This is a genomic window from Thermaerobacter sp. FW80, from assembly GCF_004634385.1.
Classification (GTDB): domain Bacteria; phylum Bacillota; class Sulfobacillia; order Thermaerobacterales; family Thermaerobacteraceae; genus Thermaerobacter; species Thermaerobacter composti.
The window spans coordinates 519,043-576,713 of record NZ_CP037895.1 but is presented as its reverse complement, the minus strand read 5'-3'; the positions used below and the strand labels follow the sequence as shown (position 1 = coordinate 576,713).

General features: G+C 73.9%; 43 protein-coding genes and 3 tRNA genes (2 of these 46 only partly in view). 24 read left to right on the top strand and 22 right to left on the bottom strand.

From position 1 onward, the window contains the following. From E1B22_RS02345 to rpoD, 3 genes are all read left to right on the top strand, one after another. A protein-coding gene (locus E1B22_RS02345) for a thiolase family protein (protein ID WP_135224405.1) crosses the window boundary here: on the top strand, window positions 1-864 show its 3' portion. The gene continues 339 nt to the left of window position 1, outside the view; the window shows 864 of its 1,203 coding nt (coding positions 340-1,203); its start codon lies beyond the left edge, outside the window; its stop codon occupies window positions 862-864. 147 nt (window positions 865-1,011) lie between these two features. Beyond that, window positions 1,012-2,994, top strand: a complete 1,983-nt coding sequence (gene dnaG, locus E1B22_RS02340; protein ID WP_135224404.1) for a DNA primase — start codon at window positions 1,012-1,014, stop codon at window positions 2,992-2,994. Between the two features lie 131 nt (window positions 2,995-3,125). Continuing rightward, complete coding sequence (gene rpoD, locus E1B22_RS02335; protein ID WP_135224403.1) at window positions 3,126-4,427, top strand: RNA polymerase sigma factor RpoD; 1,302 nt, start codon at window positions 3,126-3,128, stop codon at window positions 4,425-4,427. A gap of 141 nt (window positions 4,428-4,568) precedes the next feature. Here the strand turns inward: rpoD and E1B22_RS02330 are convergent, their stop codons facing one another. Beyond that, window positions 4,569-5,033, bottom strand: coding sequence for a GNAT family N-acetyltransferase (locus E1B22_RS02330; RefSeq protein ID WP_135224402.1), 465 nt, complete (start codon window positions 5,031-5,033; stop codon window positions 4,569-4,571). A gap of 437 nt (window positions 5,034-5,470) precedes the next feature. Here E1B22_RS02330 and E1B22_RS02325 point away from each other — a divergent pair, with 437 nt between their 5' ends. Together E1B22_RS02325 and E1B22_RS13815 are read left to right on the top strand one after the other, a co-directional pair. Further along, window positions 5,471-6,634, top strand: a complete 1,164-nt coding sequence (locus tag E1B22_RS02325) for a zinc-dependent alcohol dehydrogenase family protein (protein WP_243123637.1) — start codon at window positions 5,471-5,473, stop codon at window positions 6,632-6,634. A gap of 185 nt (window positions 6,635-6,819) precedes the next feature. Further along, window positions 6,820-7,911, top strand: coding sequence for an MBL fold metallo-hydrolase (locus tag E1B22_RS13815; RefSeq protein WP_167758834.1), 1,092 nt, complete (start codon window positions 6,820-6,822; stop codon window positions 7,909-7,911). A 163-nt stretch (window positions 7,912-8,074) separates the two neighbouring features. Here E1B22_RS13815 and E1B22_RS02315 read toward each other — a convergent pair whose 3' ends face one another. Together E1B22_RS02315 and E1B22_RS02310 are read right to left on the bottom strand one after the other, a co-directional pair. Beyond that, entirely contained in the window at window positions 8,075-10,987 is a 2,913-nt protein-coding gene (locus E1B22_RS02315) for an aminotransferase class III-fold pyridoxal phosphate-dependent enzyme (protein WP_135224400.1), read from the bottom strand. 221 nt (window positions 10,988-11,208) lie between these two features. Next, window positions 11,209-11,925 carry a helix-turn-helix domain-containing protein gene (locus tag E1B22_RS02310; RefSeq protein ID WP_243123635.1) on the bottom strand — a complete coding sequence of 239 codons (717 nt, stop codon included), beginning with the start codon at window positions 11,923-11,925 and terminating at the stop codon, window positions 11,209-11,211. A gap of 258 nt (window positions 11,926-12,183) precedes the next feature. Between E1B22_RS02310 and E1B22_RS02305 the strand changes: the two genes are divergently transcribed. The 5 genes from E1B22_RS02305 to E1B22_RS13080 all read left to right on the top strand — a co-directional run bounded on the left by E1B22_RS02305 (window position 12,184) and on the right by E1B22_RS13080 (window position 18,422). After that, window positions 12,184-13,149: an ABC transporter ATP-binding protein gene (locus E1B22_RS02305; protein WP_135224399.1), complete on the top strand. Its 966-nt coding sequence runs from the start codon at window positions 12,184-12,186 to the stop codon at window positions 13,147-13,149. A gap of 12 nt (window positions 13,150-13,161) precedes the next feature. Further along, window positions 13,162-14,328: an ABC transporter permease gene (locus tag E1B22_RS02300; RefSeq protein WP_135224398.1), complete on the top strand. Its 1,167-nt coding sequence runs from the start codon at window positions 13,162-13,164 to the stop codon at window positions 14,326-14,328. Between the two features lie 180 nt (window positions 14,329-14,508). Then, complete coding sequence (locus E1B22_RS02295; protein ID WP_243123634.1) at window positions 14,509-15,606, top strand: ABC transporter permease; 1,098 nt, start codon at window positions 14,509-14,511, stop codon at window positions 15,604-15,606. A 555-nt stretch (window positions 15,607-16,161) separates the two neighbouring features. Beyond that, window positions 16,162-17,526 carry a sensor histidine kinase gene (locus E1B22_RS02290; RefSeq protein WP_135224397.1) on the top strand — a complete coding sequence of 455 codons (1,365 nt, stop codon included), beginning with the start codon at window positions 16,162-16,164 and terminating at the stop codon, window positions 17,524-17,526. Beyond that, entirely contained in the window at window positions 17,523-18,422 is a 900-nt protein-coding gene (locus tag E1B22_RS13080) for a response regulator (RefSeq protein ID WP_243123632.1), read from the top strand. Before E1B22_RS02290 ends, E1B22_RS13080 begins: the two co-directional genes overlap by 4 nt. Before the next feature lie 522 nt (window positions 18,423-18,944). On the opposite strand, the gene E1B22_RS02280 is transcribed toward E1B22_RS13080, so the two are convergent. The 3 genes from E1B22_RS02280 to E1B22_RS02265 form a co-directional block, all read right to left on the bottom strand. Further along, on the bottom strand, window positions 18,945-19,157 hold the full coding sequence (locus tag E1B22_RS02280; RefSeq protein ID WP_135224396.1) for a hypothetical protein: 213 nt from the start codon (window positions 19,155-19,157) through the stop codon (window positions 18,945-18,947). A gap of 1,054 nt (window positions 19,158-20,211) precedes the next feature. Continuing rightward, window positions 20,212-20,283: transfer RNA gene (locus E1B22_RS02270), tRNA-Glu, on the bottom strand. Between the two features lie 807 nt (window positions 20,284-21,090). Then, window positions 21,091-21,163: transfer RNA gene (locus E1B22_RS02265), tRNA-Ile, on the bottom strand. Window positions 21,164-21,915: 752 nt separating this feature from the next. On the opposite strand from E1B22_RS02265, the gene E1B22_RS02260 reads away from it, so the two are divergent. Then, the gene (locus E1B22_RS02260) at window positions 21,916-22,677 is read left to right on the top strand and encodes an N-acetylmuramoyl-L-alanine amidase (protein ID WP_135224394.1); all 762 of its coding nucleotides are present in this window, start codon (window positions 21,916-21,918) and stop codon (window positions 22,675-22,677) included. Between the two features lie 362 nt (window positions 22,678-23,039). Further along, complete coding sequence (locus tag E1B22_RS02255) at window positions 23,040-23,783, top strand: hypothetical protein (RefSeq protein WP_135224393.1); 744 nt, start codon at window positions 23,040-23,042, stop codon at window positions 23,781-23,783. Here E1B22_RS02255 and E1B22_RS02250 read toward each other — a convergent pair. Then, on the bottom strand, window positions 23,687-24,787 hold the full coding sequence (locus tag E1B22_RS02250) for a hypothetical protein (RefSeq protein ID WP_135224392.1): 1,101 nt from the start codon (window positions 24,785-24,787) through the stop codon (window positions 23,687-23,689). The two genes, E1B22_RS02255 and E1B22_RS02250, sit on opposite strands and share 97 nt — an antisense overlap. Before the next feature lie 887 nt (window positions 24,788-25,674). Here E1B22_RS02250 and E1B22_RS02245 point away from each other — a divergent pair. The 3 genes from E1B22_RS02245 to mtnA all read left to right on the top strand — a co-directional run bounded on the left by E1B22_RS02245 (window position 25,675) and on the right by mtnA (window position 28,426). Further along, entirely contained in the window at window positions 25,675-26,118 is a 444-nt protein-coding gene (locus E1B22_RS02245; protein WP_135224391.1) for a flagellar hook-length control protein FliK, read from the top strand. A gap of 435 nt (window positions 26,119-26,553) precedes the next feature. Continuing rightward, on the top strand, window positions 26,554-27,216 hold the full coding sequence (locus tag E1B22_RS02240; RefSeq protein ID WP_243123630.1) for an EscU/YscU/HrcU family type III secretion system export apparatus switch protein: 663 nt from the start codon (window positions 26,554-26,556) through the stop codon (window positions 27,214-27,216). Between the two features lie 16 nt (window positions 27,217-27,232). Beyond that, window positions 27,233-28,426: an S-methyl-5-thioribose-1-phosphate isomerase gene (mtnA, locus tag E1B22_RS02235; RefSeq protein WP_135224390.1), complete on the top strand. Its 1,194-nt coding sequence runs from the start codon at window positions 27,233-27,235 to the stop codon at window positions 28,424-28,426. A gap of 353 nt (window positions 28,427-28,779) precedes the next feature. Here the strand turns inward: mtnA and E1B22_RS02230 are convergent, their stop codons facing one another. Together E1B22_RS02230 and E1B22_RS02225 are read right to left on the bottom strand one after the other, a co-directional pair. Then, the gene (locus E1B22_RS02230) at window positions 28,780-29,421 is read right to left on the bottom strand and encodes a DUF4149 domain-containing protein (RefSeq protein ID WP_135224389.1); all 642 of its coding nucleotides are present in this window, start codon (window positions 29,419-29,421) and stop codon (window positions 28,780-28,782) included. A gap of 337 nt (window positions 29,422-29,758) precedes the next feature. Further along, window positions 29,759-30,118, bottom strand: coding sequence for a hypothetical protein (locus tag E1B22_RS02225; protein WP_135224388.1), 360 nt, complete (start codon window positions 30,116-30,118; stop codon window positions 29,759-29,761). A 555-nt stretch (window positions 30,119-30,673) separates the two neighbouring features. Here E1B22_RS02225 and E1B22_RS02220 point away from each other — a divergent pair. Beyond that, window positions 30,674-31,513: a class I SAM-dependent methyltransferase gene (locus tag E1B22_RS02220; RefSeq protein WP_135224387.1), complete on the top strand. Its 840-nt coding sequence runs from the start codon at window positions 30,674-30,676 to the stop codon at window positions 31,511-31,513. A gap of 67 nt (window positions 31,514-31,580) precedes the next feature. Then, window positions 31,581-31,826 (top strand): hypothetical protein, encoded by a 246-nt coding sequence (locus E1B22_RS02215; protein WP_135224386.1) that lies wholly within the window; start codon window positions 31,581-31,583, stop codon window positions 31,824-31,826. Between the two features lie 76 nt (window positions 31,827-31,902). On the opposite strand, the gene E1B22_RS02210 is transcribed toward E1B22_RS02215, so the two are convergent. Continuing rightward, the gene (locus tag E1B22_RS02210; RefSeq protein WP_135224385.1) at window positions 31,903-32,109 is read right to left on the bottom strand and encodes a CDGSH iron-sulfur domain-containing protein; all 207 of its coding nucleotides are present in this window, start codon (window positions 32,107-32,109) and stop codon (window positions 31,903-31,905) included. Window positions 32,110-32,558: 449 nt separating this feature from the next. Between E1B22_RS02210 and E1B22_RS02205 the strand changes: the two genes are divergently transcribed. Together E1B22_RS02205 and E1B22_RS02200 are read left to right on the top strand one after the other, a co-directional pair. After that, window positions 32,559-34,040: a M42 family metallopeptidase gene (locus E1B22_RS02205; RefSeq protein ID WP_135224384.1), complete on the top strand. Its 1,482-nt coding sequence runs from the start codon at window positions 32,559-32,561 to the stop codon at window positions 34,038-34,040. 431 nt (window positions 34,041-34,471) lie between these two features. After that, window positions 34,472-35,119 carry a hypothetical protein gene (locus E1B22_RS02200; RefSeq protein WP_135224383.1) on the top strand — a complete coding sequence of 216 codons (648 nt, stop codon included), beginning with the start codon at window positions 34,472-34,474 and terminating at the stop codon, window positions 35,117-35,119. 89 nt (window positions 35,120-35,208) lie between these two features. Here E1B22_RS02200 and E1B22_RS02195 read toward each other — a convergent pair whose 3' ends face one another. From E1B22_RS02195 to E1B22_RS02150, 10 genes are all read right to left on the bottom strand, one after another. Beyond that, window positions 35,209-36,015, bottom strand: coding sequence for an ABC transporter permease (locus tag E1B22_RS02195; protein ID WP_243123628.1), 807 nt, complete (start codon window positions 36,013-36,015; stop codon window positions 35,209-35,211). A gap of 208 nt (window positions 36,016-36,223) precedes the next feature. Next, window positions 36,224-37,207: an ATP-binding cassette domain-containing protein gene (locus tag E1B22_RS02190; RefSeq protein ID WP_135224381.1), complete on the bottom strand. Its 984-nt coding sequence runs from the start codon at window positions 37,205-37,207 to the stop codon at window positions 36,224-36,226. 512 nt (window positions 37,208-37,719) lie between these two features. Further along, a complete protein-coding gene (locus tag E1B22_RS02185) occupies window positions 37,720-38,532 on the bottom strand; it encodes a protein-glutamate O-methyltransferase CheR (protein WP_135224380.1) in 813 nt (270 codons plus the stop codon). Between the two features lie 19 nt (window positions 38,533-38,551). Then, entirely contained in the window at window positions 38,552-39,871 is a 1,320-nt protein-coding gene (gene cheB, locus E1B22_RS02180) for a chemotaxis-specific protein-glutamate methyltransferase CheB (RefSeq protein WP_243123627.1), read from the bottom strand. A gap of 290 nt (window positions 39,872-40,161) precedes the next feature. Beyond that, window positions 40,162-42,375: a chemotaxis protein CheA gene (locus E1B22_RS02175; protein ID WP_135224379.1), complete on the bottom strand. Its 2,214-nt coding sequence runs from the start codon at window positions 42,373-42,375 to the stop codon at window positions 40,162-40,164. Beyond that, on the bottom strand, window positions 42,372-43,247 hold the full coding sequence (locus tag E1B22_RS02170; RefSeq protein WP_243123625.1) for a chemotaxis protein CheW: 876 nt from the start codon (window positions 43,245-43,247) through the stop codon (window positions 42,372-42,374). Before E1B22_RS02170 ends, E1B22_RS02175 begins: the two co-directional genes overlap by 4 nt. Next, window positions 43,237-45,249, bottom strand: coding sequence for a methyl-accepting chemotaxis protein (locus tag E1B22_RS02165; RefSeq protein WP_135224378.1), 2,013 nt, complete (start codon window positions 45,247-45,249; stop codon window positions 43,237-43,239). Before E1B22_RS02165 ends, E1B22_RS02170 begins: the two co-directional genes overlap by 11 nt. A gap of 246 nt (window positions 45,250-45,495) precedes the next feature. Continuing rightward, window positions 45,496-45,855: a response regulator gene (locus tag E1B22_RS02160; RefSeq protein WP_135224377.1), complete on the bottom strand. Its 360-nt coding sequence runs from the start codon at window positions 45,853-45,855 to the stop codon at window positions 45,496-45,498. A 17-nt stretch (window positions 45,856-45,872) separates the two neighbouring features. Next, entirely contained in the window at window positions 45,873-46,355 is a 483-nt protein-coding gene (locus E1B22_RS02155) for a chemotaxis protein CheX (protein WP_135224376.1), read from the bottom strand. 6 nt (window positions 46,356-46,361) lie between these two features. Continuing rightward, window positions 46,362-47,894 carry an HD domain-containing phosphohydrolase gene (locus E1B22_RS02150; protein ID WP_135224375.1) on the bottom strand — a complete coding sequence of 511 codons (1,533 nt, stop codon included), beginning with the start codon at window positions 47,892-47,894 and terminating at the stop codon, window positions 46,362-46,364. 582 nt (window positions 47,895-48,476) lie between these two features. Between E1B22_RS02150 and E1B22_RS02145 the strand changes: the two genes are divergently transcribed. From E1B22_RS02145 to E1B22_RS02135, 3 genes are all read left to right on the top strand, one after another. Further along, complete coding sequence (locus E1B22_RS02145) at window positions 48,477-50,027, top strand: FAD-binding oxidoreductase (RefSeq protein ID WP_243123624.1); 1,551 nt, start codon at window positions 48,477-48,479, stop codon at window positions 50,025-50,027. A gap of 186 nt (window positions 50,028-50,213) precedes the next feature. After that, a tRNA-Val gene (locus tag E1B22_RS02140) sits at window positions 50,214-50,286 on the top strand. Window positions 50,287-50,964: 678 nt separating this feature from the next. Then, a complete protein-coding gene (locus E1B22_RS02135) occupies window positions 50,965-51,726 on the top strand; it encodes a hypothetical protein (protein ID WP_135224373.1) in 762 nt (253 codons plus the stop codon). A 727-nt stretch (window positions 51,727-52,453) separates the two neighbouring features. Here the strand turns inward: E1B22_RS02135 and E1B22_RS02130 are convergent. Further along, window positions 52,454-53,740 (bottom strand): IS256 family transposase, encoded by a 1,287-nt coding sequence (locus E1B22_RS02130; protein ID WP_135224104.1) that lies wholly within the window; start codon window positions 53,738-53,740, stop codon window positions 52,454-52,456. 551 nt (window positions 53,741-54,291) lie between these two features. On the opposite strand from E1B22_RS02130, the gene E1B22_RS14045 reads away from it, so the two are divergent. Beyond that, window positions 54,292-54,648, top strand: coding sequence for an RDD family protein (locus E1B22_RS14045; protein WP_135224372.1), 357 nt, complete (start codon window positions 54,292-54,294; stop codon window positions 54,646-54,648). A 1,121-nt stretch (window positions 54,649-55,769) separates the two neighbouring features. Here the strand turns inward: E1B22_RS14045 and E1B22_RS02120 are convergent. Then, entirely contained in the window at window positions 55,770-56,507 is a 738-nt protein-coding gene (locus tag E1B22_RS02120) for a TIGR02391 family protein (RefSeq protein ID WP_135224371.1), read from the bottom strand. Window positions 56,508-56,737: 230 nt separating this feature from the next. Here E1B22_RS02120 and E1B22_RS02115 point away from each other — a divergent pair, with 230 nt between their 5' ends. Continuing rightward, on the top strand, window positions 56,738-57,671 hold the 5' portion of the coding sequence (locus E1B22_RS02115; RefSeq protein ID WP_135224107.1) for an IS1182 family transposase. The gene runs 470 nt beyond the window's last position; the window shows 934 of its 1,404 coding nt (coding positions 1-934); the start codon lies at window positions 56,738-56,740; the stop codon falls past the right edge of the window.

Below are 57,671 nucleotides of genomic sequence, written 5' to 3'. Positions count from 1 at the left end.
GGCGGCGTGGAGAGCATGAGCCGGGCGCCCTGGGTCATGCCCAAGCCCGAGCACGGCTACCCCCGCGGCAACGTCCAGGTGTACGACACCACCCTGGGCTGGCGCTTCGTCAACCCGCGGCTGGCCGCCATGTTCCCCCCGGAGTCCATGGGCGAGACGGCGGAGAACGTGGCCGAGCGCTACGGTATCGCCCGCGAGGACCAGGATCGCTTCGCCCTGGAGAGCCAGCGCAAGTGGGCCGCCGCCCAGGAGGCGGGCAAGTGGCGGGACGAGGTGGTCCCCGTGGAGGTGACCGACCGCCGCGGCCGACGCACGGTGGTGGCGGTGGACGAGCACCCGCGCCCCGACACCACCCTGGAGAAGCTGGCCAGCCTGCCCCCGGCCTTCCGCCCTGGCGGGACGGTCACCGCGGGCAACTCGTCGGGGATCAACGACGGCGCCGCGGCGCTGGTGATCATGGCCGAGGGGCGGGCCCGGGCCCTCGGCCTCCGGCCCCTGGCGCGGGTGGTGGCCGGCGCCGTGGTCGGCGTCGACCCGCGGTACATGGGGATCGGACCGGTGCCCGCCACCCGCAAGGTGCTGGGTCGGGCCGGCTGGCACATCGCCGACCTGGATCTGATCGAGCTCAACGAGGCCTTCGCCTCCCAGTGCCTGGCGTGCATCCGCGAGCTGGGCCTGCCCGAGGAGCGGGTCAACGTCAACGGCGGGGCCATCGCCCTCGGCCACCCCTTGGGGTGCAGCGGTGCCCGCATCCTCACCACCCTGGTGCACGAGATGCGGCGGCGCGGGGCGCGGCGTGGCCTGGCCACCATGTGCATCGGCGTGGGCCAGGGGATCGCCGCCCTGGTCGAGGCCGTGGACTGACGGCGCCTGCCGCGGTCCGGCGGGGTCGCGGCTTCCGCCACGTCTTACAGGCCCTGCCGCCCTTATTAAGATTTGTTATTAAAATAGATCGTGGGCAGGAAGCCGGCGATCCGGCGCGAAGGGGAACGGGACGGGGAGGGTCGCGGCTTGTACCGCCTGGACGAGCGGATCGTCGACGAGATCCGCCAGCGCCTCGACATCGTCGAGGTGATCGGCGAGTACGTGCCCTTGCGCCGGGCGGGCCGCGAGTACGTGGCCCTCTGCCCGTTCCACCAGGAGCGCACGCCCTCCTTCACCGTGTCGCCCGCCAAGCAGATGTTCTACTGCTTCGGTTGCCAGGTGGGCGGCGACGTCTTCACCTTCGTGATGAAGAAGGAGGGCTGGACCTTCCCCGAAGCGGTGGCCGAACTGGCGCGCCGCGCCGGCGTGCCCCTGCCCGAGCGGCCGCTGTCGCCCGCCCAGCGTAGGCTGCGGGACCGCCAGGAGCAGCTGCTGCGGGTGCTGCGCCTGGCGGATGCGTTCTTCCGTCAGGCGCTGCGGTCGCCCGGCGGCGAGGCCGCCCGGCGCCATCTGGAGGAACGCGGCCTGCCGCCGGCCCTGTGGGACCGTTACGGCCTGGGGTACGCGCCCGCCGGCTGGGACGGGCTGGTGCGGGCCCTGCAGGAGCGCGGGGTGCCGCCCGCCCTGCTGGTCGAGGCGGGTCTCGCCCAGGCGCGGCCGGGCGGCGGGTACTACGACCGCTTTCGCCATCGGCTGATGTTCCCCATCAGCGATCCGCGGGGCCGGGTGGTCGGGTTCGGCGGGCGTTCCCTGGATGGGCAGGAGCCCAAGTACCTGAACTCGCCGGAGACGCCGGTCTTCAACAAGCGCCGCCTGTGGTACGGGCTCGACTGGGCGCGGCCGCGGCTGCGGGAGACGGGGACGGCGGTGGTGGTCGAGGGCTACCTGGACGCCATCGCCGTCGACCGGGCCGGCGTGGGCTACGCGGCGGTGGCCTCCCTGGGTACCTCGCTGAGCGCGGAACAGGTGGAGCTGCTGGCGCGGTACGTCGAGCAGGTGATCATCGCCTACGACGCCGACGCCGCGGGCCAGCGGGCCACCCTGCGCGGCCTCGAGCTCTTCGCCGACGCCGGGGTGGACGTCCGCGTCGCTCAACTGCCGCCCGGTCGCGATCCGGACGAGGTGGTGCGGCGCGAGGGACCGGATGCGCTCCGGCGGCTGCTGGACGCCGCCGTGCCGGTGGTGGAGTACCGGTTCCGGCAGATCATGGCGGAGTTCGACACCGCCACGCCGCGGGGACGCGCCGAGGCGGCCTCCGCCCTGGCGCCCTGGCTGGCGCGGGTGCGGCACCCCGTGGAACGCGCCGAGTACGTGCGGCGCTACGCCGTCGCCCTGGGCCTCGAGGAGGGGGTCCTGTGGCAGGAGGTGCGACGGTCGGTCCGCATCCGGCGCCGTGCGTCCCCCTGGGCGGGCGGACGCACCGGTGGGAATAACGTCCAGGCGGGCCGGCATACTAACCGTCGGGTCCCGGCGGAGGGGATCCCTGCCGGCGTGGTCCGGGCCGAGCGGGGCTTGCTGTCCGTCAGCCTCTTCCACCCCGAGTGGCGGGAGTTCGTCGCCTCGCGTCTCGAACCGGGGGATTGGGTGACACCGGCCCACCGGTTGCTCTTCGAGCTGGCGGGGCAAGCGCAGGCGTCCGATCCGGGTCGCCTCTTGTCGAGGCTGCACGCCTTGGCCGCGGCGGCCCGGGAGCGGCCGGCGGATGCGGCCGGCGTGGCCCCGACGGCGAGGGAAGAAGGAAAACCCGATGCCGGTGATGAATCAAGGAAAGATCGGGTCGCTGCGGTCACGCCCGGCGATGCGCTGGTTCCTCCACCCGACAGGCGGGTGGTCGAGCAGGCCATCGCCGTGCTGGCCAGCCTGATGCAACGGCCCGCACCCGGGCCGGACGAGCCCGGTGGGATGGAGAGGATTTTAGAAGATTATATCAAAACCTTGAAGCGACATAGCCTATGGAGAATCCAGCGCCGCATCGCCCAGCTGGAGGCGAGCGGCCAGGCCGTACCTGTCGAGCTGGTGGCACGGTTTCAGCTGCTCTCGGCGCAGCTGAAGGGTCGGGCGGGGGGATGAACCCGCCGCCATCGCCCTCGCCGGTCCAGTACCGGAAGGGACGGGGACCGGCGAATCCTTTTCTGACCCGAGTCATGCGGCCAACGCCCCACGGTGTCGGATGGGGCCACGGCGGAAAGGGGGGAAGTCCGATGGACGCCAGCGAGGTCAAGAACCCGCTGCTGGAGATCGATGAGGTCAAGCGGCTGGTCGACCGGGGGCGCGAGCAGGGCGGCGTGCTGTCCGAGGACGAGGTCAGCGACGCCCTGCAGGCCGTGGAGCTCGATCCGGACCAGGTGGACGAGGTCTACCAGCTCCTGGAGGACATGGGCATCGAGGTGGAGACGGCGTCCCGGCGGTCGCGGGGCGGCGCTCGCAACAACCGGGCCAACCGTCATCACCGGGCGCGGAGCTCGAGCCGTGCGGCGAAAGACGTCGAAGGCGTCGTCGACGAGGTCTCCCTGGACGGTGTGGGCGACCTCGACCGGTCCGGGGATCTGGACGGCGACGCGGTGGAGGGAGCCGCCGAGGGCCGCGACCGGGAGGCCGGCGACGGCACCGACGTCGACCAGCTCGGCGAGCCGGTCGACGATGATGACGATGACCTGTCCATGCCCGACGGCGTCGCCCTGGACGACCCGGTGCGCATGTACCTCAAGGAGATCGGGCGCATCCCCCTCTTGACGCCGGAGCAGGAGATCGAGCTGGCCAAGCGGATCGAGCAGGGCGACGAGGAGGCCAAGCGCAAGCTGATCCAGGCCAACCTGCGCCTGGTGGTCAGCATCGCCAAGCGTTACGTGGGGCGCGGCATGCTGTTCCTGGACCTGATCCAGGAGGGCAACCTGGGCCTGATCAAGGCGGCGGAGAAGTTCGACTACCGCAAGGGCTTCAAGTTCAGCACTTATGCCACGTGGTGGATCCGCCAGGCCATCACGCGCGCCATCGCGGATCAGGCCAGGACCATCCGCATCCCCGTGCACATGGTGGAGACCATCAACAAGCTCATCCGCGTCCAGCGCCAGCTGGTGCAGGAGCTCGGGCGGGAGCCGACGCCGGAGGAGATCGCCAAGGAGATGGGCATCGAGCCCGAGAAGGTCCGGGAGATCATGAAGATCGCCCAGGAGCCGGTGTCCCTGGAGACGCCCATCGGCGAGGAGGAGGACAGCCACCTGGGCGACTTCATCGAGGACGAGGACGCCCTGGCGCCGGCGGAGGCGGCCTCCCAGCTCCTGCTGCGCGAGCAGCTGGAGGACGTGCTCCACACCCTGACGGATCGCGAGCAGAAGGTGCTGCGGCTGCGCTTCGGCCTGGATGACGGGCGCCAGCGGACGCTGGAAGAGGTGGGCCAGGTCTTCGGCGTGACCCGCGAGCGGATCCGCCAGATCGAGGCCAAGGCGCTGCGCAAGCTGCGGCACCCGTCGCGGAGCAAGAAGCTCAAGGACTTCCTGGAGTGAGGCGGCGCGATGCCCACCCCGGCCCCCTGCGCCGGGAGGCGTCGCCGCCGCATCGCCGCACCGGCAGCCGGGTAGGGGGAGCGCACACGCAGCCAGTCGGGGGGCGCCCTGTGGGCGCCCCCCGAATGGCTTCCCGGCCCTTCAACGGGGTAGCCGCTTCTCCAGGATCAGCTTGGGCTCGCCCTGCTGGTCCACGTAGACGCCGATGATGTCGAATCCGTGGCGCAGGTTGAGGATCAGCATGTCGCGCCACTTGTTCTTCGTGGCGGTGCGGATGGTACCGTAGCCCTGCTCGCGACACCACGCGTGCTGGCGGCGCATGAGCTCGCTGGCGATTCCCCGCCGGCGAAAGCCGGGCGCCACCGCCCCCACCCAGCTGTAGAAGTGACCGGGTTTCCGCTCGTAGCCGATCTTGTAGCCCACCACCTGCTGTCCCGCCAGCGCCACCAGCGTCAGAAGGCGGTGCCGGTTGCGCGCTTCGCGGAGCATGCGATCCGCTTCGCCAGCGCCGAAGACGAGCTCGTGCAGCCGCAGAAGATCGGCGAGGACCTTGCCGTCGGGGAGGCCCTCGAACTGCCGGTATTCGACGCCGGGTCCTGGTTCCACCGCCGAAACCCTCCCGCTCCCCCAATCCCGCGATGCGACGCCAGTATCCCACGGCTGCGGGGAGGTGGCAACGCTGCCGAGCCGCGCCGATCCGCCTGTGGGTCGGCGAGCGGCACCCACCGGGGCCCCGGGCCCGCGTGCGACGGGCGGGACCGACGGGTCCCAGCGATGGGGCCGGGTGGGCTGCTGGGGTGGGGCGTTGGGGGGCGGGGATGTCCTGGAAGGGGCCGTTCGACGAAGAGGGGAAAACAGGACGGAGGGGTTGCGCTGCCGGACCGCAGCACGCTGCGGGAGCCGCAGCACGCTGTCGGACTCCCGGCGCGCTGTCGGACCCGTAGAGAGATGCTCTGGTGCCTGCCCCCGCCGCGGCCCGCGGGCCTGGCCGCGGGCCGCGGCGGGAGGAGACATCGGCAAGGGGCGAGGAGGGGTGGGACGCGATGGCGATGAAGGCCTGGCAGCTGATGCGGCCCGCCGATGCCCGCACGGCTCCCCTGCGCCTCTCGGAGGTGGACGAGCCCGAACCGGGACCGGGGGAGATCCGCCTGCGGGTGCGGGCCTGCGGCGTGTGCCTGACGGACGTCCACATCGCCGAAGGCGATCTGGTTCCGCCGGAATACCCGGTGACCCCCGGCCACCAGGTGGTGGGGGTCGTCGATGCCGTGGGTCCCGGTGTCGAGGGCATCCGGCCCGGGGAGCGGCGCGGCGCCTACTGGCTGCACCAGGCGTGCGGGCGCTGCGAGGCGTGCCGGCGGGGCGAGGAGAACCTGTGCCCCCACGCCCGCTTCACCGGGCTGCACGTCCCGGGCGGTTACGCCGAGGCGATGGTGGTGCCGGCCGCGTACACCGTGCCCGTCCCGCCCGCCTTCGACGACGCCACCGCGGCGCCGCTGCTGTGCGCCGGCGTCATCGGTTACCGTGCCTTGCGGCTGAGCGGCTTGCGGGCCGGGGAGCGGCTGGCCCTGTTCGGCTTCGGCTCCTCGGCGCACCTCGTCCTCCAGGTGGCCCGGCACCAGGGTTGCCAGGTGGTGGTCTTCACCCGCAGCCCGGCCCACCGGGAGTTGGCCCGCCGGCTGGGCGCCGCCTGGGCGGGCGGCGCGGAGGTGCTACGCCGGGACGAACCGGCCGTCCCGGGCACGCCGGCCGCCGCGGGGGACGGGCCATCCGAACCCGGGCTCGGGGGCGCCGCCGCCAACGGCAGGACCCATCCGACCCCGGCCCGAGCCGAGATCCCCCTCCCCTGCGATCGGGCCATCGTGTTCGCCCCTGCCGGGGAGCTGGTCCCCCTGGCGCTGCGCGCCGTGCGGCCCGGCGGGACGGTGGTGATCAACGCCGTCCACATGTCGGACATCCCGTCCTTCCCGTACCGGTTGCTCCACGGCGAGCGGGTGCTGCGATCCGTGGCCCACGTCACCCGGCGCGACGCCGAGGAGTTCATGGCGCTGGCGGCTGCGCTCCCGCTGCAGGTGGCGGTGCAGCGGTATCCGTTCGACCAGGCGAACCGTGCCTTGGCCGACGTCAAGGAGAGCCGGGTGAACGGCGCGGCGGTGCTGGTGGTGGGCGAGGCGCCGCGCAGGCGGCCGCATGCGGGGAGGCAGCCGTGATCCGTCGTCGAACATCCGCCCAGGCGCTGGCGGGCCGGCCGCGGCGCGCCAGGTTCGCGATGTCGGCCGGCGGCCCGTCGCGCTACGCGGGATCCATGGGTCCCTGCGGATTCAGGCGTCGTGGGCTGCCCGAGCGCGTCGGGGCGGCCCCGCCGGTCCGCGGTCCACGAAGGGAGTCGGTCGCGATGCCCGCGCCGTCGGATGTACCCATCGCCGTCGAGGAGGTCGTGCCGGGGGTCTACCGGATCGCCATCCCCATCCCCGCCCCGCTTCGGGACGTCAACGCCTACGCCCTGCGCGGCCCCGGCGGTTGGACGCTGGTCGACGCCGGCTTCCACACGCCCGAGGCGGAGGCCGCCTGGCACCAGGCGTTCCGACAGTTGGGGATCGCCCCCCGGGACGTGGAGGCCATCGTGGTCACCCACTTCCATCCCGACCACCTCGGCGCGGCGGGATGGCTCCAGACGCTGACGGGCGCACCGGTCTACATGCACGAACGGGAGATCGACGTGGCCCGGCGGGTCTGGCAACCGGCGGCCCTGGACGGCTACGCCGCCTTCGCGGACCGCCACGGTGTCCCGGACGAACTCGGCCCCACGCTGACGGCGCGACGTCGCAAGGTGCTGGACTGGGTCGCCCCGCCGCCGCGGCCGACGCCGATCCGGCCGGGCGAGGCGTTGCCGCTGGGAGGACGGCGGTGGGAGGTGGTCTGGGCGCCGGGCCACACCGACGGCTTGGTGGTCCTCTGGCAACCCGAGGAAGGCTGGCTGCTGGCGGACGACATGGTCCTCCCCGGCATCTCTCCCAACATCTCCGCGGGGCCCCAGGCGGCGCCCGACCCGCTGGGGCGCTACCTGGAGTCGCTCCGGCGCGTGGCGCGGCTCCCGGCACGGCTGGTCCTTCCCGGGCACCGGGCGCCCTTCACGGATCTGGCCGCCCGCTGCGCCGAGCTGGAGGAGCACCATCGGCGCCGGTTGGAGGCGATCGAGGCCATCGTGGACCGGGGCGGCGAGGTGACTGCCTGGCAGGTGGCGACGGAGCTGTTCGGGCGCGTCATGGACACGCCGGCCAACGTGGAGTTCGCGTTGGGGGAGACCGTCGCCCACCTGGACTACATGGTGCGGCGGGGGCGACTGCAGGCGACGTGGAGGGAACGGACCCGGACCCCCGGGACGGACGCGATCCCCCCGGCGGTCGCGGCGGCCGACCCGGGGCAGGCGCCGGGGCTCAGCCGGTCCGCCCCGCAACGGGCGGTCATCGTCTATCGCCGGGCCTGAGGTCGATCCATCGCCGAGCCCGGACGCTTTCACCCAGGCCGCGCACCCAGGCCGCGTTCCCTCAGGCTGCTCAGGGCGGCCGTGCGGGGGCTGGCCCGACCCGGGGCCGTCGGCCCCGGCTCGGGCCAGCACCGTCCCCGGCGACGGCGACCGCGGGTGACGGCTACCGCGCCGCCAGGCCCAGTTCGGAACGGGCTGCCAGGACGCGCTTCCACGCCTCGGCCCGCAGCGGCCGGTCGAAGCTGCGCAGCTCCGCCAGCCGGAAGCCGTGCTTGCGCGCCAGCTCCTGCAGCCAGAGGATGGTCTGCAGGTTGAGGTCGGCCCCCAGGCTGGTGTGCTCGTAGTGGTGCTCGAGGGCCAGCATCATCGTCTCGGCCATGCAGGCGTAGACCAATCCTCGCTCGAAGCCGAAGTTCCATCCCATGGACGGCCGGCCGGGCACCTCGACCACGCCGCCGTCGATGACCAGCACGTCGGGCCGGGCGTCCCGCACCTCGCGGCTGACGTTGGGCGGCCGGCTGAGGTCGCACACCACGGCGCCGAGCTTCACGTTGGCCGGCGTCACCAGATGGGCGGTGCTGCTGGTGGCCGTCACCACCACGTCGGCCTGGGGGAGCGCCGCGTCCAGGTCCGTCGTGATCACCAGCGGGCAACGCCCGGTCGCCAGCCAGTCCTGGAGGCGGGGGAGGAAGGCATCGGGACCCTCCTCCGGCGCGGGCCAACCGCCGAAGTCCAGCAAGGCGCGGCCCAGGGGGCCTAGGCCGGCGAGGAGCTGCTCCCCGCGGGACCGCCCGGCGCCGTGCGCCAGGGCCGGGGTCGGAGGGGCGCCACCCGCGGGGCCCGGGGATGCGCGGCGGGCCTGCGAACCGCCGCCGGGCCGCTCGCCTGCCGCCAGGCTCACCACGTGGCGGCAGAGGTCGGCGGCCACCCGCAGCAGCCGGCGCCGGCTCTGCTCCGGCCGGGCCGGGTTGCCGACCAGCACCAGGCGCCGCACCTCGGGGCCTAGCAGGAGGGCGATGGCGCGGCCGATGGCCCCCGTGGCGCCGACCACCGCGACGGTGCCCTGCGCCAGCGGGAACCCCAGGCGCCGGGTGGCCTCGGCGATGGCCTCCACCGCCGCCACGACGGTGAAGCTGTTGCCCGTGGTCAGCGCCACGCCGGCGTCGCGCAGGTGCAGGCCCCCCCGCGTCACCACCGAGGTGTACGCGCCGAGGCCGACGATCTTCGCCCCGCCGTCCCGCGCCAGCGCCAGGGCCGCCTCCACCGCGGCGACCGCCTCCGCCTGGGGCATGGCCAGGAGCTCGTCCGCCGTCCGCGGCACCACGTAGAACTCACCGTAGGCCGTGGCCCCGGTGGCGGAGACCACCCGCGTCTGACCGATGCGGAAGGGCTCCAGCAGGTGGTTCCACCGCCCCGCCAGCTCCGCCAGCTCCTCCCGGGTGAAGGCGGCCAGGCTGGGGTCGAACTCGGCATAGTTCTCCAGGTCCAGGGGATGGACCAGGAAGGCGAAGCGGCCCTCCCGGGGATCGCCGCTGGGGGCGGCCGGTTCGTCCGCGCGGCATGGGCCGGAGCGGAGCGGTTCCCCCGTGCGGATCCAGCGATCCGATGCCCCCGGCGCCGGCGGGGTCTCCGGACCGCGAGCCGGGTGGCCGTTGCGGCTCGAAGCCGCCGCGGGCGCGGCCCAGGCCGAGCGACCCGTCACCACCCGCCCGACGGCCGGAGCCGTCCCGGCTGCCGGTCCGGTTCCCCCTCTCGGCGGGGTACCCCGCCGACCGACCAGGTGGCGCAGCAGGGCGGCGGTGTCGTCCCGGTCGATGATGGCCACCGCCCGCTCGATGGCTTCGAGGGCGTAGTCGCACTCCTCGCGGGTGGCGATCAGGGGCGGCTCGATGCGGATTACGTCGGCGCCGTTGAGGGTCGGCGCCACGCGCAGCCCCTCGACGTTGAGCAGATACGACGCGATGACGGGCGTGAGCAGCTCTTGCTCGCCCAGGACCCCCAGCAGGTTGCCGGGGAAGGTCTCGCGGGTGACGCCGAACCGGATGCCCAGCATGAAGCCGCGGCCCCGCACCTCCCGGATCACCCGGGGGTGGCGCCGCTGGATGGCCAGCAAGCCCTGGCGCAGGTACTCGCCCGTCTCGGCCACGTGGCGGACCAGGGCCTGGTCGTCCCGGGTCAAGAGCTCCAGCGCGGCCAGGCCGGCCCGGCAGGCCAGGGCGTTGCCGGCGAAGGTCGAGGAGTGCTTGGTGGCGAACGCCTCGCTGTAGACCGCTTCCGTACAGAGCACGGCGCCGATGGGCACCAGCCCGCCGCCCAGGGCCTTGGCCAGGGTCATGGCGTCGGGCGTCACGCCCTCCGCTTGGCAGGCGAACAGCGTCCCCGTGCGCCCGAGGCCGGTCTGCACCTCGTCGACGATGAACACCACGCCGTGACGGCGGCAGATCGCCTGGGCCTCCCGCAGGTAGCCCGGCGGCGGCACGACGATGCCGCCCTCGCCTTGGATCGGCTCGACCAGGAAGGCGGCGTACTCGCCGGGGCGGGCGGCCAGGGCGCGCTCGAGGGCCTCGGCGTCCCCGTAGGGCACCCTGTCGAACCCCTCGACCGGGGCGAAGAAGGCGTCCTGGTAGGCAGAGCGGTGGGTCGCCGAGAGGGCCCCCAGGGTCTTGCCGTGGAAGGCGTTCTCGGTGGAGAGGATCCGCTGGCGGCCGGTGGCGGCCCGCGCCAGCTTGATGGCGGCCTCCACCGCCTCGGCGCCGCTGTTGGCGAAGGTCACGTAACGCAGACCCGGGGGTGCCACCTCGATGAGGCGCCGGGCCAACTCGCCCGCCGCCTCCAAGAAGGAGGGCTGGACGAAGGACGGCTCGCCCGCGCGTCGCACCGCCTCCAGCGCTTCCCAGATCGTCGGCGGGTTGAAGCCGAAGGGCAGGGCGCCGTAGGCCGCGACGAAGTCCAGGTAGCGCCGGCCCTCGTCGTCCCAGAGCCAGCAACCCTCGCCGCGCACGAAGCGCTTATCCATCTGGATCTGTTCGAGGAGCTCGCCCAGGTGGGGGTTGACGTACTGCCGGAACGGATGCATCCGGTGCCCTCCAATCCGCTTCGCCCGTTGGAACTGTTCTCCGCTCGTCGAGCCCGCAGGTTCGTCGGGACCGATGCGCCGCGACCCCGCGGCCGGGCCGGTTCGTCCGACGGCCGGTGGGCTCGCGGGATCCCCCTCCCGATGCCGGGGCCGTGCCACCGCGGGAGCCCTCGCTCCGTGGCAGGCACCCAGGGGATTCCCCCGCGGCGGGTGGGTCGGACTCACCCGCCGCGGGGCGCGTCGGCACCGGCGGTGCCGTCGGTGCCGGTCCCGCTCACGGCGCCGAGGGACCCGACCCCGCTCGCCACCCCGTGGCGGGACGGCCGCCCGTCGTCCCGGTCCCGGGCGTTGCGCAGTTGGCGGATCACCTGGCGGATCGCCTCGGGGTCCAGGTAGCGGTCCTCGGTGATGGGCGAGGTGCCGATCTGGATGCCCGTCACCCGATCGGGGCCCAGCAACGCCTCGACGAGCCGAATCCGCATGTCGGAACCGAGGAAGATCAGGTGGTCCAGCTCCCGGGCACGCGCGATCAGCGCCATCACGTCGTTGAGCAGGGCCGCCCCGCTGCGCTCGCCGATGAAGCGGCGGCGTTCGTCCTCCGTGAGCAGCCAGACGAGGTCGACGCCCTCGCTGCGCGCCACCTCTTCCAGTTCCTGGCGATTGCCGACGGGGAACCCGACCAGCCCTAGCCTCTGGCCGCGCCGCACCTCGCCCAGGCTCTCCAGCCGCGAGACCAGGGTGCGGTCGACGCCCAGCGCGTGGGCGACGTCCTGCTGGGAGAGGCCGGAGGCGCGCAGCTCCAGGATGCGGTCGACCATCCGGTGGATGCGCTGCCGGTCGATGACCTTCTCGCCGATCCGCACCAGGTTCACGCCGCCGACCCCCGCACCGCCGGGTTTGTGCACAAGGTTGAGCACAACCCGAGTATACCCCAGCACCGGGGGCGATGGTACCCCGTCGCGCCCGGGAGACGGGGCGACGGGCGCCCCAGGGGGCCGACCGCTGCGTGCCGGCGGGCCAACGGGTGACTGCGGTCACTACCGCGGTTCCCGCGCGGTCTCTACCATGGGAGTCGAACCGCGGCGCCCCGCGGTGCCGCGGGTGTCGCGCGGACGCGGTCCGTGGGAGGCAAGCCGTGCCGCCGTCCGGTGCCGTGGGCGTCGCGGGAACGCGGTGGAGGGGGAGGAGGAGCGGCGATGACGACCCCCGCAGCGGAGCACCGCTCCGAGCCCATGTTGGTGGTCCGCAACCTGGTGAAGCGCTTCGGCGACAAGGTCGCCGTGGACGGCGTGTCCTTCGAGGTCTATCCCGGGGAGAGCTTTGGGCTGCTCGGCCCCAACGGCGCCGGCAAGAGCACCACCCTGGCGATGATCGCCGGCCTGCTGCGCCCCGACGCCGGAGAGATCGAGGTCGGCGGCCTTCCTCTGGCCACACGCCGCCGGGAGGCGCAGCGCCTCCTGGGCGTGGTACCGCAGGACGTCGCCCTGTATCCCGAGCTGACGGCCGCCCAGAACATGGGCTACTTCGCCGCGCTGCGCGGGCTGCGGGGCGCCGAGGCGCGCCGGCAGATCGAGGAGGCCCTGGCGCTGGTCGGGCTGACGGACCACGCCGGCCAGCGGGTGGAACGCTTCTCCGGGGGCATGAAGCGCCGCCTCAACATTGCCGTCGGCCTCTTGGGCCGACCCCGGCTCCTGCTGCTGGACGAGCCGACGGTGGGCATCGACCCCCAGTCCCGCCGGCACATCCTGGAGGCCACGCGGCAGCTGGCCGCGACCGGCGTGGCGGTGCTCTACACCAGCCACTACATGGAGGAGGTCGAGTTCCTCTGCCGCCGGGTGGCCATCATGGACCACGGCCGCATCATCGCCCAGGGGCCCATGGACCAGGTGCGGGCGCTAGCCGGCGATGCCGCCGTGCTGCGCCTCCCCTGGGACGGCGTCCTGCGCGATGAGGACCCCGCCGCCCTGGGGCGCCAGCTCGGGGTGCCCGTGGAGACGACGGGCGGCGAGGTGCGCTTCATCCTGCCCCGGGGGCCCGAGCAGGCCGTGGAGTTGCTGGGCGAGCTGGTGCGTCGCGGGGTGCCGGTGCGGGGGATGCGCCTCGAGACCCCGGACCTGGAGACGGTGTTCCTGGCGCTGACCGGCCGCGCCCTGCGCGACTAGGAGGTGGCGTTCGTGCGCGACTCGCTGCGGCAGGCGAGCGCCGTTGCCCTGAACCAGCTGCTGCGCTTCGCGGCCGACTGGCGCGGCGTCCTGATCCTGTTCCTCATCCCCCTGGCCTTCAACCTCGTGCTGGGGGTGAGCCTCCGGCAGGCCTTTGCGCCGGACTTCCGCCCGGATCGGCCGTACCGGGTGGCGGTCGCCGTCCCGCCTGCCCACCCCGCTGCAGACGTCCTCCAACGGGTCTTGACCGGGGCCGAGGCCGACGGGTGGATCACGGTGCAGGAGGTCGCCGGCGCGGACGCCGCCGTCGCGGCGGTGCGCCGGCGGGTGGTCGAGGTGGCGGTGGTGATGTCCCCGGACTTCCCGGAAGACCCGCTCCAGGTGGTGGCCGAGCCCGGCACCGTGCCGGCGTCGTTGGTGGAGTCGCTGGCCCGGGAGGCGGCCGCGGCAGCGACCGCCGGGGCCGGCGGAGCCCAGCCTGCGGGGCCGGTTCCCGTGGACCTGACCCTCCGGCCCGCCCCCCTGCCGGACGAACCGGCCGGTGGCGAAGGCTCCGCCGGGCCGCCACCGGTGGACGCCATGGCCTACTACGCGGCCGGCATGGCGGTGATGATGGTGTACTTCGCCACCCGCGAGGGCACCCAGGGCTACCTGCGGGACCGGGCCACCGGCGTCTACCTGCGGGTGCGGGCGGCCGGCACCGGCCGCGCGGCCTACCTCGGCGGGACCTTTGCCGGCAGCGTGGCGGTCGGCTTGGTCTTCATGACGGTGATGGCCCTCACCACGCGCCTCCTCTTCGGCGTCCACTGGGGAGACCTGGGAGGCTGGGCGCTCCTCACCCTGGCCTCCGTCCTCGCGGCGGCGGGGGTCAACACGCTGCTCCTGGCCTTCGCCCGATCGCCGGAGGTCCAGGAGGGGGTGAGCACCGCCCTGGCCCAGGTTCTGGGGTTCTTGGGGGGCTCGATGATGCCGTTGTTCATCTTCCCGGACATCCTGGCGCGGGTGTCGCAGTGGGTGCCCAACCGTTGGATGCTGGACGGCTATCTTGCGCTGATGGCCGGCGCGGCACCGGCGGCTGTTCGGGACGAGGCCCTGCACCTGGTGGCGGCCGGCGCGGTCCTCCTGATCCTGGGCTGGTTCCTGGACCAGCTGGCTGCCCGTACGGCGGGGGAGGCGTGAGCCATGGATGGACGTCCCATGCCGGCGTCTCGGCACCGAGCATCCCAACCGCCCGCCGGAGGCGCCGGCGCGGTGGTGCAAGGCGCGGGGGGAAGCGGGAGCGCCGGGACGGCAGGCGGGGAACGGCGACACCCGGTGCCGGGTGGCGGCACCGGCCGCCGTGGCCGGGTGCGTCCCGCGGTGGGTCCGCTGGCGGGTACCCTGGGGCGCGTGGCGGCCATCGCCGCGACCAGCACGCGGCGCACCCTCCGACGGCCGCTGAACCTGCTCTGGCTGCTGCTCGTCCCCCTGTTCTTCGGGGTGCTCGTGGCGGGCCTGTTCGTCCGGTCGGACGACGTGCCGGTGCTGGCCGTCGTGGTGGAGGACCGCGGGCCGTGGGTCGGCCCGCTGCTGCAGGGTCTGGAGGCGACCCCGATGACCTTGCGCCGGCTCGACCGGGAGGAGGCGGTGGCCCGGCTGCACCAGGGCCGGGAGCGCGTGGTGCTCTGGGTGCCCCCAGGCTTCTCGCAGTCGGTGGCGGCCGGCAGGCCGCGCGTGGAGCTCTGGTACGGGCCGCGGCAGGAGCCCGGCGCGGAGGCCGCCCGCATCCGGGCGGTGGCGGCCGGGCTGGTGACGGGGACCCCGGCCGGGCCTTTGCCGGTGGAGGCGGTGGCGCCGCGGCCGTCGGTTCGACCCGAGGACTACGAGCTCCTGCGGGCGGTGTTCGGCTTCTACGCGATGTTCGCCCTCGTCACCCTGATCACCCACGGGGCGGCCCTGCACCACGAACGCAGCTTGGGGACCCTGCCCCGCTCCTTGCTGGCGGGGGCCACCTACGGCGAGGTGGTGGCCGGGCACGCGGTGGCGCTGTTCCTGATCGGCGCCCTCCAGGCGGCGGCGATGCTGGGAGCCACGGCGCTGTTGGGGGCGCCCTGGCTGGCGGCCGGAGTCCCTGCGCTGGCCCTGGCCGTGGCCGCGTCGCTGGTGGCCGCCTGCGGCGTCGCCCTGGCGGTCGCGGGGTTCACCCAGACGCCGCGCCAGATCACGGCCGCCGGCATCCTGGTGGGGACCATCGCCGCCATGCTCGGAGGGGCCTTCTGGCCGCTGGACGTGGTCCCCGCCACCCTGCAGGAGGTGGCGCGCCTCAGCCCGGTGTATTGGGCCCTTGACGCCCTGCGGGAGGCCTTCGTCTTCGGCGGCCCCGGCGCCCCCCAACTGCCGGCCGTGGCCGTGCTGCTGTTGTTCGGACTGGTGGCGGGGACGGCAGGCGTCGCCGGACTGCGGCGCTGGGCCCCGTGAAGGAGCCCGCCCGCGCGGTGGCCGGTCGAGGGGCGGGGCCGGTCCCGCCGGGTGGGTCCCGAACCGATCCCGCGTGGCGCCGCGGGCCGTGGCTGCGAAGTCGTCGAAGAGACGGGCCCGGCTCCACCGCGGAGACGGGCCCGGCTCCACCGCGCCGTGGCTCGGCGCGAGAAGGGAAGCCGCCGCCCAAGCCGCCGCCTGGCGCGGGCGCTGGCCGGGGCGGTCCTGGCCGCGATCCACCGCCCTCCGCCATCCATGGGTTCGCGATGGGCCCGGTGCTGGTGGAGGGCCTCGCAACAGCCCGGTGCCGGTCGAGGAACGCACGACGGCCCGTTGCTGGCCGAAGGAGTCGAAGGACTCGGAACGGCCCGGTGCTGGTCGAAGGCCCACCCTGGCAACACCCTGTCCATTGGAAGGCGATCAGAAAGCAGCTGCGCTCTACCTGGGACACCCGCGCGGGTTCCGGCCACGGGTCGGCAACGGGCCGCGACGGCGTCCGCCGGTGAGGCCGCGGGTGTTGGCGGGCTGAGCCGCCGCGAGAGACGAGGTGGGGCCTTGGATCCCTGGAAGCTCGAGCGATCCCAGGCGCCGGAGGAAGCCGGCTATCAGCTGACGCGGCTCGTCCTGTTCGCCGCGGGGGCCGGGGCGTGGTTGCTCGCCGTGCCGCGACCTGCTCCGGCGGTGGCGCTGGCCCTGGCGGGAGCCCTGGTGCTGGCCGCGGGGGCGCAGGCCAGCCCGCCATGGCCCAGCGGGTCCAGGGCGGCGGCCGCCCCGTGGCGGGCGGCCGCCGCCCTGGGTGCCGGCCTGGCGTGCGCACTCTGGGCGCTCCACCGCAGCGGCGAGGTGGGGCTCGTGGGGCCGGCGGCAGCCGTGGTCATGGGTGTGCCGTCCGTGGTGGGCCGGCGCTGGGCGGCCTGGTGCAGCGCGGCGGCCGTGGCGGCCGGCGCCGCCACGGCCGCCGCGGTGGCCGGCCCGCGGGGGGCGCTCTTCGCCGGCGCCGCTCTGCTGGCCGCCGCCTGGAGCGGCGACCTCCACGCCGCGCACCGGGCCGAGCGACGCCGGCTGGAGCGGGCGGTGGCCGAGCTCGCGACGGCCCAGGTGCGGCTCGCGGAGCTGGCGGCTCGCAGCCGCGAGGTGGCGGCCCGGCGGGAGCGGGAAGAGCTGCTGGGTGCCCTCCACGACGCCCTGGGGCACACCCTGACCGCCCAGCTGCTCCAGGTCGCCCTGGCCCGCCGCCTGCTGAGCGTCGACCCTGCGGCGGCGAGCGCCCGGCTCGAGGCGGTGGAGCGCGGGCTGCGCGGAGGGCTGGACCAGGTGCGGCAGCTCCTGCGTCGCTCCCTGCATCCCGCCCGCTTGCCGCTGGCCTCGGCCCTGGAGCGCCTGGCCGATGACTTCAGCGCCGCCACCGGCGTCGCCGTGCGGGTCGTTCTGGATCCCGACGCCACCGGCGTGTCCGACGTGGACGACGAGGTGGCAGGCATCGTCCTGCGCGCCGTCCAGGAGGCCCTGACCAACGCCGCCCGGCACGGCGGCGCCCGCCGGGTGGAGGTCAGCCTGGCGATGGCCGGGCCGCGGGTGCGCTTGTTCGTCCGCGACGACGGGATGGGGGCGGCCACCCTGGTCCCCGGCATGGGCCTCGGGCGGATGGCCGCGGCGGTGCAGCGCGTGGGCGGCACCGTGCGCTTCGAGACGGCGCCCGGGCGTGGCTTCGGCGTGGAGATCGGCCTGCCGCGCCGGTTGCCTCCCCAGCCGCATCATGCCACCGATCGCGGTGGCGGGTCCGGGCCCATGCCGGACCATCCCGGCGCAGGGGTACCGCAGGCTCCGGCGGGGCCGGTCGCAGGGCAGGCGAGGAGGTCCGCGCCGCGTCCGGCGGGCAGGACGGAGGCCGGTCGGCCGGGACCGGCGGAGGGCGCATGATCAAGGTCCTGCTGGCGGAGGATCAGGCGCTGGTCCGCGAGGGATTGCGCCTGTTGCTGGAGCTGCAGGGTGACCTGGCGGTGACCGCCGTCGCCGACGGCGCGGAGGCGGTGGAGCGGGCGCGTCACGAGGCCTTCGACGTGGCGCTGCTCGACGTGCGCATGCCGCGGGTGGACGGCGTGACCTGCCTGCGCCGGCTGCGCGCGTTGCAGCCGGACCTGCCGGTGCTCATGCTGACCACCTTCGATGACGACCGGCTGGTGCAAGAGTGTCTGGCCGCCGGGGCGACGGCGTACCTGCTGAAGGACATGGCGGCGGAGGATCTGGCCAACGCCGTGCGTCTGGTCGTCCTGGGCGGGCAGCTGATCCCGGGCGACCTGGCTCGTCGTCTGGTGGCCCGGGCGGACGCCGGCGCCGGGACGGCTCCAGGGCGTCCCGCCGAGGAGGGGCGGTGCCAGGGCCCATGGCCGCGGGACGGTGGAAGGTCCCTGGAGGCGGCCCCGGCGGGCGGGGAAACGGTCCCCGCCGACCGGTGCCGGGGACGTGGGGTCGCACCGTCGCCCGCCGCGCCGGGCGACGGGTCGGCCGCGGCGGCGACGGGGGGCTCGTCCCGGGGCGGGACGCCGCCGGCCGCGGGCGCGCAGGCGCCGTGGGGTGCCGGCGCGCCCGCGTCGGGGATCCTCGGACGTCTGACGGCCCGCCAGCGGGAGATCCTGGCCCTCTTGGCGCAAGGGCTGACGAACCGGGAGATCGCCGCGCGCCTCCATCTCTCCGAGGGAACGGTGAAGAACGTGGTGAGCGAGATCTACGCGCGCCTGGAAGTGCGAGACCGGGTGGAGGCGGTGTTGCGCGCGCGGGGTTGGCTCGGTGGGCCGCCGGGTGCGGGTGGGGGCTAGGCCGAGCCGGTGGGCCGCGGCCTCTCCCCGCCCGGGCCGGTGAGCGCGCCCGAGCCGATGAGCGGCCGTGGGACAGGCCGATCCCCACGGGCGGGGCGGACCGAGACGCCGTCCTGGTCCGAACGGGTTGGGACCGCCTCCTCGCGGACCCCCCCGTCGGGGTTGCAGGGAACCACGGCGGGACCCGGGTCGGACCAGGGACGTTGTGGGGTATTCAGGCCGGGCCATAACGGGCCGCCGCGGATACCCGGATCGGACCGAGGTGCCGCCAGAGACGTTGGGGGGCCGGCGCCCGGATGCGGTCGAGCCGGTGCCCGGGCGCGAGTCGATCCGGCCGGGACGGGGTGGGGTGCAGTCCGAACGAGGCTTAGTCTGAGCCCGGGGGCCCAAGCACGCGCGCCGGCGGCACCCCGCCCGGGGTGCCGCCGGCGCCGGGGGAGCGCACCTGCCGCGGCCTCGCCGCCGGGCCGCGTTCGTCCGACGCGCAGGCAGGCCGGGGAGCTGCGCCGTCCGCTCCCGCCGTCACTCCATCGGATGGCTGAAGTGCATCTCCACGTGCTCGATGGCGTCGCCGTCCAGCACGAAGTGGGCGGCCGGCCCGGTGATGCGGATGACGCGGTTCTGCAAGTCGAACTCCGTATCGCCCAGGTGCAGCTCGAACTTGCGCCCCGAGGCCAGGGTGACGATCAGCTCTCCCCAGCGCTCCAGCTCGGCCTTGACCTGTTCCATCCGCATGCCCTCCACCTCCTCGGGGTTTGATGCGGTGCGGGCCGCCGCCGGCACGGACGCGGCTGGGGCCGCGCCGAGGCCGGGCACCCCGGCATCCGCGGGCACGGCCGGTGCGGCGTCCCCTCCGTCGGCCCCCGCCGCCGCGCAGACGCGGTGGACGCTGCGGGCCGCCGGCCCCTGCGGCCCGGGGCTGCGCCCGGCCATGGTAAAGGATAACATGCGAGCCCGCGGCGGTCGAAGCGGGCGGCTGCGCCAGGTCGTACCGGTGGCGCTCGCGGCGCCGGGCCGCGGGGGCACGTTCTGCGCCCCTCCACGCGATGGGCGCGGGGCGGAGCCGATGGCCGTCGCCGAGGGCGCACGGGACGATGGCGTTCCTTCCCAGGCCATGACAGACTCCCTCCGCTGGGTGCTCGCCTATAGCAATTCCTTGGCCACCGACGGCCATTCGTGGGCCGATGGGCAGGCGTCCCCTCAGGGGCGGATGCCAAGCCGTCCCCTCAGGGGCGGATGCCAAGGCGTTCCCTCGGGGGCGGTTGCGAAGGCGTTCCCTCGTGGGCCCATGCGCCGCACGCCGCTCGGCGACGGATGGGCACGCGTTCCAAGAGCGGGCTGGGGCGGCTTGCGGTCCTGGGGCCCGGCCTGGGTCCCCGCGGGGACGATGAAGGTCGCCATGCGCAGGCCCGTTGCTGCTCCATGGCAGGCCCGCAGCGGCGCCTGTGGGCAGGCCCGTAGCGGCGCGCTGCGGGCGGTCCGCAGCGGCGCGTGTGGGCGGGTCCGTAGCGGCGCGGTGGGGGTCCGCCCGCAGCGGTGGGGTGCGCTGCCCCGTCACCGCGCACGACGAAGGCCTGTCGCTGCACCGTGCACAGGCTCTCGCCGCGCGGTGCGCAGGCCCGACGCTGCGCCGCCCGCAGCCCCGTCCCTGCGCCCATCGCGGGCCCTCTGATGCGCAAAGCGCGGGTCCCTGCCGCGCCGCCGCGCGGCAGGGACCCGCGCCCTGGGCCGTCGCCAGCCGCCGTCCTCTCCCGGACCGGGTCCGGGGCCCCGGACCCGGTCCGGAGTGTGGCCCCAAGGGGAATCGAACCCCTACCTCGGGCTTGAAAGGCCCGCGTCTTAACCACTCGACCATGGGGCCCCGTCCTTCACCCTCGGACCCGCTACCCTCCGCATTATACCGGCCGTCCCCCGGCCCGACAAGGAAAGGGCTGCGAGAGGGCTGCAGGCGCGCCGGCGCCTTCGTCCGCGACCCGGTCTACTGAGCCACCACGGCGCCCTCACGCGCCTCCCCATCCCGGCGCGGAACGAAGCCGTGGACCGCCACTCCTCGGACGAACCCATGGGCTGCCGTTCCTCCAACCCGCCCCTGGGTCGCCGCGCCTCGCCGGCTTGCCGCAGCCGGATCGAAGCAAGCCGACGAGCCGCAGCCGGATCCCGGCTGCCCGCCGAGCGCTGCGCGGCCACAGGCTGGCTGCGCGGCCACGGGCTGTGGGAAGGGCCATGGGCTCTCGGATCGGCATCCCGGGCTCTCGGGTCGCACCTTCGCCGGCGCCACGGGCTGGCGGATGCGCGCTGTTGACGCGAGGTGCGGGGAGCCGGCACGTCGGCACCAAGACCGTACGAACAGCAGAGCCGTTCGGAGCGCGGTGAGCCACAGGGAAGCGGGGCGAGCCCCAAGGGGCCGGGGACCGGACCCCTACCACGGTCTGCACCGGATCCCCGGAGAAGCCACCGGCAGCACCGGCTTCCCCCAGCGGACCGCCATCGCCGGCACCCGATCCTCGAAGCACCCGATGAAGGAGCCGATCGTCGGCATCGGATCCGACGGATCCCCGAACCGGGACCTGCACCGGACCTCCGGGGGTCCCGGCGGCGAGGGGCCGTGCAGGACCCCTCGCCCGCCGCCGATCACCCGATCCTCTCGTTCCGACGCGCACGAACCCCGGGCGCCTGGTGGGATTCGAACCCACAACCCACGCCTTATGAGGGCGCTGCTCTGACCGTTGAGCTACAGGCGCGCGCTGGCAACGGGGCCGACCGTGCCGCGGCCGGTGAGGCGATGGCCGGGGCGCCGTCCCCGCTCGTGCCCCGTCGTGCAAGGTCAAGCCGATGATCCCGTCGTGCAGGCCGATTATACCACAGGCGGTGGCACGTCACGGACGGTGTCCGCCGCGCCGCGGCCTCCCGCCCGCCGACCCGGGCATCGACCATGCGAGGGCGCGTCCGCCCAGATCCAACCGCCTCGCACCGGCCCCACCGCCTCGAGGCGGGGCACCTGCCGGTGCAGCCCGCCGCGGGCCGTCATAGCCTCCAGGTTAGGGGCCTCGCAACCGGTGGGGTCGACGAAGCGGCTCTGGGTGAGCCTGCGCCCTCGCGCCCGCTGGTTCCTCCGCTGGACGAACCGGCCCACGCCGCCAGGGCGACCCAGGCCTCGATGGCTGACGTCACCACCACGGCCTGGATCCACCACGGCCTGGATCAGGTCCGCGTCGGTGATGCGCGCTCGCCCGCTGCGAGGAAGGCGGTGGTCCCGACCATCCCATCCGCCCGCGGGCCCGCGCATCCTCCGCCGGGGGCAGGGGCCGGCGCGTGGGGGTCCCCGGGTCATCCGCCGCCGCCGGCGGATGGCGGCGGTCGACCCGCGCGCACCGTGCGGCGGTGGCAACGGGCAGGCCACGGCATCCCGGCATACGATGGCCCCACGATGGCGCGGAGCCGGCGACGCCACCCGCCGCTCCGCGCAGCGATCGGGTGACCAAGGGGGACGGCGATGCCCAAGGTCTTCCTGGACCCCGGCCACGGCGGGCGGGATCCCGGCGCCCTCGGCCACGGACTCGTCGAGAAGGACCTCAACCTCGCCATCGCGCTGGCGGTGCGGCGTCACCTGGTGCGCCACGGGTTGACGGTGCGGATGTCGCGCACCACGGACCGGACCGTACCTCTGCGCGCGCGGACGGACCAGGCCAATGCATGGGGCGCCCACGCCTTCGTCTCCATCCACTGCAACGCCCACACCGAGCCGTCGGCTCGGGGATTCGAGGTCTGGCACTCCGTCCTCCCGACGTCGCCGGGGCGGATCCTGGCCCGCTACCTGGTCCAGTGGCTCGACCGCCTGACCCCCCTCGCCAATCGCGGCGCGCGCTCCCGGGCCGGGCGGGGCGGTCGCGACTACTATCACGTCATCCGCGAGACCCGCATGCCCGCGGTGATCGTGGAGTGCGGGTTCCTCACGAATCCGGACGACGCCCGCTACCTGGGCTCGGCAGCCGGGCAGGCCCAGGTGGCGGAGGCCATCGCCCGCGGGATCCTCCAGTTCTTTGGACGCCAGTGGCTGTCACCCCATGTGGCGCGCCGGCAGTCGCCGGCGCCCAGCGATCGCGCCTCCTCCGCACCGGCGCCGTCGCGATCGTCGGCGGGGGTGTGGTACCGGGTCGTGATCGGGTCCTTCCGCGACCGGTCCTATGCGGAGCGCTTGGCCCGCCGGGCGCGGGAGGCCGGTTTCGACCCCTGGATCGACCGCGTGCACCTGTGAGCCAGCCCGACCCCGCAGGAGAGGGGCGGCCGGATCCAGAAGCCCGGCCCATGGATGCGGCCGTCCCCACCGCGCCCGGTGGCCTGGGAGCGGCCCGTGGGACCGATCCCCCATGCGTTTCCCTGGCGGGCGCCCGGCGCCGGCCCTCTCCCGGCCACGGCCCCGTGCAGGGGATCGGGCGCCTTCGACAGAATCCCCGCCTGGGACGAACCGGCCCGGCCGATGGCGAACCGGGTCGCCTGGGGGCGGACCCCGTGGCAGCGAACCCCGGCATCCGCCATGTCGCCGGTCGGGGCGGAGACGTCCGGCCGCGCCCCGGCGCTGTCCCGGCGCGGCTGCTGCGACGGAGGACGGGGACCACCGTGACGGCAGGACGGGACGGATGCCCCCGGACGTCGGGGGGCCGCGACGGCATGCTGGACGAACCGGCGGTCTTCGCGCGCCTGCGCAGCCTGGTGCGCAAGGGGCAGGTGCGTCTGCGGCTGGACCGCGGCGGCGTGGTCAACCTGTACCTCCAGCGGGCCCAGGTGGAGTCGGCCCTCTACCTCGGGCTCCTGGCGCGGGCGTACGCCCGGTTGCTGGCGGGGGTGCTGACCGGCCTGGGCGCCGCGTTCCTCCTGACCGGCCGACCCTGGGCGTGGGCGGGACTCGCCGTCGCCGGCGCCCTGGTCGTCGGGGCGGGCGCGGTGGTGGCCCGGTGGCGGCAGGAGCGGCGCTGGATGGCCGAAGTCCACCGCAGGCTGCTGAACGACCCGGTGTTCTTCGCCCAGGCTTACGAGGACGGCCTCTTCACCCTCCAACGGGGACGGCGCACGTGTCGTTACCCGCGCCCGTGGCAGGCGATCCTGGGCGTCGACGATCCTCGAGCCGGCGAGCCGGCCCCGCATGTGGTGGTCCGCCCTGGGCCGCACGGGGAGGCGGCAGGGGCCGGCGGTGCGCGGCAGGCGGCGGAGCCCGTGACCGGTCTCCTCGCCGCGGCGGGGTCTTCATCCGGCAGGGTGGGTCCGGTTCATTCGCGTCGGCCCTCCGGGGCCGAGAGGACCTCCACACCGGGCTGGGGCGCGTTGCCCCACCGCGAGGCCAGCTCCGCGAGTCCCCCCGGGTAGACGGCGGGCAGATCCTGGTGCAGGATCTGGCGCAGCAAGGTGCGGACGGTGCCGTACTGTGCGGCCAGGAGGACCAGGGTGCGCCCCAGGTAGGTTGTCCCGGCACTCCGGTGTTGGGCGGCGTGCTCGTAGAACCGCCGCCCCTCCCGCTCCAGCTCCTCTTCGCGGTACGGCAGGGATTGCCCCGCTCCACCCGGTCGAGCGTCCCTGCGGTCTCCCTCCGCCCCCTCCGCCTTGCGCGGTTCGCAGGACCCCGTGGCCGACGCGGCCGCGGACCGCGCTCCTTCCTCGGGGGCCGGCGCCGCTTCAACGGGCTCCACCGCGACCGATGACAGGAACAGGGTCAGGTCGCCGAGCCGGCGATAGATGGAGAGGCGTTCCGGCTCGGCGGCCAAGAGGGCGACCTTGTTGAGGCTGGCGAGGTCGACCTCGGCGAGGGGGAGGCGGAAATGGCGCCCGCCGAGGGTGAAGGCGGCCATGCCGGGCGGCGTGTAGGCGAAGCAGGCCAGCAGCTCGGCGAGGTAGTGGACGGTCCACGGGGAATCCAGCAGGCCCTCCCGCTGACCGCGGGCGGCCGGAGCGTCGCCGGCCTCGTCGCCGCCCCGCTCGCGCCCCGCCAGCCAATGGGCATCGGGCCGGGCCGGTTCCGCCCCGCTCGGTGCGGCGGCCTGCGCGGCATGGCCGCGGGGATCGCCCCGGGACGGGTTCGTGCCCTCCGTCCCGGCGGACCGCGCCGACCCCTGCACCCGGCTGCGCTCCTCGGCCCGACGCCGGTAGAGCAGCACGGAGAACAGCAGGTAGGGACTGAGGTCGCGCGCCGCATCGCCCTGGCGCAGGGCCTGGTGGGTCCGGCGGTCCTCCAGGGCTCGCTGGATCGCCTCGCCGCCGTCCCGCAGGAGTCGCGCGATGCGATCCCGGGCGTCGCTGCGCGGGGAGACGGCCGCCGCGAGGAACGCGAAGTCGGCGTCGGTGAGGTGTTCGAGCGGGAGCAGGTTGGCGGGCACCGCCGATCCCTCCTACCCTATTTTAATCCAGCCGTAGCGGCCGTTGCCACCGGGCGCACCGGGATGCGGAGGTCGTAGCCGCCGTGGATCGGATTTTCGTAACGCAAGCCCTTCTGATCGATGTCATCCGTCTGATCCAGGAGGTCCAGGGGGCGGGCGGCGCGACCCGGCCGGAGGGCAGACCCTCCCCCGGCCGAGGTCAGCCGGCCGCCGGTCGGGGGGATCCGGCGGCGAAGGTGCCGTCCACCGCGCCCGCGGCGACGCCGGCTGCGACCGGGGCCGCGGGGGCGAGCCGGCCGGTCCCGGCGGCCGACGCCCTGCCGACACCGGCCAAGAACGCCGCAGCAGCTCCTCGGCTGCCGTCGCCCCCGGCCCTGGCGGCACCCGAACCGCCAGTCCCCAGAGCGTGGGGTCCCCCGGCGGGGTCGCCCAGGGCTCGCCCCGCCGTCCCGCCACCGGCCGTTCCCGCCGCACCCGCGCCGGAGACCGTCGGCTCACCGGCGCCGGTGGCGCCCGGCGCGCCGGGCCTGCGCGCCGGGGCCACGGCGCCGCCCGCGGCATCGCCGTCGACCGCCATTGGGCTCGGTCCCCCGGCACCGGCGGCCGTGGGTCCCCCCGGGGTGCACCCGGCGGAGGCGGCTCCGCCTCCGCCGTCCCCGTCGGTGCCCGTCGCCCTCCGTCCCCTGGATCCGCCGCCTGGGGCGCCAGCCGGCCCTTCGCGTCCGGCGTCGGACGCGCCGCCCCCCTCCGCGGGGACGCCTGCCACCCCGGCAGGGGAGCCGGTTCCTCCGGGGCTGTCGGCAGCCGGGGCGCCGGCTCCATGGTCGGCACGGGTTGGCGGGGACTCGGTCCCTGCCAGCCTGCCGACCCCGTCCGGGCGGGGGGATATGGGCGATTCGCCGGGCGACCGCCGCCTCCCTGCTGCTCCCTCCCAGGCGGGCGGCGATGCGGGCGCACCGGCGCCCACGACGGCGTCCGCGGCCGCGGGCCGGACCTGGACCGCGGCCGCGGACGCGGTGCGCCCGGCCGACGGCCAAGGGGGTCGGGCCGGGACGGGCGGTGGGCGGCCCCAGCCCTGGGCCGTCCAGATCGGCTGGGAGCTGCCCCACGCGGGATCCTGGCAGGTCCGGGTCGCCGGTGTGGGCCGCCGGGTGTTCCTCCACCTGGTGGTGGACGCGCCGGCGGCCACGCGTCTGGAGGATCGCGGCTGGGACGAGGCGGCCCTGCGGCGGCTCCTGGAGGCGTGGGGCCTCGAGCCGGCAGGGGTCTCGGTGCGGGCCGTCGTCCCGCCCACGGCCGCAGGGACGCCCGCCGACCCGGGGCGACCCTAGCCCCTCGGGGTTGCGGCAAGTGCGACGTGGATCCGCCGCGGATCGCCGGCAGGGCGGGGAGGGGACGGGACGCCAGGTCCCCGGCGGCGCGAGGCCATCATCCCCTGGGGCGCTCCGGCCCACCGACGGCCCGACGGGGGTGCGGAGCCGGGCCTGCGCCGGCGGGGAGAGGCTCGCGGGGTGGCCCCCTCACGGCTCGCGGGCGGGGAGAGGCCCACGGCGCGGCCCCCTCATGGGCTCGCCAGCCGACGGCGACCGTTCCGGGCCCCTCGCTTGGAAAGGGCCCCGGCCCCTTGCCTGGGAGGGGCGCCTGGATTACGTTGAGCCCGACGAGCCGTCCTCGGGAACCGCTCGGGAACCGGCTCGGGAGCCGGTGCAGGCGGAACCGGCCGCGGGCGGGAGACGCGCCCGACGCCGGCGGCATGAGGTGAGACGGTGACGGCCGACGCACCCCAGCAGCCTCCGGACCCCGTCGCCCGCCACCCGGCAGGGGGGCCTGGCCGGTCGGCCGCGGACCGCGCCCGGCGGGGCGATGCGGGGGCGAACCATGGCGCGGGCCGGGCTCCCGCGGCGGGTGGCGCCGGCCCCGGGGGCCGGCACCGCCGGTGGCGGGCCGCGGCGGCCTTGCGGTATGCACCGGCCGAGGACGCCGCGCCGCGGGTCGTCGCTGCCGGCTTCGGGGCCATGGCGGAGGCGATCCTGCGACGCGCCCGCGAGGCCGGGGTGCCCCTGGTGCGGTCGCCGCTGGCGCCCATCCTCGCCCGCGTGCCGCCCGGCCAGGCGATCCCGCCGGCGCTGTACGAGGTGGTCGCCCGGATCATGGCGCTGGCCCTCGAGGTCGACCGCCAGCTGGCGGAGAGCCGCGGCCTCGCCGAGCGATGGGGCCTCACCTCCGAATCGGCCGCCCCGGCTGCGCCCCCGGCGGCCGTGCCCCCGTCGCGGGCCCCGGCCCAGGACGGGCCGCGGCCGCCGGCCCGGTTGACCGCCCCGGGGCCCGGCGGCGGGGCCGGGGCAGGGAGCGTCGGCGGCGCCGCGCCGGCCGGCACGGTCCGGGCTGTTCCGGATCCGGAGGGCGGGCCCCCCCGGGGCAGACGGTGAGGAAGGGGGAGCGGCGGTGATCCAGCCCGTGCGCTACGAGGGAGGCGTGCTCCACCTCCTGGACCAGCGCCGGTTGCCCGCCGAGGAGCGCTGGGTGGCCTGTTCGTCCGTCGAGGAGGTCGCCCGCGCCATCGAGGCGATGGTGGTCCGCGGGGCGCCGGCCATCGGCATCGCCGCGGCGTATGGCGTGGCCCTGGCGGCGGTCCGGGCGGCAGCGGGTGCAGCATCGGCGGGGTCGGACGGGCCGCGGGCGGACGAACCCGGCCAGGACGGGCGGGACCGGCAGGGGGCCGCATCGAGCGGGGACCCAGGGACCACCGCCGGCACCGTGGCCGAGGCCGTCGACGCCGCCGTCCGCCGACTGGCGGCGACCCGCCCGACCGCGGTCAACCTGCACTGGGCCCTGAGGCGGATGGCGGACCGGTCCCGCGAGCTTGCGGCCCGCGGCGCTGCCCCCCGGGCGGTGGCGGCGGCTCTCGAGGCCGAGGCCCGGTCCATCCAGGAGGAAGACCTGGCCATGTGCCTGCGCATGGCCGAACACGGCGCGGCCTTGTTGCCCGCGGGGGCGCGGGTCCTGACCCACTGCAACACCGGCGCCTTGGCCACGGGCGGACACGGGACGGCCCTGGGCGTCATCCGCACCGCCTGGCGGCAGGGGCGCCTTCGCCACGTGTGGGTCGACGAGACGCGGCCGCTGCTGCAGGGAGCCCGCCTGACCGCCTGGGAACTGGAGCGGGAGGGTATCCCCCACACCCTGATCGTCGACGGGGCGGCGGCCGCGGTGATGGGCGCCGGCCAGGTGGACGCGGTGCTGGTCGGGGCCGACCGGATCGCCGCCAACGGCGACACGGCCAACAAGATCGGCACCTACATGCTGGCCGTGCTGGCCCGCCATCACGGCATCCCCTTCTACGTGGTGGCGCCGTGGTCGACCGTCGACCCGACCCTGCCCTCCGGCGACGCCATCCCCATCGAGCAGCGCGGCGCCGACGAGGTCCGGGCCCTGGGAGGGGTGCGCTGGGCGCCCGCGGGGACCGCCGTCTACAACCCGGCCTTCGACGTGACGCCGGCGGCGCTGATCACCGCCATCGTCACCGATCGCGGCGTGCTGCGTCCGCCCTACCGGGAGGCCATCGCGGAGCGGGCTGCGGCTCCGGCGGCGGAGGGCACGGGTCCGAACCGGGCCGCCCCACCGGCCGGCGGGTCGTGAGCGCCGGCGCTCACGACCCGCCGGCCGGGCGCAGGGGCGCGACCTCGAGGCCTCGCCGCGGTCGACGTCGGGATCGGAGACCCCGCTGGGGTGCGGTGGCGGCGACGGACCGCGGCGACCGCAGGCGGGGCTCTGGTGGGCCGGGAAGTTTGCGCCGATGGCCGGGTCGCGCCAAGTACCGGGTGCCGCCGGATGCCGGCAGCCGCCCATGGGCCCAGCGGACCGGGGTGTCGGCCGCCGCCCATGGGCCCACGGGCCCAGCGGACCGGGGCACAGGCCGCCGCCCCTGCGTCCCCGTCGCCGGGCCGCCGGCCTGCGTCTCCGTCGCCGGGCCGCCGGCCGGCGCCCCGGCGTCACGGGCGGCCGGTCTGGCGGGGCCGGCCGCCGTCGGCGGCCGCTGGGGCATCCGGGCCCGCGGGAGCCGCCGGGGCCCACAGGCCGCTGGCGACACCCGCCAGGGCCAGCAGGCCGGTCAGCAGGTTGATCCCCATGGAGAGGCCGTGCAAGGCGCCGAAGGCGTCCGTCCCCCGGGCGGCGTGGGCCGCGGGCAGCACCAGCTCGCGGTTCACGGTCACCAGCACCAGGGCCGCCACCGCCAGCGCCAGACGGCGGCCGGTCCCGGAGAGGCGCGGCCGGATCGGGGCTGCCGGCGCCCCGGGGTCGGGGGCTTCGGCGGCCTCCGGGCCGGCGGCCGGGCCGGAGGCCGCCCGCCCGCCGGGCGGCCGCTCGCGCGGGCCGGTTCCTCCGCGGGACTGGGGCGGCGGGGTGGAGCCCATGCGGCGGCTCCGGAGCTCCAGGAGTGCTGCCAGCGTGGCCGCCAGGGCCAGCACCTCCCCCAGCCGGAAGTACCCCGGGAAGAGGGCCGCGACGATGCGGCCGAACTCCGCCGGGAAGGCGCGGGTCAAGGTCGGGGTCAGGATGCCCGTGTAATAGCCCATGATGCCGAACCAGGCGGCCATCAGCAGCACGTACAGGTTGCGCCACGCGGTGGCCATGACGGGACCTCCTCACCTGCCCGCGTCGGCCGTCCGGTCCCCGGCCCGTCGTCGGCCGTCCGTGGGGCGGGCCCTGCCCCGATTCCCTCGCCGTTCCCCGCACCCGCCGCCCCCTGCCGTCCCCCTCGCCGTGGCCCCGCCGCTCCAACGCCCGGCCGGGCCCCCGGACCTCCGAGGGGCGGGCCCTCTCCGAGGGGGTCAGGCCGGTGCGTCCCCCGTTCCGCGGGCCACCTGCCCATGCCGCCGGCCGACCGCCTCCCGATCCCGCAAGCCCGCACCGTCGGCCCCGTGGGTGCGACGGGGCCGGTCGCGGTGGGACCCGCTCCGGTCGGCCCGGTCACGGCGCGGGATAGGCGACGCCGACCAGGACGGCGCTGATCAGGGCGAGGACGAAGGGAGCCGCCGGCCGGCCCTCGGCCCGTCGCCCTGCGGCGACGCCCATGTGGGCGAGGACGGCCGCCGCTAGCATCAACACGGGGTGGCGCCAGCTCACGGTGGCCGTCCCCACCGTGGCCAGCAGGGCGATGCCCAGCAGCGCTTGCAGGTCGAAGAGCCCGATGGTCAGGCCCCCCAGCATCCGGGCGGCCGGAAGATCGCGGCCGGCCAGCATGCGATAGCCGGTCCAGACCACCCGCAGCACGGCGAAGGCGAAGACGATCGGCCCGAGGAAGCCGTGGATGAAGGCGACGGTGGACATGCCGGGTTCCTCCTCCTGGGACGGGTTCCTCCTCCTGACACGCCATCGGGACCGGGGTCGGACGTCCGTCCGATCCCGGCCCTGCGATGCCCGTCCCATGACGCCCCCATCGTAACCGCCCTGCCCCCGCGAGGGAAACCGGGCAGGGTCCCGATTCGGCGCAGGCCGCCCCCTGGCAGCCCCACCCCGGGAGGTCGACGCGGATCGAGGGAAGAACTCCGATCGAGCGAAGGACACCACGAGGAGCCCACGAAGGGCTCCGCGGCGACCGTCGCTCGGACTCGGGGATGGCCGGTGGGATGCACCGGCACGAAGAACCCTACGGAGAACGCCGCTTGGTCTCGCGGGGACGGCCGGTGGCGTGCGGCGGACGAGGAACGCCATGGAGGCCGCCGGTCGGACTCGCCAGGGTAGCGGATGGGGTTCGCCGGCCCTCCCGCGGGATCCGCGGGGTGGGCCCGGTCCCGGCGGGCCGCCCGACGGAACCGGAGCCCACAAGAACCGGCGCCCGTGGGGAGGGCCGCGGCGACGACGCAGCCGGGAGGGGGTCGTTGGATGGACCGGAGGCACGAGCGGGACGCGGTCCTCCCGGGGGCGGGTTCGTCCGCCGGCAGCGAGGCCGGGCGGGGTGGCGACCCCGCGGCGATCCAGGCGTTCTTCGGCCGGCACGCCGAGGCGTACCGACGCAGCCCGGGGCACCGGGCCGGGGCCGACCTCCACGCCCTCGTGGAGGCCCTGGATCCCCGCCCCGACCAGCGGCTGCTGGACGTGGCGACGGCCACCGGCCACACGGCGCTGACCTTCGCACCCCGGGTGAAGCTCGAGGTCACGGGGGTGGACCTGACGCCGGCGATGGCGGAGGCCTTCGCCCGGGAGGCGGCGGAGCGGGGTGTCGACAACGCCCGCTTCGTGGTGGGCGACGTCCACGCCCTGCCCTTCCCGGCGGCGTCCTTCGACCTGGTGACCTGCCGCCGCGCCGCCCACCATTTTCGCGACGTCCCCCTGGCCCTGGCCGAGATGGCACGGGTGCTCCGTCCCGGCGGGCGTCTCGGGGTGGTCGACATGACGCCGCCCCCCCTTCCGGCGGCCGCTGCCCTCTTCAACGACCTGGAGCGCCTCCGCGACCCATCCCACGCCTGCGCCCACCCGCCCGGTCGGTGGGCGGCGATGGTGGAGGAGGCCGAATTGGAGCTGGAGCGCCTCGTGGTCCTGGACGACCCGCAACCGCTGGAGCACTGGCTGGCGCCGGTCCCTCCGACGCCGGAGCTCCTCGGCCGGCTCGAGGCGCGATGGAATCAGGACGAACCCGCCGTCCGGGCACGGGTCGTGGCGAAGGGCCCCGCGGGCTGGGTGTTCCGCAAGCGACGGGTCCTGCTGGTGGCGCGAAAGCCCTGACGGGCTCTGGCGGCTCGCGCGGGCAGAGGCCCTCCCCGCCCGGTGGCGTGCGTGGCCGCGCCCTCCGGTGGTCCGAGCCTTTGCGGTCCTTATCCCGGAGGCGGTCTACCGCGAGGCCGTGGTGGAGGGGAAGGCGCACGGCTACGAGGATGCGCTGGTGCTGGAGAGGAACGTCCAGGCGCGGCGCATTCGCGTCGTGAACGCGGGCGACGAGCCCCTCGGTGCCGAGGCCGTACTCCCGGATCGCAACCGGAGGGGCCACGGCACCTCCACCGGCCCCGGGGGCAGGCTCCCAGGCGCTCCTTCACCATGACCACGCCCCGGTTGGAGACGAAGCGGCGGGAACGCGCGGACTGATCGACGAGCGGTGCGCCCAGCGCTGGAGGTCCTCAGTACATGGACCGCACCTCGACGCGGCCCTCGTCGTCGTAGATGTAGAGCACACCCTCCTTCTCGTCGCGGGTCCGGCGATGGGAGCCGTCGCAGAACGGCTTGTTCTTCGAGAGGCCGCAGGCGCAGATCCAGATGCTCTTCTCGGCACCCTCGGGACGCACCTCGTACGGACGATTGCGATCGTGGCGGACCAGCCGGCTCATGTCGGAGCTCCCTCCCCTTGGCAGCGTGGTTCCCCTCTTCCAGGGTCGACCCTCTGCCTTCCAGTGTTCACGGCCGCCGCGGGTGCGTCAACGCGGTGGCCGGCGGCGGTGCAGCCATCGGCGGCGGGCGGCGGGCCGCGTTCGTCACCGGTCCCGGGCCTCCGGGAACGGGCCCTCGGGCAAGGGGGCGGGATCACCGCGGGCGCGCCTCGCCCCGGTGGGGGCGGAGCCGGACGGAGCCAGGCCCAGGCCAGGGCGCCGGCCAGGGCGCGGTCGCGGTCATGGCCCATCGCCCCGTCCCGCTGCGGTCCACGGGGCGCAGCCGGCCGCGTCGGGGAGCCCGGCGACGGTCCGGGTCGCAGGTCCCTCGCCAGGCCCCGCAAGGCTTCGAGGGGTGGACGGGGATATGCCCCGGGTGGCCCGTGCACGTTAGCGTCGGAGGTGACGCCATGGCCACCGACTGGGCCCTCTTGCGGGAGCTGACCGAGGCGCCGGGGGTCTCCGGCTACGAGGCTCCGGTGCGGGAGGTGCTGACCCGATACCTGGGTGCGCTGGCGGCGCGGATCGGGACGGACAACCTGGGGTCGCTCATCGCCGAGCGGCCCGGCGCTGGCGCCCACCCGCGGGTCATGCTGGCCGCCCACATGGACGAGATCGGCTTCATGGTCAGCCACGTCGACGACGGCGGGTTCGTCCGTTTCCAGCCCATCGGCGGCTGGTGGAGCCAGGTCATGCTGGCCCAGCGGGTGCGGGTCTACACCGCCCGGGGGCCGGTGACCGGCGTCATCGGGGCCAAGCCGCCCCACATCCTCCCGGCGGACGAACGCAGCCGTCCCGTGGACGTCCGGGACATGTTCATCGACGTCGGCGCCACCAGCCGCCAGGAGGCGGAGGCCCTGGGCATCCGGCCGGGCGATCCGGTCGTACCGGCCAGCCCCTTCGAGCCCCTCGGCCCGCCCGGCGCCTTCCTGGCCAAGGCGTGGGACAACCGCGCCGGGTGCGTGGTCCTGGTGGAGGTCCTGCGCCGGCTGGCGGCCGTGCGGCACCCCAACACCGTCTACGCCGTGGCCACCGTCCAGGAGGAGGTCGGCCTGCGCGGCGCCACCACCAGCGTGCGGGCGGTGGCGCCGGATGTGGCGCTGGTGATCGACACCACCGTCGCCACCGACACGCCGGGCATCGACCGCAGCCGTCTGCCAGCCTCCTGCCGCCTGGGCGGCGGGCCCGCCATCTCCCTGTACGATGCCAGCATGATCCCGCACCTGCGGCTGCGGGACCTGGTGGTCGACACCGCGCGGGACCACGGCATCCCCATCCAGTTCGACGTGATGCCGGGCGGCGGCACCGACGCCGGCAAGATCCACACGGCCTCCACCGGCGTGCCCACGCTGTCCATCGGGATCCCGGTGCGGTACATCCACAGCCACGGGTCGATCCTGCGTCTCGCGGACCTGGAGCAGGCGGTCCGGCTGATCGTCGCGGTGATTCAGCGGCTGGACGCCGCCACGGTGGCGGCGCTCAAGGCGATGGCGCCCGCCCGGGCGACGGCAGGGGCGGGAGCGGTGGCGGCCGGCGCGCCGGGAGCCGCTGGGCCGACGGCGTGGGCTGCGCCGGTGGCGGACCCGCCGTGGACGGCGGCGGGAGCGGTCCCCCTTGCGGCGACGGCCGGGTCGCCGGCTGGGGTGCCGGCAGGCGGGACGACGGGGAGCCCGGCCCCCTGGGTGACACCCCCAGGCGTGGGGACGGTCCCTGCCGTTCCGACTCCGGGGATGTCGCCGGCGCCGGGCACGGCACCGGGGGCCGGCCTCGCACCGGCGGGAGTCCCCGGGTCCGATGGTGCCGGGGCCATCGATCCCCGGGGGGCGACGGGCGGGGCCCGGGTCCGGGGCGCCGATGCCGGCGACCGGGTGGGGCCCGCCGCACGGCGTTAGCCCGCCACCCCGCGTCGCTGGGCACGGGAACGCCGGCGGATGGGAGCGCAACGAGGGATCGTCGGCGGGCGCCCGCGGACGGCAGCGGATGCGGGGAGGGTGCGGGCCCCTGGGATGCGAGCGCGCAGGACGGATCGGCGCGGGACCCTGCGGACGGACCGACAGGCGGCAGGCCGCAGGCCGGTTCGTCCCGTTCGCGTTGCCAGCCGGCGGCTTCGCATCGCCAGCCGGTGTGAGGATGAGGGCGAGCGGTTCGCCGCGGGCGCCGAACCCCTGGGCGCGGGATGGAGCAGGAGCCGACTCGCAGTGCGAAGAACAGCCGATGCGGGGTCGCCCATCCCATGGGGGCTCGTTGCTGCGGCGGGCCCGGCGGCGCGCCGCCACGGCAAGGGTGGGGGACCGGCGCAATGCACCGTCTGGGGGCGGGCGAGATGAAGCAGCCAGGGCTGGGGAGCCAGCCGCGTGGGAGAGGGGGTCGGGGAGGGTCCACCGGCGCCCTTCTACTGTCGAGCGGCCTCCTGCTGGCCGCTTTCCTGGAACAGGCGGTCCTGCTCGGCGGGCATGGGGGCGATGCGTTCCCCGCAGACGTCTACCCGCCCTCCGTCCCGGCCCGCCATGAGGGGTTTTCGATCGCGGCGGCGTGCCCGAACCCAAAGGGCCTCGAGCGCCCGGAAGCCGTCGAGGTGGAGGAACTGCTGCGGGTCGTCGAGGAGCACGCGGCCGCCGTGCGGAGGGGCGACCTCGCGGCGGCGAAGCGGACCACCGATCCCGCCTATTGGCCCATCCTGGACCAGCAGGAGGCGGTCCGCCCATCCGCTTCCGCCGAAGGCCAGGACGGCGTGGAGGGCGCCGGCGAGATCGGCAGCAGCGAGATCGGCATCGGAGAGATCGGCCCGGCGGCCCAGTCCCCGCACGCGGATCTGATCGCCAACAACTGCGGGTCCGGGGTCATGGCAGCCACCTGGTGGGTGGCGATCTTGCCCAGCGGCGCCCGCACCGCCGCCGACGCGCCGTCCCTGGTGAGCCACCTCTATCTCATCCGGCGCCAGGGCCGCTGGCTGATCTGGGCCATCGACTAGGCGGGACCAGGCGACCCGGCGCAACGGCACTAAAGCGCCTCCAAGGGCGGGGACCGGCGGCACCCGCCGTCCACCCACCGGGGCGATGGTCACCGGACCCGGCTGAAGGCAACGGTTCCCAGCGCCGTCATGGCGGCCGCCAGCACGAAGAGCACCGCCACGTCGGTGCCCAGGTCGAAGCGGATCAGCTGCGCCTGGCGCATCAAGGCCTCCAGGGGCCCGGTGTACAGGGCGTGGCGCAGGGCGTCGACCCCGTAGGTCAGGGGGTCGAGGTGCATCAACACGCGCATCCAGGTCGGCACCTGGTCGGTGAGGGGGAACATCGCGCCGCTCAGGAAGAACAGCGGCATGATGAGGAAGTTCATCACCGCCTGGAATCCCTGCATGCTGGCCATGCGCGACGCCACGGCCAGGCCAAAGGAGGTCAGCGCCAGGGCCAGGAGGAAGGCGAGGCCGAGCATCTGCGCCACCGCCGCCGCGGTGAGGGGGATGCCGGCCAGCGGCGCCAGGGCCAGCAGGATCGCCGCCTGCAGGGTGGTCACCGTCGCCCCGCCCAGCGCCTTGCCGAGCGCCACCGCCCCCCGGGGGACGGGGGCCACCAGCACCTCCTTGAGGAACCCGAACTCCCGGTCCCAGATCACGCTGACAGCGGAAAACACCGACGTGAACAGGATGGACATGCCCAGAATGCCCGGGTACATGAACGTGACGTAATCGAGCCCGGCCGGGGCGCCGCGGATGCCCATGGTCGACGCGATGCCGCGCCCGATCACGAGCAGGTACAGCAGGGGCTGGGCGATCATGCCCACGATCCGCTCCCGTTCCCGGGCGAAGCGCCAGATCTCCCGCAGCCAGATGGTGTAGGCCGCATGGACGTATTCGCCGACGGCTCCCACGGCGATCCCTCCTGCCCTGCCCCCGACCCCGGACGAACCCGGCCACCAGGCAGGCACCCCACCTCCGCGCAGACCTTGCGCGCCAGGGGGGCTCGACCCCCCCCCTCGACCCGTAGGGGGTGCTCCGCCGGACCCTGCCGGTCCCGGCCTCCGGCAGGCGATCGCGCCGCCGACAGCCGGCGGCGAGGCGGCCGGACGGGGACCTGGGCTACCGACGCCCACCCCAGAGGCGGGCACGGGGAGGGCGCCACGAGCCATTGCCCGCGGGCTCCTCGTCCCGGATGGCACGGCCCGTCAGGGCCAGGAAGACGTCGTCCAGGGAGGGCTGGCGCATCTCTAGTGCGACGACCTCGGAGCCCACCGCCGCCAGCAGGCGCGGCGCCAGAGTGGAGGCGTCGGCCGTGCGCACGGCGACGCGGTCCCCCGCCACCTCCGCCTGCACGCCCAGGTCGGCCCCGAGTCTTTTGGCCAGTGCGGCGGGCGTCACGCCCTCCCGCGGCCGCAGATAGACCACGTCCCCGCCCAGGCTGCGCTTGAGGGCCGCCGGCGTGTCCAGGGCGACGGTGCGCCCGTGGTCGATGATGGCGATCCGGTCGCAGTGCTCCGCCTCGTCCAGGTAGTGGGTGGTCATGAAGACCGTGACGCCCGTCCGCTCCCGCAGCCTGTGCACGTAGTCCCAGATGGCCGCCCGCGTCTGGGGATCGAGGCCCACGGTCGGTTCGTCCAGGAACAGGATGCGGGGGAGGTGGAGCAGCCCCCGGGCGATCTCGAGGCGCCGCTTCATCCCGCCGGAGAAGGTGGCCACCAGGGCGTGGCGGCGATCGGCGAGGCCCACCATCTCGAGCAGTTCGGCCGCACGCTGGCGGTACACAGCCGCCGGCACCCCGTACAGACGGGCGTGGAGGCGCAGGTTCTCCTCCGCCGTGAGCCGGTTGTCCAGGGATGGATCCTGGAAGACGATGCCGATCTGCCGCCGTACCTGGCGCGGCTCCCTGCGGATGTCGAAGCCGGCCAGGCGAGCGGTGCCGCCCGATGGCGGCAGCAAGGTGGCCAGCATCTGGATGGTGGTCGACTTGCCCGCCCCGTTGGGCCCGAGGAAGCCGAAGATCTCCCCTTCCCGGACGGTGAAGGAGATGGCGTCCACGGCCGTCACCGCCCCAAAGGTACGGGACAGGCCCTCCACTTCGATCACCGGGCGCCCGCTGCGGGGACCGGCCGAGGGGTCGTGCCGAGGCGCGAGCGGGCGGTGCGCCACCGCGTCCGGAGGGCCACCGCCCGGAGGAGCGGTGGGGGCCGGCGCGACATCCCTGGCATGAGGGGATGCGGGCGTACGATCCACCGTGGGCCCACCTCCTCGCGTTGCTGCGCGCCGTCCGGGTTCCCGTCTTGTTTTTACGCCCGCAGGAGATCTGCGGCAAGGAACGGTGCCGGGCCGGGCGGCAACCCCTTCCGGACGATGGGGCTGCTGCTGGCGGGGCTCGGACTGGCCGTGCGCCTGGCGCCCGGCGACCCCAGGCGCCGGCGCCCTCCGCGTAGGCGGGCCCTTCGGCCGCCGCGTCGCTCCCAGGGCTGCGCCCGGGCCCCCGCCCGACCGGGGCGGGGGCCCGGGGCGGCACGTCTGTTGCTGCGGCGACAGCAACCCGCGGGAGAACTTCCGATTTGGGACAAGACGGTGCGGTTGACAAGACGGTGCGGTTTTAGAGCCTAGCGCACGGCCTGTCCTCCCGGTTCCTCCCGCACGTAGAAGCAGGGCGCCGCGTAGCGCAGGCCCGTGCCACCGACGCCGTACAAGCTCTCGCTCCCGCCGACGAAGAGCACGCCGCCCGGCCGCAGGCTGGCGGCCAGGTTCGTCCACACCCGCCGCTTGACGGGCTCGGTGAAGTAGATCACCACGTTCCGGCAGAGGATCAGGTCCCAGTCGGCGGGGTAGGGGTCCTGGACCAGGTCGTGCCGGACGAAGCGGACGCGGCAGCGGACCTCGGGATGGAGGACCCAGTTCGCCCCCTCCCGGCGGAAGTACCGCAGCCGCCAGGGGGTGGGGACGGCGCGCACCTCCAGCGGCTCGAACACGCCTTGCCGGGCCCGCTCCAGGGCGTCGGCATCGATGTCGGTGCCCAGCAGCTCGTGGTGGCCGGCGGGGTCGAGCTCCGCCAGGAGGATGGCCACCGAGTAGATCTCGGCGCCGACGGAGCAGCCCGCGCTCCAGATCCGCAGGCTCCGCCGCCGCGCCAGCAGCGCCGGCAGGAAGCGCTCCCGCAACAGGTCGAACCGGTCAGGGTTGCGGAAGAACTCGGAGACGTTGATGGTGAGGAAGTCCTCGAACTGGCGGGCCAGGGCGGCGTCTTCGCGCAGCCGGGCGGCCAGGTGGGCGTTGTCCACCAGGCCGTGGCGGGCGCGGAAGAACCGGAGCCGGCGGTCCAGCTGCTGCGAGCGATAGGCGTCGAGGTCGATCCCCAGGACGTGGCGCACAGCCGCGGCGAGAGCCGCGAACTGGGCGTCGTCCAGCGCACCGGCCATGGGTGGGGTTCCTCCCGCGTCACGGTCTCACCGGGGTGGCCTCGGCGCCGGGATCGGTCAGGGTCTCGACGAGCCACGCCGCCAGTTGTTCCGGCGTCCCCGCCCGCTCGACGACGCCCAGGGCCGCGGTCGCCACCGGCATCCCGGGGACCACGCAGCTGGCGGGCTCCTGTACCCAGATGCGCGCCCCGTGCTCCCGCAGGTAGCGCGCCCCCGCGGCGCCGTCGACCCCCATGCCGGTCAGGACCAGGGCGATGGTGCGCCGGGCCAGGGCGGGGGGCACCGAGGCGAAGGTGACGTCCGCCGCGGGCCGCACACCGTGGCGGGGTGGACTGCGGTCGAGGCCCAGGACGCCGCCCGGACCCACGTGCAGGTGGTGATCCCCGGGGGCGACCCAGGCGGTTCCGTCCACCAGCCGGCTCCCCTCGGCCGCTTCGCGCACGCGCAGGCCGCAGACGGCGTCCAGGTGCTCGGCCAGCGCCCGGGTGAAGCCGGGGGGCATGTGCTGGACCACCACCACGGCGGCGGGGAGGTCTGCCGGGAGGCCGCCCAGCAGACGGTACAGCGCTCCCGGTCCCCCGGTGGAGGCGGCCACCAGCACCAGGTGGGTCAGCCGCGCCGGGGCCGGCACCGGCTTCCGGATGATGACGGCACCGTCGTCCTTGCCTTGGGCGCCCCCCGTCGCCGGCGTCCTCGCGTCGCCGGCGGCCACCGCGCCCCCGGTCCCGTCGATCCCCGCCTCGGACGCCGCACCGCCCGCTGCACCGCCAGCGGCGGAGGCCCTGGCTGTCCGGGTCCCGTCGGCGGACACGACGGGGGTTCCGGCGCCGACCGGCCTGGCGCGGCCCCGGGCCGGCAGCGGCCCGGGGCCGCGCCGCGGTACGGCCCCGGGGGCGGACCGGCCCCGCCGGTCCGCCCCCGGGGCGGTCCCCGGTGGTGGGGGCAGGAGGCGCTCCGGGGGGATGGCGGCCGCCGCCTTCACCTTGGCCACCAGCTCGGCGGCCACCCGGTCGAGATCCAGCGAGACGGCGCCGGACGGCTTGGCGACGAAGTCCACCGCCCCCAGGGCCAGGGCGCGCACCGTCGCGGCGGCGCCGCGCTGGGTGAGGCTCGACACCATCACCACGGCGCAGCGGTGCACCGCGAGGATCTGCGGCAGGGCTCCGAGGCCGTCGAGGCGCGGCATCTCCACGTCCAGGGTGACGACGTCGGGCTGGAGCTGGGCTGCCCGGGCCACGGCCTCGAGCCCGTCGCGGGCGGTGCCCACCACCTGCAGGGCCGGGTCGGACTCGAGGATGCGGCGAATCACCTGGCGCATGAAGGCCGAGTCGTCGACCACCAGGATGCGGACCGGCCGGCCGGAGCCGGTCCCGGGGGCCGAGGCCGGGGGCGCGTCCGCCGGGGCGGATGCGGGGTCGTCGGGCGCGGGGCGCGCGGAGGGGGGGTGCGCCGCTCCGCAGCCGCCATCACCCGCCGCGGTGCCGCCGCCACGCGTTGGGGGGCTGCCGTCACCCGCTGGGGCGCCGCCGCCACCCCTTGGGGCGCCGGCGTCGCCTGCCCGGGCACCGCGGCAACCCGCGGCGGCGCCGCCGCCCGCCGCGGGCATGGGCGGGTTCGGGGGCGCCGGGGTCATCGGCTCCCGGCCTCCCCGCTACGGACGGCCGCCGCCACCGACGGGGGCGGCGGAGCCTCGCCCCCTGCGCCGACCGGCGCCGCCTGCAGGCCCAGGGCCCTCGGGCGTCCGGTGGTCCCCGTCCCCGCCTGGGCCAGGGCCGCCGCGCCCCCGAAGGCCAGCTCGGTCACCAGGGCCGGCGTGTCGAGGATCAGGGCCAGCCGCCCGTCGCCCAGGATCGTGGCGCCGCTGAGGCCCCGCGTGCCCGCCAGCAGCTCGCCCAGCCCCTTGACCACCACCTCCTGTTCCCCCAGCAGGCGGTCCACCACCAGCCCCACGGGTTGCCCCTGGTGTTCGACCAGGACGGCCACCAGCGCCGTGCCGTCCGGGCGGGGACGGAAGCGGGGGTCGGCGAACTGGCGCAGCCACAGCAGCGGCACCACCTGCCCGCGCACCGTGGTGGCCCAGCGGCCCTGCACCGATCGCAGCTCGCCCGGGTCGACCCGCACCACCTCGCCCACGTCGGCCAGCGGCAGGGCGTACAGGTGCCCCTCCACCCCGACCAGCAGCGCCCGCAGCGTGGCCAGGGTCAGGGGCAGGACGAGGGTGAAGGTGGTGCCCGCGCCGGGCCGGGTGGCCACCTCCACCCGGCCCCCGGCCTGCTCCAGCTGTTGTCGCACCACGTCCAGGCCGACCCCGCGCCCGGATACGCCGGTGACGCGCTCGGCGGTGCTGAAGCCGGGGAGGAACATCAGGTCCAGGGCCTCGCGGTCGCCCAGGGCGGCCGCCCGCTCGGGGGCGATCAGCCCCTTGGCCACCGCCGCCTGGCGCAGGCGCTCGGGGTCGATCCCCCGGCCGTCGTCTTCCACCCGGATCAGGACGTGGTGGCCCTCGCGGGCGGCGGCCAGGCGGAGCCGACCCGCGGGCGGCTTGCCGGCCCGGCGGCGTTCGTCCGGCGGCTCGATGCCGTGGTCCAGGGCATTGCGGACCAGGTGGAGCAGCGGGTCGGCCACCACCTGGTGCAGGGTGCGGTCGAGCTCGGTGTCCTCGCCCGCCAGCTCCAGCTGGACCTGCTTGCCCAGCATCACGGCCAGGTCGCGCACCAGGCGGGGGAAGCGCCGGAAGAGCCGGGCCACCGGCAGCATCCGCGCCTGCAGCACCGCATCCTGCAGAGCGCCGGTGATGCGCGCGATCTGCACGTTGACGCGGAAGAGCTCGTCGGCCACCTCCGGGGCCCCGGACAAGCGCGCCAGCTCCTGCCCCAGCTGGGCCAGCCGGCCGCGTTCGACCACCAGCTCCCCGACCAGGTTGAGCAGGCGGTCGAGCAGCGCGACGTCGACCCGGATGGTGCGGTCGTCGGGCGCTCCGGCGGGCGAGGTCGCGGAGGAACCGGCGATCCGGGAGGCGTCCGCCGGGACGGTGCGGTCGTCGGTCGGTGCCGCGGCCGCGGCGGCGGCTGGGAGCCCGGCCGCGTCGCGGCCGGCCGCCGGGGCCGTGGGGGCCGCCCCAACGCCGGGTGCCGCCTCCGTGGCCGCGCCGCCCTCGGCGGGTCCACCGCGGGGGGCGTCACCCCCGCTGGCGCGGCGCACCCGCACCGCCACCACATCGGGGACGGCGGCGACGGCGGCCTCCAGGTCCGCCGCCGAGGCCTCGGCCGCGACCCGGGCGCGCACCGACCGACCGCTCCACGTGGCCTCGAGGCCGTCCCGCGCGGGCTCCGAGGCAAGCAGCGGCGCCCGGTCTTCCAGCGCGAGGAGGACCTGGAGGGCTCGGACGGCGGGCATCGGGCAACCGGGGTCGAGCTCCGCCTCGACCACCCAGGCGTCGGCTGGGGCCGTCGCGGGCGCCTCCAGGGTCGCCAGCAGCTCCGCCGGCGGTGGCGGCGGGTCGTCACCCGCCGCCACCGCCGCCAGCATCGCCCGCAGGCGGTCCACCCCGGCCAGCATGGCGGCGACCTCGCCGGCCTCGGGCTCCCCCTGGCCGTGGCGCCACGCGTCCAGCCGGCTCTCCATGGCGTGGGTCAGCCGGGCCATGCCGTCGAGCCCCACGGTGGCCGCCGAGCCCTTCAGGGTGTGGGCCGCGCGGAAGACCGCGTGGACGGTCTCGGGCCCGCCGCGTCCGGCCTCCAGGTCCAGGAGCCCGGCTTCCAGCTGCTCGAGGAGCTCGGCACCCTCCGCCAGGAACAGCTGGCGTTCGTCGTCGCCCAGTTCGAGCCAGGAGCCGGCGCTCACGAGGCCATCCCCCCCGGGACCGAGGCGCCGTCCTCCTCGCCATCGCCGCGTCCCGTGCTCCCGGGTGCGCCGGCGGCGCCGCCCGTCGCCTCGGACCCCCCATCCGCGCCCGCTGGCGGGCCATCGCCGTCCGCCGCGCCGGCGTCGCTCGAGGGGTCCGCCCCAGGGTCCCCTGCGGTCGCCGAGGCGTCCGCCCCGCCCGCCTCCTGGACGGCCCGCACGGCCTCCCACTCCGGCGGGGCCAGCACCTGGTCGGGCTGCAGCACCAGGATCAGGCGGTCGCCGTGGCGGGCGATCCCCTGGACGAACCCGGCGTCCACCGCCAGGACCTGGGCGGGCGGTTCGACGGCGTCCGCGGGCAGGCGGATGACCTCCGAGACCGCGTCGACCACCAGCCCCACCACCGCCTCCTCCCGTTCCACCACCACGATGCGGGTGCGGCGATCCCGCTCCCCTTCGGGAAGCCCCAGCCGGCGGCGCAGATCGAGCACCGGGATGATGTGGCCGCGCAGGTTGATGATGCCCTCGACGAAGGGGGGCGTGCGGGGGACGCGGGTGATCTGCTGCCATGGGATGATCTCCCGCACCCAGCCCACGTCGAGACCGTAGTCCTCGCCCGCCAGATGGCAGAGGACGAGGATCCGCGCCGCCTCCGCGCCGCCTCCGGGGGTCGGGCGTCGGGACGCGTCCGCGCCCGTTCCCGGGAGTGCGCTCCCGCGCGGGGACGACGCCCCGGGCCCGCTCCCGCCGGCCCGGCGGTCCGGGGACGGGGCCGCCTCCGCGGCGACGTCCGCCGCCCCGGGGCTCCCGGGCGTCTCCGGGGCACCCGGGGCGGGCCGGCCCTGCGGCTCCAGGGCGATGTCAGCGGCCATGGCCGTCACCCCCCGCGCCGGCGGCCACCGGCACCGCCGCGGCGACGGAGCCGCCGACCGCCCCGGTCACCGCCCCGTCGCGGGCGGCCGCGGGGGCGGGCGAGCCGGCCTGGGCCCGCTCGGCGCCATCCGCCGCGTCGGCCGCCAGCTTGAACCGGTCTACCTGCCGCTGCAGCTCGGCCGCCACCTGGTTCAGCGCGGTGGCCGACTCGGCGACGCGCCCCGCCGCGGCCTTGAGCTGGTCCACGGCGGCCGACACCTGTTCGGCGGCCGCCGCGTTCTCCTGGGCGACCGCGGCCACCCGCTCCACCGACTTGCCGGCCTGGCTCGCCCCCGCGGCCATCTCCTCGGTGGCGGCGGTGTTCTCCTCGGTCACCGCCGCGACGGCGTCGAAGGCCCGGACCACCTGTTCGGTGCTGGTCCGCAGCTCGGCGGCGGTGTCGGCGATGGCGCGGACGTCGTCGACCACCGCCCGGACGGCGGCGAGCACCGCCTGCAGGGCCTCCCCCGTCTGGTTGGCCATGATGCCGCCGCGTTCGACCTGATCGGTGGCCTGGACCATGGCCTGGACGACGCCCGTGGTCCCCGCCTGGATGCGGTCGATGAGCCCGGCGATCTCCCGCGCGGACACCGCGGACCGCTCCGCCAGCTTGCGCACCTCGTCGGCCACCACGGCGAAGCCGCGTCCGTGCTCGCCGGCCCGGGCGGCCTCGATGGCGGCGTTGAGGGCCAGGAGGTTGGTCTGCTCGGCGATGCCGGAGATCACCTGGGTGATCTCACCGATCTGGGACGAGAGCTGCTCCAGGTTGCGCAGCCGCTCCGCCGACTCCTCCACCGCGCGGCGGATGGCGTCCATCACGTCCAGGGTCTGGCGCACCACCTCGGCGCCCTGGTCGGCCGTGCTCCCCGCCTCCTCGGCCCGCTCCCGCGCCCGGCCGGCGCTGGTCGCCACCGACGCCACGGCCTGGTTCATCTGGTCCAGGAGGTGGGACGTGGCCTGGATCTCGCCGGCTGTCTGCTGGGCCCCGGTGGCGATCTGCTCCGTGGTCTGCCGCAGCTGTTCCACGGCCTGCCGCATCTCGTCCGAGGCCTGGGCCTGCTCGGTGACGCCGGCCGCCACCTGGCCCACGGCCTGGGCGGCCTCGGCCGCCCCCTGGGCCGACTGCTCGGCGGCGGCGCGCAGCTCCTGGGCGGAGTCCAGCACCGCACGGCTCGACGCCTGGACGGACCGCAGCACCTCGCGCAGGGCCTTCAACATGTCGTTGAACGCCCGCGCCATGTCGCCGACCTCGTCGTGGCTCCGCACGGTGACGAACGGCACCGTCAGGTCGCCGTCGGCCACGCGGCGGGCGGTGACGGCCACCCGCCGCAGTGGACGGACGATCGCCCGGGCCAGGGCGAGGGCGACGAACAGGCCCACGCCCAGGGCGAGCAGCGACGGCACCAGGATGAGCAGCCGGGCCCGGCGCTCCGCCGCCTGTTCCTCCGTCACGATCTGCTGGTGCCGGGCTTCGCGGTTCTGCACCAGCCGCTCGATGGCGGCCTCCAGCCGGGCCTGGGGATCGCGGATCCGCGTGAGCGCCGTCAGGACCTCGCTGGGCGTCGTGGGCCGGACCGCCATCACCGGCGCCACCGCCTGCCGGAAGGCGTTGGCCGCCGTGCCCACCTCGTCCACAGCCGCCTGGGTCCCCGCCTGCGCCGCCAGGTCCCGCATCTGGGTCAGCAGGTCGGCCATGGCGGTGCCGGCCTCCTGGGCGGCGTTGCGATAGGCGGGGTCGCCCGTCAGGAGGAACCCGCGCACCGCGGACACCTGCTCCTCGCCCAGGGCGCGCACCTGGGCCGCCAGGGTCAGGGTGCGGCCGATGCGGTCGAGCTCGCCGCTGATGGCGGTCAGCTGCTGGATGGCGGCGAAGCCGGTGTACGCCACGATGCCGAAGAGGAGCAGCAGGGCTCCCATGGCCAGCCACAGCTTGGCGGCGATGCCGAAGCGCATGCGTCGCATGCTTCCGCCCCTCCTTCCAGGCCCGCGCCCGACGGACCCGAGCCGCTGCGACCGACCGGTGCCTGCCGACGGTCCGCGCGGGGGTCCGCGCGCGGGGCCGCGTTCGTCCCGCCCGGGCCGGGGCTCGTCGGCCGGGCAGGGTCCGGCCAACGGGCCGCGTTCCCCCGCGAGGGGTTGGGTCGCGACCCGCGCCGGGCCGCGCTCATCCCCCGCGACGGGCCGTGCTCGCCATCCGCGAGGGACCGCTCACCCGCTCAGCGCCCGCTCCACTGCGCCCAGCACCCGATCGGGCTGGAACGGCTTGACGATGAAGTCGCGGGCGCCGCTCTCGATGGCCTTGAGGACGATGGCCTGCTGCCCCAGGGAGCTGCACACCACGATCCGCGCCCCGGGATCGAAGGCGCGGATGGCGGCGATGGCCTCCAGGCCGTCCATGACGGGCATCGTGATGTCCATCAGCACGAGGTCGGGCCGCTCCTGGCGGTACCGCTCGACGGCCTCGGCCCCGTTGGTCGCCTCGAGCACGGTGTGGCCCGCCTCCGTCAGCAGGTTGGCGAGGCGCATGCGCATGAAGGCTGCGTCGTCGGCGATCAGGATCCTTGCCACGGCTCTGCCTCCTCCCCTCAGGCGCGGGCCGGCTGACCCGCCGGACGCAGGGCCACGGCCAGCTGGACCTCGCCCAGGGGCGTCTCCAGGGGCACGATCAACCGCTGGATGCGCCCGTTGGAGATGATGGCGCCGCGCCCGATGATCACCGTGGGCGGCGAGATGGTGCACTGCCAGCCCTGCTGTTCGAACAGCACGGAGGCACGGCCGGAGACCACGTTGCCGAACTCCGCGAAGGCGCTCTCCGCCATCTCGTCGAAGACGGGCGGCAAGGTGCCCGTGACCGCCTCCACCATCCGGCGGGCCGTCGCCTTGGTGGTGCCGAACATGGCCGTCCCCTCGATCTCGCCCGTCAGGCCGATGATGGCGGTGACCTCCTGGGTGGTGTAGTAGCTGGTCTCGATGCGCAGCTCGCCCCGCTCCACCCGGTCGACGCCGAAGTCCGTCTTGAGCACCTCGACCGCCGCCGCCAGGAACGGGCGGATGTACTCGGCTCGCACGCCGTCTCACCTCCCCGCGCCGGCGGGGCGCGGGGACCCCGCCGGCCATGCCGGTGGTGCCGCGGACGCCGGCCAGGCCACGGCCCAGGCCGTGATCTGGCGGGTGCGCTCCTCCAGCAGGTCGATCACCCCGGCGGCTGCCGGACCGCCGGCCCCCGGGCCCTCGGCCGCGGGGCCGGCGGCCGCCGGCGCGCCGGGCGGGGCCTGGCCGCGAGGCCCAGGAGCGTCCGGCCCCTCGCCGCTCCTCCCCGCCGGGGCGCGATCCCGGCCGGCCTCGCCGCAGCCGGCCCCATGCCCCAGACGAACCGGCAGCAGCCGCACCTTCGGTCGCAGCCGCCGCGCACCGGCAGAGTCGACGACGATACCCCACGGGCCGCCGTCGACCTGGACCAGGGACCCCGGCGGGTAGGGGTGCAGCACGCCGGCCAGCTCGCGGATCACGTCATCCCCCCAGAGCCGGGGCCCCTCGGCCAGCAGCCACTCGTACGCCTCGTGGGGCAGCCAGCCGGGCCGGTGGATGCAGCCCTCGAGGGCCAGGGTGTAGGCGGTGGCCGCGGCCATCCGGCGGGCGGCCGGGTGGATCGCATCCCCCTGGAGGCCGTCCGGGTAGCCACGGCCGTCCCGTTGCTCGTGGTGCTGGGCCACCAGGGCGCGGACGAGCCCGCCCAGCTCCACCCCTGCGAGCCACCGCAGGGTCCGGTGGACGTGGGCGAGGGCGGGCTGGTGTGCGGCCCGGGGCGGGTCCAGCGCGGCCGAGGGGTGGCACGGGGGCGCCGCGTGCGCGGACCCCGCCCCATCGGCGTCCGAAGCCGCCGCCCCGCTGCGGTCCGGAGGGGCCTCGGCCCGCCGCCCCGGCTCCGCCGGGTCGGCCTGCGCCGTGCCCTCGGGTGCAGGGCGGCACGGCGGATCGGGGGCCTGGTCCCCTTGTGCGCGCCGGTCGTCCCCGGCCCCGCCGCCCTGAGGGGCAGGCGGGGCCGGAGGGGCCGGCTGCGGGAGCGGCGGGGCCGGCTGCAGCAGACCGGCATCCTGCAGCCACGCGGCCAGCACGAAGTCCCGCGCATGCAGGTGGTAGGGCCCCGCCAGGGCGAGGAGCCCTGCCAGCACCCCGCGGTTCATCGCCCCGGCGACCCAGGCGGCCCGGCCGTCGTCCGCTGCCGGGACCGTGGGATAGGGGAGGGGGGCCGTCGGCCCGGCGGCCACCGCCTCCAGCTCCTCGACCACCTGGCCGGCCAACGAAACCAGCTCCGCGCGCAGGGCGTCGGGCAGGGCCGGGGCGCCCGCCACCACCGCCTCGGCCACGCGGTGGAGGGCGCGTTCCACCCGCAGGGCGGTCGGGGGCGCCAAGGGCTCGACGGCGTGCACCTGGCCCACCGCCGGTTCTTCCACCCAGACGAACCGGATGCCGAAGGAGGTCAGGCGGTGGAGCAGCGAATGGGTCAACGGATGGCCGGCCCGCAGGACCGGTTGCCCATTGGAGGCGTACAGGGTGCGGGCCAGCACGGCGCCGGGGGACACCGCCTCCACGGCGACACGCAGCATGCCGGTTCCTCCCCGGGGCGCCGGCGCGCCGCGGGCGGCGTACCGACCCCTTTCCGGACCGGCCGGGGCCCGCACCGGTCCGCCGCTGCAGGCACCGGTCCGCCGTCGCACACGGCGGTCCGCCGTCGCTGCGGAACGGTGCCTCCGGTCGACCTCCTCGTCGATGGTCGACCTCCTGCGGGGGCGGTGGACGTGGAATGCGGTGAACCGCCACCGCCCCGCGGGATCCACGCGGCGCCGCGCCCGGAAGATCATGGAACCCTCATAGGGCTTGTGGCCTCCTTATCGATTGGGACCCTGGGCCGATTTAGGCGGCCACGCACCGCGCCTGGCCGCGCGAAGGAGCTTCGTCGATGCGCCCCGGGGCTTGCGCGCCCGGCATCCGGCGGGTGCGGCGCGGCGACTGCGGATGGGCCGCCCAAGGGGATGCGGCCCGAGCGGGATGGGGTCGGGGGCTTGCGCGCCCCGCATCCGGCTGGTGCGGCACGCCGGTCGACGATGGTGCCGAAGACGGGGATGCGGCCCGAGGCTTTCGCAGCTCAGCGTTCCGGGGTGCTGGGACCGGCAAGGGAGATGGCCGCCGTGACAGGGGCAGGGAGAAGGGCGGGTAGCGATCCTGCGGCGCGCCTGGTCGCGCGGCTGCGGCAGGCCATCGGCGATGCGAGCCGGGTCCGCACGGGTCCGTCGGAACGGCAGCGGCACGGCCGCGATCTGACGGTGCACCCGCCGCGCGACCCGGATGTGGTGGTCTACCCGGAGTCCACCGCCGAGGTGCGCGCGGTGCTCCAGGTGGCGGCGGCCGAGCGGGTGCCGGTGGTCCCCTTCGGCGCCGGCAGCAGCCTGGAGGGCCACGTGATCCCCGTCCGGGGCGGCATCAGCCTCGATCTCACCCGCATGGACGCGGTGCTCGCGGTGGACCCCGTGGGGCGGACGGTGCGGGTCCAGCCGGGCCTGACCCGCTCGCGGCTCAACGCGGTGCTGGCGCGGGAGGGCCTGTTCTTCCCGGTCGACCCCGGCGCCGATGCGACCTTGGGGGGCATGGCCGCCACCAACGCCAGCGGCACCAACGCCCTGCGGTACGGGGCCATGAAGCACCAGGTGCTGGGGCTCGAGGTCGTGCTGCCCGGCGGCGCGGTGCTGCGCACGGGCACGCTGGCCCGGAGGGGATGCCCGGCGACACGGTCGCCGGGTGCGGCCACCGCCGGGGAGGCGGACGAGGCCGCCCCAACCGGGGCCGGCGCGGCGGGCGGGCACGCCGCCCGCCGCGGCGCACCGGGCCGCAGCCCACGCCGAGGCGCCTCCGTGGGGGCCTTGCCCCGGTGGGACGCCACGGCGCTCTTCATCGGTTCCGAGGGGACCCTGGGCGTCATCACCGAGCTGGAGCTGCGGGTCTACCCCGTGCCCGAGGCCGTGGTGGCGGCGCGGGTCGGCTTTCCCGACCTCGCGGCGGCGGCGCGTGCGGCCGTCGCCATCGCGCGCCGTTGCCCGTCGGCCACGCGCATCGAGCTCCTCGACGAGCGCACGCTGGTCGCCGTCAACGCCTATCGCGGGACCGCCTACCCCGCGCGGCCGACGCTCTTCCTGGAGTGGTCGGGGATGCCCGCCGCCGTGGCGGCCGACGTGGAGCGCGGCCGTGCCGCGTGCCTGGATTGCGGGGGGATGGACTTCACGGTGGAGCGCGATCCCGCCGGGCGGGCGCGGCTCTGGGATGCGCGCCACCACGCCGGTCTGGCCGTCACCGCCGTCGCGCCGGGCCGGAAGAAGCTCAGCACCGACGTGTGCGTGCCCCTGTCCCAGCTGCCCGCCGCCATCCGTCACGCCCGGGCCACCGTGGACGCCCTGGGCTTCGCGGCGGGGATCGTCGCCCACGCCGGCGACGGCAACTTCCACGTGCTCTTCGCCGTCGACCCGGACGACCCGGACGAGCTCCGTCGCGCGCGCCAGGCCAGCGCGGCCATCGTGCGCGACGCCCTGGCGCGGGGCGGCACCTGCACGGGCGAGCACGGGGTGGGCCTGGGCAAGCGGCAGTATCTGCCGGACGAACACGGCCCCGAGGCCGTGGCCGTGATGGCTGCCCTCAAGGCGCGTCTCGACCCGCTGGGGATCATGAACCCGGGCAAGGTGTTACCGTAGCCTGCCGGCGCAACGGGTTGCCGGAGCCCGGCGGGGCGAGGTGGGGCCGGAGCCCGCCGCGCGTTGCGATTGCGATTGCGTCGGGCCCGGCCTGCGTCGGACCCGGCCGGGCCGGTGCGGCCGTTTGACGGCCCGCACGGTGACGGCTATAATGGCCGATGCAGCCGGCCCGACGCGGCGGCCTGCGGGCGCGTAGCTCAGCGGTTAGAGCGCTTGACTCACATTCAAGAGGTCGGAGGTTCGAGTCCTCCCGCGCCCACAGCCAAAAAGCCCAGGCGCGACAAGCGTTTTCGGGCATCGGGACAGACGAGCAAGGGCGCCGCGGTGAGGTAGCTGACAGGAATCTGACAGGAGCCGCGGCGAAAACAGTACCGAGGGACGGTCACATGGCCGTCCCTTTTGTCTACCCAGCGTCAGTAGAACAAAGCCTAATGGCCAAATGAAAGAGTTCCTGAGCAACCCCTGGCCACATCTAAGGCGGGAGCTACCGGTTGCGGGAAGAGCACCGATCGGAGTCACCGAGGAGGATGATTGCACCCAAATTCCAATCGGTGGTGGGGTAATTACTTTAACTGCCCGATGGTGGGTGAAAATTCAACCGGCCCTGAAATTAGAAAGGATTTCCCGGCGAAACCGCGAACCTGCGTGAGGTAGCACGGCGCCCTTGCGCCCCCGCGACCTGAATAGAGAGCGCAGCTCGCCCCGTATAGTTGCGTTCCGTTCCAGTTATTGCCATCCCTGCCCTAGGCGGTGCTGTGCGCTTCAGATCCTGCCAGTGGGAGGCTGTGAAGCTATGCAGGTTTGGCGCTGCCATCTGAACACGGCGCACGAGCCGGCCGTGGACCCTCACCAGGTTGCGGTTAAGCGCGGAGTGGTAGGGGTGGGGTGGCGCGTCGACGCGAATTCGTCCCCTACTACATGGGAGGAGTACGTGCGGTTGGCCGAGCCCCTTCACGGTGACGACAAGAGCTGGCTCTCAACCCTCAACGCGTTGCGGAACAACATGAAGGTTGATGACCTGTGCTACATGCGGGATCGGGGAGGGACCTACTGGTTAGGGCGCATCACCAGTGAGTGGCGTTATGATGGTGACCCCGAGCTGTTTTCTGCGGACCTGGTCAACGTCAGAAGCTGCGAGTGGTACTGCGTGGGATCTGCCGATGCCGTTCCTGGCAAGGTGGCGGCAAGCTTTCGCGCACGAAGGACGCTCCAGCGCATCAGCGACGTGGAGCTGTATTCGAAGATCCTGTATAACCGCTTGTCGCAATCCAGCTACTATTGCGTCGACGCCACGGACGTTGGGAGTAGGGAGTTCTGGGCGCTGCTTTCGGATGAGGACTGTGAGGACCTGGTCGCCATTTACCTGCAGGTAGAGCGTGACTTCGTCATCGTCCCGAGCACCTGCAAGCGCGACACCGCTGGCTATGAGTACGTCCTTGTTCACCGGCACACGGGACAGCGGGCGGTGGTCCAGGTGAAAAGCGGTGACACCCCTGCCACGGCGATGAGCGTTCAGGACCCTGGCACCAAGGTGTTTCTGTTCGCCGCCTCGGGAAGCTATGGCGGGGATTGCTCGGGATGCGTGTGCCTGGACCCGAACGAGGTGCGCGATTTTGCCCTGGAGAAGACCCAGATTCTTCCGCGGCGCATCCAGGCGTGGATAGAGGAGTGGCGCCGGTTGTCTAGAAGTTCCGCCTGATGTCCCAGGCGTAAGCTTGAGCATTGGAGCGGTTGGCTGGCGTCGGGGGGTCGCGGGAGCCAGCGTGGTCTTGCGCCCCTCGGGTATATCGCCATCAGCTAGGTGCGGCGCCGCGCAATCTGGGCGCGACGCCGATCGCCTGCTGGTTGCGTTGCGCCGCGGGCGCACCTATCGTCCCGCCCGCTACGTGGCAGGGGTGTTTGAGTGGCAGGTCGAATGTGCTGCACGCAGCCAGCCGGTCCGACTGCCTTCGCCGTAGCGGCAAGATGCGCCGGAACAACCCGTCTTCCGCGCTTTAGGACCTGCTTCCAGGATTGCACCGGGACTCATCGCGAGCCCCCTCCGTGCTATTCCGTGCTTGTGTGACCCTGCCGGTGAAGGGCTTCAGTTGTCGGCACCCACGGAGGTTAGGGAGTGAAGCCGCCTTCTGTGGAGGGGGTTTTCGCCGCGCCAGGGACAAACCGATGTGAGTTCTGCAAGACGGGAACACGATGAATGTCAACCCAATGTCAACCCAGGGACAGTCCTCGGGCACGCCCTTTGTCAACATAGCACGGTAGCAGGGCATGTCCTTGCGAGTGGCCCCACCGAATAGGCTCGCTTCCGCCCAGATTACCTCTGTGCCTTGTCAAATTCTTGTCGCCTGTCCTTTACTCAACGCTCACTGCGATGTGCCGTGCAAGGTTGTCGGGGTCAAGTCCCGAACTGTCTGTAAAAGCGGTCTGGGTCATGCCACGGTGGCAGCGGGTGAAACCTCTTTCTGCGCCGCTCTTTGCCGTTGCCGCTCCTCGATGTAGCGCTCCAGCTGCTTTCGTTCGTGCTCGCTGAACTGCACCCGCCGCCAGCGCTCACTCGCCCGCCACAGCACGGCGAAGACTAGCTTCAGGCACTCCCGCTCGCTCCGAAACCGCGGGATCACCTTGGCGCGCCGCCGCTCCTCCTCGAAGCTGCGCTCCACCAGGTTGGTGGTCCGGACATGCTTGCGGTGGGCGGCGGGTAGCCGCAGGTGCGCCAGGCTCGCTTCCAGGTCCTCCTGCAGGCTCCGCATGGCCGAGGGATACTCCCGCCCGAACCGCTCCACCACCTCGGCCACCAGCCGCCGGCCCTGCTCGATATCCGGTGCGTCCCGGATCGCCTCCAGGTAGGGCTTGAGCACGGGCCGCGCCTCCTCCGGCACCTTGTCCAGCACGTTCCGCATCTTGTGCACCCAGCAGCGGATGCGCTCCGCCTCCGGCCACATGGCTTCCACCGCCTGGATCAGCCCCGGCGCCCCGTCCGTCGTCACCGTCAGCGGCGTCTTCAGCCCCCGGCGCACCAGATCCCGGAAGTGCTCCAGCCAGTCCTCGTAGCGCTCCTTGTTGCCCAGGCTCAGGTGCACCAGCACCTTGCTGCCGTCGCTCAAGATGGCCCAGGTGACCAGGATGCCCTCACGGCAGCCCGCCTGCCGGCGCAGCGACTCGTAGATGGCGTCGGCGAACAGGTACACCACGTCGAGGCCTGACAGGTCCCGCTGGGCAAAGGCCTCGAACTCCTCGTGGAGCGCCTCGGTGATCCGGCTCACGGTGGACCGGCTCAAAAGCGGCGCTTCGCTGCCCGCCAGCTCCGCCAGCGCATCCTCGATGTCCCGGGTAGAGAGGCCCCGGGCGTACATCTCCACCACCAGGCGCTCCAGCACGTCCGTCCGCCGCTTGAGGGCCCTCCACAGCGTGGGCTGGCACAGTCCCTCCATGCCCCGCACCTGGGGGACGTCGATCTCGAGCCGCCCCTCGGCGCAACGCAGCGTCCGCGGCTTGTAGCCGTTGCGGGCGCCTTCCTGGCCAGGCTCGCGCCGCTCGTAGCGTCCGCGCCCCAAAAGCTCCGTGACCTCTGCCTCCAGCAGCTCCTGGATGAGCTTGCGGGCGCCCAGGCGGACGAGGGCATGGGTCAGGTCCTCGACCTCCGTACCCTCCCGGGCCTGCGCGGCCAGCTGCCGGGCCAGCTCCGCCAACTGCTGGCTGGGTGGTATCCTGGACATAGGTCTGGGTCCTCCTCGGTGTGCCCCAGCTGGGGCGAGTTTTCCGACGCCACCGATGGTAGCCCAGACCGCTTCGCGTTTACAGACAGTTTAGGACGTCACCGGTTGTCGGGGGCGTGCTTTTAGGACTTGAAGGCTTGCTGCCCCGATTGCCTACAACGCAGCCACGGCCCTGAGCGAGGAAGGATTCGATCTTTTGCTTGATCTTCGACGGGTCAGACACCCAGCCCCTGCAACGTAGCCACGGTGCTCACCGTGGATGCAACAGGGTGATATGCAGGCGGGCGTCATCGACGAGTTTCGCCTGCAACGTAGCCACGGTAGTGCCCGTGGATGTAATCGGGGTACGTGGCCTGGGCCGGGTGCCACATCGTCTACCTGCAACGTAGCCACGGTACTCACCGTGGATGCAACCACAGGTGGGTGTGGCGGCTCACAGACAGGGGGTCCTGCAACATAGCCACGGTATTCACCGTAGATGCAACGCGGTCGTACTTGCGAGCGATCCGGTCGACGGCCTCCCTGCAACGTAGCCACGGTGTTCACCGTGGATGCAACGTCGCCTCCCTATTGGGGCCTGCGGGACTATGGCGTCCTGCAACGTAGCCACGGTATTCACCGTGGTTATATTTCGACTTGCAGATCAGTTCTCCGCACCAAGCCACTCTTGGTTGGGGACCGTGGACATCATGGTGACCGACGTTAACGGCCGGTGGGTATCGTTTGCGCGGGCAACGGGACGTTTCATGGCTGAGTTTGTCTTCATGGCGCTGACCTTTGGACTCGGTTACCGCCTGTCTGCCTTCACGAGGCGCAGGCAAGCGCTTCATGACCTGATCGCAGAAACCTTGGTTATCAGGCGTCCGGCACAACGGGGCGCTGGACCGGGTGGCCGGCGTACACTGTAGGCGCAGCCTTGCGGACCGGAGGACCATACCCGCCCTGACGGCGTCCGAACAACGAGAGTGGCACCCACACCGGGTGCCGCACTCGCGAAGCTCGCTTACTAAATCGTTGTCGAATGGTAGGGCTACCGAGCTCTCAACCCTGAGGCGGCTGGCGACCGTCTCCACTTTCATCGTGCTAGGCGGGTATGTGGTACATGATGGTGCAAGAGGGTGTGGTCATGCGTGCGTTCGTAAAGACGGTCCTCGCATTGCCGTACTGGTAGGTGTCGCGGAGACCGGGGTCAACGTCGCTGCGGAGCACGCGCTCCCACGACCGAGTGTACACCCCATTGTGGCCACGTTCCGCGAACTGATCCGACTCGAGCCCCTCGTCGCGGTAGCCAATCAGCTGCTCGCATGCCCCACCCCTGCCGAGGAAAGGGCGGCGCAACCGATGTGGCGGAGCGCCGGGTTCCGACGAGGAAGATAGCCACAAAGACAGCGGTGAAATCGTCGCCCAAGCAGGGTTCTCCAGAGGTCAAGGTGGTACAGCTTCCCGCGGTGGTTAACCCCCCGAAGGTGCATCGCACCGGGACAACCTGCGGGGCACCAGGGCTTTCCTGGCTCGAGACTGATCCACGGGTAATAACCATGGCTACATTAGAAAGTGTATTAGGGCACACCTTCCCCGCTCCATGTAACAAAGGTCGCCTGGCCCTTCGGGCCAGCGGCTGCAAACAGTCTGGCCCCTATCTTTAGGGGCGTTCTCCTCGGCCCTGCTGGGCCAGCAACGCGATGAGCACAGTGCCTTCCACGGGGGGTAGACGGAGAGAATCGGCGCGCAAGGAAGAGCCTCTCAACGGTCAAATCAAAGCGGTCCATCAAATGCAAGTCATATGACACGCAAGATTGCACGAATCGCATCATGTATCGCCGCGGTAGTGTCCCAGGTGGAGGTGCAAAGCAACGGGCTGTAAGGCCCCGGCCGGGTGGCCCTTGACCAGGAAGGTCACCGGCGGCTCCCCCTCGGTTGGACGAGAAACAGCCCGAAGGGAGGGCCGCTCATCGGTGACCGCTGCCTTCAGGATGGCACTTCTTGGGCTTGTGCGCAAGGGGCCGGGGGAACAATCGGGATAGCTTTATCAAGCCTCCCTCTCATTTGCGTAGTAGGTTGCTTTGTCTAACTGTCTAAAAAGGAACGATATAAAGCTAAGTATGTCCAAACAATCTTGTTTGGTTATGGGCCACATAACCGCTGGCTCATGGGCAGTAGGATTTCTAATTGCCTGCATTAACCCAGCGGACAAGAACTTAATACCGTCTTGCACGTTTCTGTCTGTTTCTGTTTCGCACTTAGTAACCTTCAAGACGCCACTTGAGCTATTGAATACATCCATCATGAGTTGGAATCCATCCTTTTCAGACCGAGATTTATCCTTGACCGCGCGGTTATAAGCTTTGGCAGCCTCAAAGACTGCATGGAAGTAATTCCCTTGAAGAAATAGTCTTCTTGAGTGTTTATGAACTTCTTCGTGGAACCCCCTATTCAAGAAGTCGTTCAGTTCATCTTTATAAACTATGTTGTATGGTAGTCCGTTCTTTTCTAGGATCTTTACGACTTGGTCAGCGTACTTATCGCCTGCGAGCTCTTTACAAAACCTAACAAGTAACATATGCCTCTCGTCGTTATTCATTTTCTTTGCTGCCAATGTCATGATCCAATCATAAATACGTTGCGCCCGCACGGAGGTTATTGAGTCATTCGGGAATCTGGATGCATCAAAGTTGAAAATTGCTCTTGCAATTCTGTCTATTTCGTTGACAGAAGTGTCCCATTTTAGCAGATCTCCAATCTGGATTGCGATAAGCTGGTAATTCACTGTCACCATACCCCCTGGAATCCGTATTTTCCAGGATGCTTGGCCGGCGACCGTATTGGTTTGTCTCAATGACCGGCGCTTACTCGCTTTACCCCGCCTCGGGGCCCGAAACCCCTTGAGAGAACTGCTTCAGAGCCTGTTTCACGAACCCAGGTATTTCCGCAGGATTGCACCCACGTGGGTTTAAGTGAGGCCATGGATTGGAATTCTCCGTCGCCCGAGGTGTCCCTATGGCCTACAACTTCCGCCCGGTGAACCGTGACCAACTGTACCTGCTTCCACCGAGCCTTCGCGACTGGCTGCCTGAGGACCATCTGGCCTGGTTCCTGATCGATGCGGTGGAGCAGATGGACCTGCGGGCCTTTTACGAGAAGTACCGCGCCGACGGCTGGGGTGGAGAGAGTTACGACCCGACCATGATGGTGACGCTGCTGCTGTACGCCTACTGCGTCGGCGAGCGGTCGAGCCGGCGGATCGAGCGGTTGTGCCTCGAGGACGTGGCCTTCCGGGTGATCACCGCCAACCAGAAGCCGGATCACGTGACCATCGCCCGCTTCCGCCAGCGCCATGCGCGGGAACTGGCCGAGCTGTTCACGCAGGTGCTGCGGCTGTGCCGCGAGGCGGGGCTCGGGAAGGTGGGCGTGGTCGCCCTTGACGGGACGAAGATGAAGGCCAACGCCTCGCTGGCGGCCAACCGAACCTACGATGCGATTCGCCAGGAAGTGGAGAAGATGCTCCGGGAAGCGGAGGCCACGGACCGAGAAGAAGATGAGCGGTACGGCCCCGGGCGTCGTGGGGACGAGTTGCCGGAGGAGCTGCGCCACCGTGCGAGCCGGCTGGAGCGGCTAAAGGCATGCAAGCGGCGGCTGGAGGAAGAGGCGGCCCGGGAAGCCGCCCGGCAGCAGGCCCGCATCGACGAACGGAAGGCCCAGGAGCAGGCGACCGGCAAGAAGCGGCGGGGGCGGAAGCCGAAGGCGCCGGATCCCTCGGTGGATCCGGCAGCCAAGGCCAACATCACGGATCCGGACAGCCGGATCCTGAAGACCCGGCAGGGCTTTGTGCAAGGGTACAACGCCCAGGCGGTGGTGAGCGAAGACCAACTCATCGTGGCCGCGGCGGTGACGCAGGACGCCAACGACGTGGGCCAACTGCACCCGATGCTCC

Coding starts and splice junctions, on each gene's coding strand:
- rpoD (WP_135224403.1), top strand. CDS start 3,126: ATGGACGCCAGCGAGGTCAAGAACCCGCTGCTGGAGATCGATGAGGTC.
- E1B22_RS02325 (WP_243123637.1), top strand. CDS start 5,471: ATGGCGATGAAGGCCTGGCAGCTGATGCGGCCCGCCGATGCCCGCACG.
- E1B22_RS13815 (WP_167758834.1), top strand. CDS start 6,820: ATGCCCGCGCCGTCGGATGTACCCATCGCCGTCGAGGAGGTCGTGCCG.
- E1B22_RS02315 (WP_135224400.1), bottom strand. CDS start 10,987: ATGCATCCGTTCCGGCAGTACGTCAACCCCCACCTGGGCGAGCTCCTC.
- E1B22_RS02305 (WP_135224399.1), top strand. CDS start 12,184: ATGACGACCCCCGCAGCGGAGCACCGCTCCGAGCCCATGTTGGTGGTC.
- E1B22_RS13080 (WP_243123632.1), top strand. CDS start 17,523: ATGATCAAGGTCCTGCTGGCGGAGGATCAGGCGCTGGTCCGCGAGGGA.
- E1B22_RS02280 (WP_135224396.1), bottom strand. CDS start 19,157: ATGCGGATGGAACAGGTCAAGGCCGAGCTGGAGCGCTGGGGAGAGCTG.
- E1B22_RS02260 (WP_135224394.1), top strand. CDS start 21,916: ATGCCCAAGGTCTTCCTGGACCCCGGCCACGGCGGGCGGGATCCCGGC.
- E1B22_RS02245 (WP_135224391.1), top strand. CDS start 25,675: ATGGGCGATTCGCCGGGCGACCGCCGCCTCCCTGCTGCTCCCTCCCAG.
- E1B22_RS02230 (WP_135224389.1), bottom strand. CDS start 29,421: ATGGCCACCGCGTGGCGCAACCTGTACGTGCTGCTGATGGCCGCCTGG.
- E1B22_RS02225 (WP_135224388.1), bottom strand. CDS start 30,118: ATGTCCACCGTCGCCTTCATCCACGGCTTCCTCGGGCCGATCGTCTTC.
- E1B22_RS02220 (WP_135224387.1), top strand. CDS start 30,674: ATGGACCGGAGGCACGAGCGGGACGCGGTCCTCCCGGGGGCGGGTTCG.
- E1B22_RS02210 (WP_135224385.1), bottom strand. CDS start 32,109: ATGAGCCGGCTGGTCCGCCACGATCGCAATCGTCCGTACGAGGTGCGT.
- E1B22_RS02205 (WP_135224384.1), top strand. CDS start 32,559: ATGGCCACCGACTGGGCCCTCTTGCGGGAGCTGACCGAGGCGCCGGGG.
- E1B22_RS02200 (WP_135224383.1), top strand. CDS start 34,472: ATGAAGCAGCCAGGGCTGGGGAGCCAGCCGCGTGGGAGAGGGGGTCGG.
- E1B22_RS02185 (WP_135224380.1), bottom strand. CDS start 38,532: ATGGCCGGTGCGCTGGACGACGCCCAGTTCGCGGCTCTCGCCGCGGCT.
- E1B22_RS02170 (WP_243123625.1), bottom strand. CDS start 43,247: ATGGCCGCTGACATCGCCCTGGAGCCGCAGGGCCGGCCCGCCCCGGGT.
- E1B22_RS02165 (WP_135224378.1), bottom strand. CDS start 45,249: ATGCGACGCATGCGCTTCGGCATCGCCGCCAAGCTGTGGCTGGCCATG.
- E1B22_RS02150 (WP_135224375.1), bottom strand. CDS start 47,894: ATGCTGCGTGTCGCCGTGGAGGCGGTGTCCCCCGGCGCCGTGCTGGCC.
- E1B22_RS02130 (WP_135224104.1), bottom strand. CDS start 53,740: ATGTCCAGGATACCACCCAGCCAGCAGTTGGCGGAGCTGGCCCGGCAG.
- E1B22_RS14045 (WP_135224372.1), top strand. CDS start 54,292: ATGCAACGTCGCCTCCCTATTGGGGCCTGCGGGACTATGGCGTCCTGC.